Source organism: Erwinia sp. STN24 (assembly GCF_041320675.1).
Classification (GTDB): Bacteria; Pseudomonadota; Gammaproteobacteria; order Enterobacterales; family Enterobacteriaceae; genus Erwinia; species Erwinia aeris.
Genome location: NZ_JBGGPM010000012.1, coordinates 1 through 57671, shown reverse-complemented (window position 1 = coordinate 57671; position 57671 = coordinate 1). Strand labels below are relative to the sequence as shown.

44 protein-coding genes and 2 pseudogenes (1 of these 46 running past the window's edge) are annotated in these 57671 nt (G+C 53.0%); 20 read left to right on the top strand and 26 right to left on the bottom strand.

What is annotated here, in order from left to right; all coding sequences use genetic code 11:
• The 5 genes in view from ACA373_RS22015 to ACA373_RS21995 are tightly spaced (at most 54 nt apart) and all read right to left on the bottom strand, a layout consistent with a single transcriptional unit that may run on beyond the window.
• Positions 1–4965 carry the 5' portion of an AAA family ATPase gene (locus ACA373_RS22015; protein ID WP_370735149.1) on the bottom strand. The gene continues 591 nt to the left of window position 1, outside the view, so 4965 of the gene's 5556 nt are visible here — the first part of the coding sequence; it begins with the start codon at positions 4963–4965; the stop codon falls past the left edge of the window.
• A 2-nt stretch (positions 4966–4967) separates the two neighbouring features.
• The gene (locus ACA373_RS22010) at positions 4968–5354 is read right to left on the bottom strand and encodes a response regulator (protein WP_253461381.1); all 387 of its coding nucleotides are present in this window, start codon (positions 5352–5354) and stop codon (positions 4968–4970) included.
• A 52-nt stretch (positions 5355–5406) separates the two neighbouring features.
• Positions 5407–5652: a DUF1427 family protein gene (locus ACA373_RS22005; protein ID WP_253461383.1), complete on the bottom strand. Its 246-nt coding sequence runs from the start codon at positions 5650–5652 to the stop codon at positions 5407–5409.
• Position 5653: 1 nt separating this feature from the next.
• A complete protein-coding gene (locus ACA373_RS22000; protein ID WP_253461385.1) occupies positions 5654–5905 on the bottom strand; it encodes a DUF1427 family protein in 252 nt (83 codons plus the stop codon).
• A gap of 54 nt (positions 5906–5959) precedes the next feature.
• Entirely contained in the window at positions 5960–6652 is a 693-nt protein-coding gene (locus tag ACA373_RS21995; RefSeq protein WP_253461387.1) for a hydrolase, read from the bottom strand.
• 303 nt (positions 6653–6955) lie between these two features.
• On the opposite strand from ACA373_RS21995, the gene ACA373_RS21990 reads away from it, so the two are divergent.
• From ACA373_RS21990 to ACA373_RS21975, 4 genes are read left to right on the top strand one after another with little or no spacing between them, the layout of a single operon-like run.
• Positions 6956–8833: an amidohydrolase gene (locus ACA373_RS21990; protein WP_253461389.1), complete on the top strand. Its 1878-nt coding sequence runs from the start codon at positions 6956–6958 to the stop codon at positions 8831–8833.
• Between the two features lie 2 nt (positions 8834–8835).
• On the top strand, positions 8836–9261 hold the full coding sequence (locus tag ACA373_RS21985; protein WP_369896913.1) for a DoxX family protein: 426 nt from the start codon (positions 8836–8838) through the stop codon (positions 9259–9261).
• Positions 9248–10876: an MFS transporter gene (locus ACA373_RS21980; RefSeq protein WP_301253007.1), complete on the top strand. Its 1629-nt coding sequence runs from the start codon at positions 9248–9250 to the stop codon at positions 10874–10876. The genes ACA373_RS21985 and ACA373_RS21980 overlap by 14 nt, the downstream gene beginning before the upstream one ends.
• A 37-nt stretch (positions 10877–10913) precedes the next feature.
• The gene (locus ACA373_RS21975; protein WP_301253008.1) at positions 10914–11735 is read left to right on the top strand and encodes an alpha/beta fold hydrolase; all 822 of its coding nucleotides are present in this window, start codon (positions 10914–10916) and stop codon (positions 11733–11735) included.
• 171 nt (positions 11736–11906) lie between these two features.
• Here ACA373_RS21975 and ACA373_RS21970 read toward each other — a convergent pair whose 3' ends face one another.
• Positions 11907–12395 carry a GNAT family N-acetyltransferase gene (locus ACA373_RS21970; RefSeq protein WP_301253010.1) on the bottom strand — a complete coding sequence of 163 codons (489 nt, stop codon included), beginning with the start codon at positions 12393–12395 and terminating at the stop codon, positions 11907–11909.
• A gap of 94 nt (positions 12396–12489) precedes the next feature.
• On the opposite strand from ACA373_RS21970, the gene ACA373_RS21965 reads away from it, so the two are divergent.
• Positions 12490–13401 (top strand): LysR family transcriptional regulator, encoded by a 912-nt coding sequence (locus ACA373_RS21965; RefSeq protein ID WP_253461397.1) that lies wholly within the window; start codon positions 12490–12492, stop codon positions 13399–13401.
• A gap of 426 nt (positions 13402–13827) precedes the next feature.
• Positions 13828–14052, top strand: coding sequence for a hypothetical protein (locus ACA373_RS21960; protein WP_301253013.1), 225 nt, complete (start codon positions 13828–13830; stop codon positions 14050–14052).
• Between the two features lie 240 nt (positions 14053–14292).
• Here ACA373_RS21960 and ACA373_RS21955 read toward each other — a convergent pair whose 3' ends face one another.
• A complete protein-coding gene (locus ACA373_RS21955) occupies positions 14293–15804 on the bottom strand; it encodes a bifunctional diguanylate cyclase/phosphodiesterase (RefSeq protein ID WP_301731053.1) in 1512 nt (503 codons plus the stop codon).
• A 660-nt stretch (positions 15805–16464) separates the two neighbouring features.
• A complete protein-coding gene (locus tag ACA373_RS21950; RefSeq protein ID WP_370735146.1) occupies positions 16465–17145 on the bottom strand; it encodes a haloacid dehalogenase type II in 681 nt (226 codons plus the stop codon).
• A gap of 1383 nt (positions 17146–18528) precedes the next feature.
• Between ACA373_RS21950 and ACA373_RS21945 the strand changes: the two genes are divergently transcribed.
• Entirely contained in the window at positions 18529–19554 is a 1026-nt protein-coding gene (locus ACA373_RS21945; RefSeq protein ID WP_253461405.1) for a tyrosine-type recombinase/integrase, read from the top strand.
• Positions 19555–19907: 353 nt separating this feature from the next.
• The gene (locus ACA373_RS21940; protein ID WP_370735145.1) at positions 19908–20891 is read left to right on the top strand and encodes an Rpn family recombination-promoting nuclease/putative transposase; all 984 of its coding nucleotides are present in this window, start codon (positions 19908–19910) and stop codon (positions 20889–20891) included.
• 335 nt (positions 20892–21226) lie between these two features.
• Here the strand turns inward: ACA373_RS21940 and ACA373_RS21935 are convergent, their stop codons facing one another.
• From ACA373_RS21935 to ACA373_RS21905, 7 genes are all read right to left on the bottom strand, one after another.
• Positions 21227–21976, bottom strand: coding sequence for a DNA-binding transcriptional regulator YciT (locus ACA373_RS21935; RefSeq protein ID WP_370735144.1), 750 nt, complete (start codon positions 21974–21976; stop codon positions 21227–21229).
• 92 nt (positions 21977–22068) lie between these two features.
• A complete protein-coding gene (locus tag ACA373_RS21930; RefSeq protein ID WP_370735143.1) occupies positions 22069–23331 on the bottom strand; it encodes a DUF1479 domain-containing protein in 1263 nt (420 codons plus the stop codon).
• A 644-nt stretch (positions 23332–23975) separates the two neighbouring features.
• Positions 23976–24545, bottom strand: coding sequence for a C40 family peptidase (locus ACA373_RS21925; RefSeq protein WP_253461413.1), 570 nt, complete (start codon positions 24543–24545; stop codon positions 23976–23978).
• A 235-nt stretch (positions 24546–24780) separates the two neighbouring features.
• On the bottom strand, positions 24781–25026 hold the full coding sequence (locus ACA373_RS21920) for a YmjA family protein (RefSeq protein WP_370735142.1): 246 nt from the start codon (positions 25024–25026) through the stop codon (positions 24781–24783).
• Between the two features lie 399 nt (positions 25027–25425).
• Complete coding sequence (locus ACA373_RS21915) at positions 25426–26970, bottom strand: methyl-accepting chemotaxis protein (protein WP_370735141.1); 1545 nt, start codon at positions 26968–26970, stop codon at positions 25426–25428.
• A 266-nt stretch (positions 26971–27236) separates the two neighbouring features.
• Positions 27237–28268, bottom strand: coding sequence for a methionine synthase (locus ACA373_RS21910; RefSeq protein WP_253461419.1), 1032 nt, complete (start codon positions 28266–28268; stop codon positions 27237–27239).
• Positions 28269–28295: 27 nt separating this feature from the next.
• A complete protein-coding gene (locus ACA373_RS21905) occupies positions 28296–29273 on the bottom strand; it encodes a DUF1852 domain-containing protein (RefSeq protein ID WP_253461421.1) in 978 nt (325 codons plus the stop codon).
• Between the two features lie 449 nt (positions 29274–29722).
• Here ACA373_RS21905 and ACA373_RS21900 point away from each other — a divergent pair.
• Together ACA373_RS21900 and ACA373_RS21895 are read left to right on the top strand one after the other, a co-directional pair.
• Positions 29723–29872: pseudogene (locus ACA373_RS21900) on the top strand (GrpB family protein); the annotation flags it as partial.
• Between the two features lie 129 nt (positions 29873–30001).
• A complete protein-coding gene (locus tag ACA373_RS21895; RefSeq protein ID WP_370735140.1) occupies positions 30002–31015 on the top strand; it encodes an NAD(P)-dependent alcohol dehydrogenase in 1014 nt (337 codons plus the stop codon).
• A 312-nt stretch (positions 31016–31327) separates the two neighbouring features.
• Here ACA373_RS21895 and ACA373_RS21890 read toward each other — a convergent pair whose 3' ends face one another.
• Both ACA373_RS21890 and ACA373_RS21885 read right to left on the bottom strand, forming a co-directional pair.
• Complete coding sequence (locus ACA373_RS21890; RefSeq protein ID WP_253461424.1) at positions 31328–31651, bottom strand: SMR family transporter; 324 nt, start codon at positions 31649–31651, stop codon at positions 31328–31330.
• Positions 31652–31987 carry a multidrug efflux SMR transporter gene (locus ACA373_RS21885; RefSeq protein ID WP_301253023.1) on the bottom strand — a complete coding sequence of 112 codons (336 nt, stop codon included), beginning with the start codon at positions 31985–31987 and terminating at the stop codon, positions 31652–31654. It abuts the gene before it with no gap.
• Positions 31988–32435: 448 nt separating this feature from the next.
• On the opposite strand from ACA373_RS21885, the gene ACA373_RS21880 reads away from it, so the two are divergent.
• Positions 32436–34277 carry a hypothetical protein gene (locus ACA373_RS21880; RefSeq protein ID WP_370735139.1) on the top strand — a complete coding sequence of 614 codons (1842 nt, stop codon included), beginning with the start codon at positions 32436–32438 and terminating at the stop codon, positions 34275–34277.
• A gap of 165 nt (positions 34278–34442) precedes the next feature.
• Here the strand turns inward: ACA373_RS21880 and ACA373_RS21875 are convergent, their stop codons facing one another.
• Positions 34443–35372: a LysR family transcriptional regulator gene (locus tag ACA373_RS21875; protein WP_370735138.1), complete on the bottom strand. Its 930-nt coding sequence runs from the start codon at positions 35370–35372 to the stop codon at positions 34443–34445.
• 123 nt (positions 35373–35495) lie between these two features.
• Here ACA373_RS21875 and ACA373_RS21870 point away from each other — a divergent pair, with 123 nt between their 5' ends.
• Together ACA373_RS21870 and ACA373_RS21865 are read left to right on the top strand one after the other, a co-directional pair.
• Positions 35496–36062: an NADPH-dependent FMN reductase gene (locus tag ACA373_RS21870; RefSeq protein ID WP_370735137.1), complete on the top strand. Its 567-nt coding sequence runs from the start codon at positions 35496–35498 to the stop codon at positions 36060–36062.
• A 41-nt stretch (positions 36063–36103) separates the two neighbouring features.
• Positions 36104–36628 carry a VOC family protein gene (locus ACA373_RS21865; protein ID WP_253461432.1) on the top strand — a complete coding sequence of 175 codons (525 nt, stop codon included), beginning with the start codon at positions 36104–36106 and terminating at the stop codon, positions 36626–36628.
• A gap of 263 nt (positions 36629–36891) precedes the next feature.
• On the opposite strand, the gene ACA373_RS21860 is transcribed toward ACA373_RS21865, so the two are convergent.
• Positions 36892–37506, bottom strand: a complete 615-nt coding sequence (locus tag ACA373_RS21860) for a TetR/AcrR family transcriptional regulator (protein WP_253461434.1) — start codon at positions 37504–37506, stop codon at positions 36892–36894.
• Positions 37507–37656: 150 nt separating this feature from the next.
• A complete protein-coding gene (locus tag ACA373_RS21855; RefSeq protein WP_301731064.1) occupies positions 37657–39633 on the bottom strand; it encodes a sigma-54-dependent Fis family transcriptional regulator in 1977 nt (658 codons plus the stop codon).
• A gap of 185 nt (positions 39634–39818) precedes the next feature.
• On the opposite strand from ACA373_RS21855, the gene ACA373_RS21850 reads away from it, so the two are divergent.
• The 3 genes from ACA373_RS21850 to ACA373_RS21840 are packed head-to-tail and all read left to right on the top strand — an operon-like array spanning position 39819 to position 43071.
• Complete coding sequence (locus ACA373_RS21850; protein ID WP_370735136.1) at positions 39819–41267, top strand: sugar porter family MFS transporter; 1449 nt, start codon at positions 39819–39821, stop codon at positions 41265–41267.
• 14 nt (positions 41268–41281) lie between these two features.
• Positions 41282–42292 carry a Gfo/Idh/MocA family oxidoreductase gene (locus ACA373_RS21845; RefSeq protein ID WP_370735135.1) on the top strand — a complete coding sequence of 337 codons (1011 nt, stop codon included), beginning with the start codon at positions 41282–41284 and terminating at the stop codon, positions 42290–42292.
• Positions 42292–43071: a TIM barrel protein gene (locus tag ACA373_RS21840; protein WP_253461356.1), complete on the top strand. Its 780-nt coding sequence runs from the start codon at positions 42292–42294 to the stop codon at positions 43069–43071. Before ACA373_RS21845 ends, ACA373_RS21840 begins: the two co-directional genes overlap by 1 nt.
• 79 nt (positions 43072–43150) lie before the next feature.
• On the opposite strand, the gene ACA373_RS21835 is transcribed toward ACA373_RS21840, so the two are convergent.
• Both ACA373_RS21835 and ACA373_RS21830 read right to left on the bottom strand, forming a co-directional pair.
• Positions 43151–44137, bottom strand: a complete 987-nt coding sequence (locus tag ACA373_RS21835) for an SDR family oxidoreductase (RefSeq protein WP_253461358.1) — start codon at positions 44135–44137, stop codon at positions 43151–43153.
• 660 nt (positions 44138–44797) lie between these two features.
• On the bottom strand, positions 44798–45811 hold the full coding sequence (locus tag ACA373_RS21830; protein WP_253461360.1) for a RepB family plasmid replication initiator protein: 1014 nt from the start codon (positions 45809–45811) through the stop codon (positions 44798–44800).
• A gap of 1057 nt (positions 45812–46868) precedes the next feature.
• Between ACA373_RS21830 and ACA373_RS21825 the strand changes: the two genes are divergently transcribed.
• From ACA373_RS21825 to ACA373_RS21810, 4 genes are all read left to right on the top strand, one after another.
• Positions 46869–47465, top strand: a complete 597-nt coding sequence (locus ACA373_RS21825) for a DUF1349 domain-containing protein (RefSeq protein WP_301253033.1) — start codon at positions 46869–46871, stop codon at positions 47463–47465.
• Between the two features lie 775 nt (positions 47466–48240).
• Complete coding sequence (locus ACA373_RS21820; RefSeq protein ID WP_370735148.1) at positions 48241–49446, top strand: AAA family ATPase; 1206 nt, start codon at positions 48241–48243, stop codon at positions 49444–49446.
• The gene (locus ACA373_RS21815; RefSeq protein ID WP_253461366.1) at positions 49443–50408 is read left to right on the top strand and encodes a ParB family protein; all 966 of its coding nucleotides are present in this window, start codon (positions 49443–49445) and stop codon (positions 50406–50408) included. Before ACA373_RS21820 ends, ACA373_RS21815 begins: the two co-directional genes overlap by 4 nt.
• Before the next feature lie 816 nt (positions 50409–51224).
• Positions 51225–51650 carry a hypothetical protein gene (locus tag ACA373_RS21810; protein WP_370735134.1) on the top strand — a complete coding sequence of 142 codons (426 nt, stop codon included), beginning with the start codon at positions 51225–51227 and terminating at the stop codon, positions 51648–51650.
• 975 nt (positions 51651–52625) lie between these two features.
• Here the strand turns inward: ACA373_RS21810 and ACA373_RS21805 are convergent.
• From ACA373_RS21805 to ACA373_RS21790, 4 genes and pseudogenes are all read right to left on the bottom strand, one after another.
• Positions 52626–52738 (bottom strand): annotated as a pseudogene (locus ACA373_RS21805) (hypothetical protein); the annotation flags it as partial.
• A gap of 87 nt (positions 52739–52825) precedes the next feature.
• Positions 52826–55921 (bottom strand): efflux RND transporter permease subunit, encoded by a 3096-nt coding sequence (locus ACA373_RS21800; protein WP_370735133.1) that lies wholly within the window; start codon positions 55919–55921, stop codon positions 52826–52828.
• The gene (locus ACA373_RS21795; protein WP_370735132.1) at positions 55918–57024 is read right to left on the bottom strand and encodes an efflux RND transporter periplasmic adaptor subunit; all 1107 of its coding nucleotides are present in this window, start codon (positions 57022–57024) and stop codon (positions 55918–55920) included. The genes ACA373_RS21800 and ACA373_RS21795 overlap by 4 nt, the downstream gene beginning before the upstream one ends.
• Before the next feature lie 402 nt (positions 57025–57426).
• On the bottom strand, positions 57427–57671 hold a 245-nt coding region (locus ACA373_RS21790; protein WP_370735131.1), incomplete at its 5' end, for a hypothetical protein.

Here is a 57671-nt window from a genome sequence, read left to right as displayed (position 1 = left end):
CCGCTGGCTGGCACCGGCGTTGGCCACGATAGACATCAGCGGCTGGTTGATTTCATGTGCGATAGAAGAGGTTAGTTGCCCAACGGTGGTTGCGCGTGCGACGCGCGCCAGTTCCGCCTGAGCGATCCTGACCGCATCCTCTGACTGGCGCTGTGCGGTAATATCCGTAAGCGTGCCGAAATACTCCGCTACTTCCGGCCAGTTTTCATTCGGCTCGCCGATCCCTTTAATGTAACGGCACTCCCCATCATCGCGGACAATCCGAAACTCTGCCTGCATGGTAACGCCTTCACGCACGCTGGTTTCGATCAGCTCTCTGAGGCAGGCAATATCATCCGGATGTACGCGCCGCTGGAACTCGGCCATGGAGGTCGCGACCTGCTCCGCAGGCAGCCCCATGATGCGTTTATATTCATCAGAGATGTACTGGATATCGGGCTCCAGATGCCAGTGCCAGGTGCCGGTATGGCTGATTTTTTCCCCGAGCATCAGCGAGGTCTGGCTGGCGCGAAGCTGCTTTTCAATTTTGCGGCGCTGAATGTTTTCATCGACCAGTTCAGCGTACAGACGGGCCGTTTCCAGCGATACCGCAGCCTGTGCCCCGAGCATGGCAACGATCCTTGAGTGATCGGCGGTGAACACGTCGGGCATTAACCGATTTTCCAGATAAAGCACGCCTACCATCTGCGCCTGTCTGAACATCGGTACGCACATGACCGCCGCGCCGGACGCCACCAGATAGTTATCCTGGCTGAACGGGCTGAACACTTCTGGCTTACCGGTACGGATTTCCTGGCCGGTACGGATCACGGCAGAAAGCACCGAAAGCGGAAGGTCGGTTGCTACGGGCAGCTCCCGCACGATTTTAACCTTAACCCCTTCCGTGGTCGTGGAGGCTCTTGCCTGAATCTCGGGCACATTGCCGTCAATCAGGCGGATCAGCATGCAATGCTGCGCCCCGGCACGCTCCACCAGCATCATCATCAGGATATGGATAAGCCGATCCAGATTGATTTCTTCTGTGAGGGCCCGCATTACGGTCACCATGCTCTGCAAATCGCTTGTGACCGCACTCTGCTCAAAAGATACGGTGCTCAGCGCAGTCCGGGACGTGTGGCTGGCGAGGGCCGGATACTGCGCTTCCAGCTGGCGAACTTTGGCGCCTGCTCCCCAATGCTCCCAGGCCGCCATGGCGCCTTTAATATAGGCATCACCGGCAAACGCCATCTCCCGGGCATACGCCATACGCGCGGCCAGTTCGCAGGCAAGGCCGTTGATATGATGAAATTGCCCCTCATGGGACAGCGTGATAGCTCGTTCAAACTGCTCCGATGCCCGCGCCGTTTCACCTTCAAGGCGAAGCAGCTCCGCGCGCAGCAGCGCCTCCTTGTCTGAAAACGTTTTCGCGTTTTCATTTGACCATGTCACGATCCTGTCGAGGTGCTTCCCTAACTGTAGCCGTAACGCGTCGGTCACAGAGCCGGAGCTGAGCGGTATCGTGACCGAAAGCGCGCTGTAAAGATGAAAATCGAGCATATGCACATGCCCCGGGATCAGCGCGGTAAACGGCTCGGCCTCTTTAAACCACCGTTGTGCGTCGGCGTATTCGTTCGCAAAAAAATGCGCCATCGCTTTATAAAGACGCAACCAGAACTGCATCAGATACATGGGTTCAACGGCATTTTCAGGTTTAACCACCGCCAGCACCGGCGTGACGAAATGATTACCGGTGAAGAGGCCGTCCCTGGGCTTACGCAGAAAAAGAACGTAGTCCAGCTGCATCCCGAGGATCACTTCAACGTCTTTATACTGCGCCTTTCTGACAAACAGCAGTCCGCGCGTAATTGACGTATGCACCCCGTCAAGATGGTCGCCGCGGGCAAGATAGTTCATGATGAGATGGCGCAACGCCAGGCAGGCAGATGTGCGATCGCCCGTTTCCACCCCAACGTCGAAAGCGGCTTTTGCCCGTTCAATGGCATAGGTCAGCGGCATCGTCCAGACGCTGACCTGATCCAGCGGCAGCAGCGTACGGGCTTTAAAACTGACGAAGTCATGCTTATAGACCAGCTCCCGCGCCAGAAGCGTGCTGGCAAAGCCACGACTGTATTCATCATAGCGATCGCCACACACCACTCCGTACCAGGAGAGGGCCAGCGTCGAAGCTCCGCTCAGGCCGTGCGCCATCGACAAATGCAGCAGCCTGCACAGGATTATAAAATGCAGCCGCGGATTAATGAAGGCGGCAAAGGTGCTGGCGCTGGCCAGCAGATCCATCACGGCTTCCGTGTTTTTGCAGGTAACCAGCGGCAGAGAACGGAAACGGGTATAGGGATTTTTCCCTACGTCCTCCTTCAGGATGATCCTTGCTTCATCACACTCTTCCTGAGCCGGGTTGCGGTTCAGCTGGATGCCAAACACCGCAAGCCAGGCGAGCGCCGTTTCCAGCGCAAGCTTGCTGTCCGACTGGCGCATATGAATTTCGGCAATCAGGCAGGCGGCCTCCGCTTTGTCCGCGACTTCACCAGGCGAAGCGTGGATCGCCGCGCTTAATTTCAGCGCGGCTGGCAGATTACCGTTCAGGAACTCACACTCCGCTTCTTCAAGCAAAAATTCGCCGCTTTCTGCCTTACCCGCGCCCTGGTTAAGCAAACGAGCGGTTTGCAGGTAGCGCAGCGCTGAAATATAGTCGCCCATGGTTTTGGCGCGCCTGCCGGCTTTAAGCAGCAGCTGACAGAACCGCGCTGCATCTGGCGTAAGAAGAGAAAGCGTTTTGACAGCAAGCAGATGATGCGCCGCCCGGAAAAGCAAAGCGTTGGTAACATCAAGGCTGGATTCGTGAATGTAATAAAGCGCAGCAGCGCAATGGAAGCTGTCTTTATCTTCATCGTTCAGAAGATTAAGCGCCGCCTCGTGCATGGTGTCATGCATAAAGGCATATCCTGCCTCATTCAGCGTTATCAGCCGGGCCGTGACGGCCGGCAGAAGCGTTCGTTCTATTTCCGAAACGGGAACAGTGATAATCCTGCTCAACACGTCCAGCCCGCCAGCGCTGCCCAGCGACGCCAGCCTGCCCAGAAGATGCCGGGTCGGCAGCGGCAACGAGGTCAGATGCCGCAATACGCTGGCTGCAACGTTCGCCGTATAGTGGCAGTTTCTGAGGGCCTGCGGATCGCAGCTCCATTTTAATGGCGCATGATGGGTAATCAGCCCGTCCCGAACGGCCTGACGAAAAAATTCTCGGGTAGCGAGCGGATTACCGGCCGTTTTTTCGTGGATCACCCGGGCCAGTTCGCTTGTTGCCGAGCTGCGGGTATGAAAAAGTCCCGCAAGCCAGTCGGCGATGTTTTTTTCGGAAAGCGGTTCCGGCGTGATATCGGTAATGCGGACCGCACAGGCCCGTATACGATTCAGGTTGCCGGCGATGGTAGGACAGGGCAGCGAGACGCTGTCACGATAGGTAATCACCAGCAGCAGGGGAATATCTTCGCTTAAGCTCAGCAGATTCTGTAACAGGAGCAGCGTAGCCCGATCGGCCCAGTGCACATCGTCGATAAGCATGACCAGCGGCCGCCCGGAAGCCGTAAACGCCTTGACCAGGCTGCAGGCTACAAGATTGAAGCGATCTTTTGCATCAAGGGGATGCGAGTGCATCTGAACGGCGGCTTTCTGGTTGAGAAGGATGCCCAGCTCGGGAACCAGGTTAACAGCCAGGCCGGCATATTCTCCCAGCAGGCGCGTAATGTGGGTTTTCCAGCGCGTCATTTCCTGGGTGGGAAGGCCCAGCACATGGAGAGTCAGCGTCCTGAATGCGGCAGTAAAAACGGCATAAGGCAGGACAGGCGAATGCTGGTCTGCCTTCACGACGGTAAGCAGCGCTTTCTTATGGCGTAGTAATTTCAGCGCAGATCCGATTAGCGACGATTTCCCTGCGCCGGGCACCCCGCTTATCGCCACCAGACTGTGCTTGCCGCTGCTGCTGACCTCATCAAAAGCCGCCAGAATATCGGTTGCCTGCGGATGATCTGTACACAGGCTATCGGGTGAATAGTCCGCCGGCTGTGAATCTTGTAGCCCGAGCGTAAAAGATGCAATCATGCCGCCCGGCATCAGCGTGGCCGCACACCGGCCGAGATCGGCGAGGACGCCCTCAGCCGTCTGATAACGGTATTCCGGCGATTTGGCCAGCAGCCTGAGAATAATTGATGACAGAATAAGCGGGACGTCAGGACGAATAAGGTGGGGCGGTAACGCTTCCGAGGCAATATGGTGATGCACCCATTCGGCGTGCCTGCCTTCAGCGCTGCCGTAGGGCAGCCTGCCGGTCAGCAACTCATAAAGCACGATCCCCAGACTGTACAGGTCGCTTACCCGACTGACGGGATGGGCAGAGCGGGAAGTGTGTTCCGGGGACATGTACGCCAGCGTTCCACCTGCCACCGGCAGACGAGGATGCTGAAGTAGATCGTTGTCGATGAATGACAGCCCAAACCCGCCAAGATAAACGGTTCCGTTATCGTTATAAAAAAAGTTTGCCGGCTTGATGTCGCCGTGCACCAGCCCCTGCTGATGCATGCTGCCCAGCGTATGGCAGAGCATTGCGGCGCTGCCAAGAAAGTCGGGAATGCCGCCGGGCGGCATACACAGCATATCCGCCAGGGTACGATAATTAAACGTCCTGTAGATCAACGCATAGCGGCCCTTAAAAAGGGTATGCCGCTGGGGCTTCAAAGCCCAGCTTTCCGCCAGGCTGGCGCGAAGGGCATACTCGTTTTTAAGCAGCTGTGTGACGTGGAAAACCGCCTCTTCACTGGCTGCCGTGGCCAGCACAAAGGTTTCGCCGGTGGTGGCGTGTCGGCACAAAAGCCAGTCGATATTGCCCTCCTGCGCCAGCTGGCTAAAAGCAATATCCTCTGACAGCATCACTTCATCGCTTTCTGCGGCATTCAACTCCTGCGGATCCATACTCATTGAGGGGCAGCCTTTGAGGAGAACTCCTGACGGATATGTTCAAACAACGTATCAATTTCGATGGGCTTTGGCAAAAACGCGATGGCGCCCAGATGAACCGCATACCGCAGCATGTTTTCATCGCCGCTGCCGGAAATGATAATACCCGGCGGCTTTTCCAGCCGCCGGGTAAGATTGATAAAAAGCTCAAAACCATCCATGCCCTGCAGTTGCACATCGATAATAAAAAGCGCGGCAGTCGCCATCGCTGCTTCATCGCCAAGAAGAGATTCTGCCGACTCGAAGGCATCGGTAAGATAACCTTCAGACTGAAGCAGGTTGGTCAGGCCATTGCGGACAGAACGTTCATCATCGACGACGACGATGCGCTGCGGCAGCTGCATGCTATGTTCCTTTATAAAGCTAAGACCTTGGTGAGGCGCTTCCCTGGAAGGTTTAGTCGCCCGAAGACGGTGGGTTGTCGCCAATTTTATGGTGATACTCATGGCGAAACCAGCGCAGGTTAACGGGCTGACGGCTAAGCAGACGTTTTATCAACGGGATAATATGTTCGCCGATCTGCATGCCTGCCAGGCCTGCCAGCGCAACGAACGGCGGCGCCGGAGAGCTGACGTCCAGAACGGCGTAAATAACGCCTGCCAGAACGCCGACCGCCAGCGAAACAGAATAGGTCTTTAACATATCAGCCTGCCTGTTTTGCGATAAGGGATGGCGATACCGGGCTTTTCTCGGTGACGGCCTGGATGTGTAAGCCAGAGGGTGCCCGGGCTATTGGTACATTGTTCAGCAGCTTTCCGCCCAGCGTGCTGCCGATGACCATGCCCAACAACCCGACAAGCGCCACGGCAGGCGGAGCAGGAGAGCGGACTTTGAGCAGCGAATAAACCAGCCCGATCAGCGCGCCCGCGCCCAGAGAAATGATTAAAGGACTCACAGATCCTCCTTTCCAGGATAGCCGGCCAGCCCGGTAAGGGGCCAGCCGGATCGATTAACGTACCGGTGCGTGTACTGGCGCCAGGGTACGGTGCTCGCTCTTCTGACGAGAAGGCGCTTTGTGCACCATGGTGTAGGCGTAGTCGACGCCGATGCCGTAAGCGCCTGAATGCTCTTTGGCAATGTCCATAACGGCGTTGTAAGTGTCTTTGTGCGCCCAGTCACGCTGCCACTCCAGCATCACCTGCTGCCAGGTCACCGGGATCACGCCAGCCTGGATCATGCGCTGCATCGCATAGTCGTGCGCTTCTTTAGTGGTGCCGCCGGAGGCATCAGCCACCATATAAATTTCGTAATCGCCTTCCAGCATGGCGCACAGCGCAAAAGTGTTGTTACAGACTTCGGTCCACAGGCCGGAAACCACAATCTTCTGCTTGCCGTTGGCCGCCAGCGCATCACGAACTTTCTGGTCATCCCATGAGTTCATTGAGGTGCGCTCAAGAATGTCCTGGCCCGGCAGCGCGTCCAGCAGTTCCGGGAAGGTATGGCCGGAGAAGCTTTCGGTCTCAACGGTGGTCAGTACGGTCGGAATGTTGAAAACTTTGGCCGCTTTAGCCAGCGCAACGACGTTGTTTTTCAGCACCTGACGATCGATCGACTGGACGCCAAAGGCCATCTGGGGCTGCTGGTCGATAAAGATAATCTGGCAGTTCTGCGGCGTCAGTACTTCAAGTTTACGGTTAGTCATGTTTTGGCCCATTGAGGTGAGTGTTCCGAAGGAAATACGGCGGTTAATCAACGGCCCTGAAAACGTTATCAAATGCCGTCGTTACGCCGGGTAACTGTCTGCTCGCAGTGTAAGAACCTTTTTATTTTCAAACTATTATCTATAGGTATAACTATACGAACGTATACTTATCCCTTTGTATAACTAGACGCTCTCCTGGCCTCCTGAACATAATCCAGCCATCCCACCAGCCTGCTTTACGGCAGGAAAATTCTCTGTCCGCAGTGGTTACCGCCGCTTCGGCACTCTCATTCAGGAGCTTTTATGGTTACCCTTGGTAAAGCCGACGTCATTCTCACTAACGGCCGATTTCACACCGTCGATCGCGAAAATCCTGTTGCCGATGCCGTGGCCATCCGCGACGGTAAGTTTCTGGAAGCAGGCAGCCTGGCGGAAGTCATGCAGCATCACTGCGAAGGCACCAAAGTCATCGACCTGAAGGGCCACGTTGCCGTGCCGGGCCTGAACGACTCGCATCTGCACCTGATCCGCGGCGGCCTGAACTACAACCTTGAGCTGCGTTGGGAAGGCGTGCCTTCCGTTTTTGACGCGCTTCGTATGCTTAAAGAGCAGGCGCTGCGCACGCCGTCGCCTCAGTGGGTACGCGTAATAGGCGGCTGGACCGAGTTCCAGTTTGCCGAGCGCCGCATGCCAACGCTGGATGAAATTAACGAAGCGGCGCCCGATACGCCGGTATTCGTTCTGCACCTGTATGACCGCGCGCTGCTCAACCGCGCCGCGCTAAAAGTCGTGGGCTATACCAAAGAGACGCCGAACCCGCCGGGCGGTGAGATCCAACGCGACAGCAACGGTAACCCGACAGGGATGCTGATCGCCCGCCCTAACGCCATGATCCTTTACGCCACGCTGGCAAAAGGGCCAAAGCTGCCTTTAGAGCAGCAGGTAAACTCAACCCGCCAGTTTATGCGTGAGCTGAACCGGCTTGGCCTCACCAGCGCTATCGATGCGGGCGGCGGTTTCCAGAACTATCCGGAAGATTATGCAGTGATCGCCGAGCTGCATGAGAAGCAGCAGATGACCATTCGCATCGCCTATAACCTTTTCACTCAGCGTCCGGGACACGAGCTGGAGGATTTTGAAAAGTGGACGGACATGCTTACGCCGGGCCAGGGCAGCGACTATTTCCGCCACAACGGCGCGGGTGAAATGCTGGTTTTCTCTGCGGCCGACTTCGAAGACTTCCTGGAGCCGCGTCCGGATCTGGCGCCGGGCATGGAGGATGAGCTGGAGCGCGTGGTTCGTCATCTGGTGGAGCACCGCTGGCCGTTCCGCCTGCATGCCACCTATGACGAGTCGATCGGCCGCATGCTGGACGTCTTCGAGAAGGTCAACCGCGACATTCCGTTTAATGGCCTGCACTGGTTCTTCGACCATGCCGAAACCGTCACCCAACGCAATATTGACCGTATTAAGGAGCTGGGCGGCGGTATCGCGGTACAGCATCGCATGGCGTTCCAGGGAGAATACTTTGCCGAACGTTACGGCATCGAGGCTACCCGGCATACGCCGCCGGTGGCGCGCATGCTGGAAACCGGCGTGCCGGTCGGTCTTGGCACCGACGCCACGCGCGTCGCCAGCTATAACCCCTGGACCGCGCTCTACTGGCTGGTCTCTGGCCGCACCGTGGGCGGGATGCAGATGTATGACGTCAATGCCCGGCTGGATCGCGACACCGCGTTAATGTTGTGGACACAGGGCAGCGCCTGGTTTTCTAACGAACAGAATAAAAAAGGCCAGATCAAAGCCGGCCAGCTGGCCGACCTGGTGGTACTGAGCAAGGATTACTTCAGCGTGCCGGATGAAGAGATCAAGGGCATTGAGTCGGTACTGACCGTAGTCGATGGCAAAATCGTTTACGCTGCCGGCGCTTTCAGCAGCGAAGCGCCGCCGTCGATACCGGTATTGCCCGAATGGTCGCCGGTGGTAAAGGTGCCGGGCCACTATCGCAGCGCGCCGCCAGCCACGACAGCGCGTGTGGGAATGCAGCAGATGCCTCATCAGTGCAGCGGCCCGTGCGGCGTGCACAGCCACTCGCACGGTATCGCCCGTGGCGCTAACCTGCCGGTATCCGAGGAAAACGCCTTCTGGGGGGCGCTCGGCTGCAGCTGCTTTGCGTTCTGATAATGATGAAACCTTTATTTTCTCAGCCGCCCCGCATCGATGCGGGGCTGTTCTTCCTGCGCCTTACCGGCTGCCTGCTGTTGCTGTATGTACACGGCCTGCCAAAGGTATTCCATTTCAGCGAAGAACTGACGCGTATCGAGGATCCCTTTGGCCTCGGTCCTTATATGAGCCTGCTGCCGGCTATTTTTGCCGAAGTGATTTGCCCGCTATTTATCCTGGCCGGCGTATTCACACTCCCAGCCTGCCTGTCCGTTATCGGCGTGCTGCTGGTCGCCATGGTGTTTGTTCATCCTGACTGGAGCATGGTGGAAGGTCAGTTTGGCTGGCTGCTGTTGATTATCTTCACCACGCTGGCCATAACCGGCCCGGGACGGTGGCGGCTCGGTGGCGGTACGCGAAGAGAGGTACGTTATGGCGCAGGTTAACGATATTAACGATGTGACCGGGAGCGAGGAGATCGCTCCCGCTCCGGCGATCGCGTCCCCCTGGCAGCCGCTGCGTCAGCCGGTGTTTCGCATGCTGTGGCTCGCCACGGTTGTCTCCAATATTGGCTCATGGATGAACGATGTGGGCGTCAACTGGACTATGCTGACGCTCAGCGCCGATCCGCTGAGCGTGGCGCTGGTTCAGGCGGCAAGCAGCCTGCCTATGTTCCTGTTCGCGCTGCCTTCCGGCGTGCTGGCCGACATTATCGATCGCCGTAAATACCTGCTGTTTTCTCAGCTCTGGGTATTCATCGCGGCAGCGGGTCTGACAGTGCTTTCGTTTACAGGGCACGTCACCCCACTGGTGCTGCTGATCGCCGCCTTCCTGATGAGCATGGGCGCCGCCATGAGTTCGCCGCCTTTTCAGGCCATCGTGCCGGATCTGGTGAAAAAGGCGGAGCTGGGGCCGGCTATCGCGCTGAACTCGCTGGGTATTAACATCAGCCGCGCCATCGGCCCGGCGCTCGGCGGGCTGATCCTGTCTTTTGCGGGGCCGTGGATGGTGTTCCTGCTCAACGCCCTCTCCGTGCTGGGCGTCGCCTGGGTGCTTTACCGCTGGAAAGAATCCCCCAACGTGCAGCGCCTGCCGCCGGAGCATTTCTTTTCGGCGGTGCGCGCGGGCCTGCGCTACGTGCATGCTGCGCCGGTGCTGCGTAACGTGCTGGTCCGCACCGTGGCGTTTTTTGTGTTTGGCAGCGCCGGTTGGGCTTTGCTGCCGCTGGTTGCCCGTCGCGAACTCGGTCTGGGACCCGGCGGCTACGGCATTATGCTGGCCTTTATCGGCGTAGGCGCCATCTGCGGGGCGGTGCTGCTGCCTCGCCTGCGCAAGCATTTCAGCGCCGATCGGCTGATGGTGCTGGCCAGCCTGCTGTTTGCCATGACCCTGCTGGCGCTGGCGTTTATCCGCCATTTCTGGCTGCTCAACGCCTTTGAGTTCTTTACCGGCTTTGCCTGGATCACCGTGCTCTCCACCCTGAATCTGGGGGCGCAGCGCAGTGCGGCAAGATGGGTTAAAGCGCGTGCGCTGGCTGTTTATCTGACCGTGTTCTTTGGCTCGATGACCGTGGGCAGCGCGGTCTGGGGGCAGCTGGCTTCGCGCTACGGCATTCCGCTTTCGCTGTGCACCGCAATGCTGGGGATGGTGCTGGCCAGCCTTACCGTGCTGCGCTGGCGACTGGATAAGGATCCGGATCTGAATCTGGACGTCAGCGAGCTCAGCGAGCCGGTTCCGACGCTGAACATTCATCACGATCGCGGGCCGGTCAGGGTGAGCTACGAATATCAGATCCGCGCAGAAGACGCGCACGCGTTTACGGTCTGTATGCAGGACATGAGGCGCGTTCGCCGTCGCGGCGGCGCCATAAACTGGGCGCTTTATGAAGATATCTTCCAGCCCGGCATTTTCGTTGAAACCTTTGTGGTCGGATCCTGGATGGAGCAACTGCGGCAGCTTGAGCGCTACACCATGAACGATCGCAAAATTCAGAGCCGTGTTTACGCATTTCACCAGGCCGAACAGACGCCCGTTGTACGGTATCTGATTGCGCCTGAATAACCGCTGCTTTTTCATTCAACATCGCAAGGAAAAGACAATGAGCACGATTAAAACTGCTGACGGTACGCAAATTTACTTTAAAGACTGGGGCAAGGGTAAGCCGGTGCTGTTCAGTCACGGCTGGCCGCTGGACGCGGATATGTGGGACAACCAGCTGAACTTTCTGGCTGAAAACGGCTATCGCGTCATCGCTTTCGATCGCCGCGGCTTTGGCCGTTCGGATCAGCCGTGGACCGGCTACGATTACGATACTTTCGCCTCGGATATCAACGAGCTCATCACCAGCCTTGATTTGCAGAAGGTGACGCTGGTCGGCTTTTCGATGGGCGGTGGCGACGTTGCGCGTTATATCAACAACTACGGCACCGCGCGCGTGGATGGCCTGGTGCTGCTTGGCGCGGTAACGCCCGCCTTCGGTAAGTCCGATGATTTCCCGCAGGGCGTCGACCAGTCCGTTTTTGCCGGCATCCTGGCGGGATTGCGCCAGGATCGCGCGCAGTTCATCAGTGATTTTGCCGTACCGTTTTACGGCACTAATGCCGGCCAGACGGTTTCAGAAGGCGTACTGACCCAGACGCTGAATATTGCGCTGCTGGCTTCGCTCAAGGGCACGCTGGACTGCGTTAAGGCATTTTCCACCACCGACTTCCGTCCGGATATGGCGAAAATCGACGTGCCCGCGCTGGTTATTCATGGCAGTAACGATCAGGTGGTGCCGTTTGAATCAACCGGCAAGCTTGCCGCGGAGATGATTACAGGCGCGCAGCTGAAAGTGTATGACAATGCGCCGCATGGCTTTGCAGTCACCCATTCCGACCAGCTGAACGTGGATCTTCTGGCATTCCTGAAATCCCTTTAAGGACAGCGTAAGGCCTTGGTTTTAGGCTTATACAGGAGCACAGACCGGCTTTTCAGCCGGTTTTTTGCTTCGTGCTTCTCTTGCACGGGCAGCTGCAGACCTGCAGTCGGAAACCGGCACATCCGGAAGGAAATCACCTGCAATAACGTTCAAAGTCGGCCTCGCGCTGGCTCAGAGAGCTTCCTGCGAAGCGAATCTCTCCAGGGCCGGGCCGTCAAGCCGGTATCGAACCCATTCGCTCAGAGGAAGCGCATCAATACTGCGGTAGAAATCTTTGGCTGACTTATCCCACTCCAGAACGTTCCATTCAATCCGGTTACAGCGGCGGCTAACGGCCAGCTGAGCGATATACTGCAACATGGCTTTTCCTGCGCCTCGTCCCCGGTAATCAGGAGTCGAATAGAGGTCTTCCACGTTAAGGCTGTAGCGACCGGGCCAGGTTGAATAGCCCAACGAGATAACCGCATAGCCGGCAATATCCCCCTCAATCTCGCAGAGATAGGCCTCCGCTGCGGTATCGGCAGAAAACAGGAACGTTCGGATTTCGTCAACATCTGGCATAGCCTCCGGCGGGCTTTCGCGGTAAACGGATAAGCCATTTATCATATTACAGATAGCATCCATATCTTCCGGACCGGCCTGCCGAATAATAACGCTCATAAACTTTCTCTCACCAATATAGTTTGCTGCCTGCAAGGATAATCGGTATTGTTCGATGAAATAAGTGCAATAAAATCAATGGCAGGTGAATTTCATGCATCATGTACTACGGCGTCTTGATCTCAACCTGTTGCCGGTTTTCGATGCTGTTTACCGACACCGCTCGGTCAGGCTTGCCGCCGCCGAACTTGCCATGAGCACTTCAGCGCTGAGCCATGCTTTGACGCGCCTGCGTGAATTTCTTAAGGACCCGCTATTTTATCGTGAGGGGCATAAGATGTGCCCCAGCGTATTTGCCTGCCAGCTGGCGCCTTATATAGCGGGATCGTTATCCACGCTCAATCAACACCTCAGCCCGTTACAGCCCTTCGATCCGCTTGCAAGCACGGAAACGTTCAGAATTGCCGTGACGGATTACACCGCCTTTTGCATATTTCCCGGGTTAATGAAGGAAACAGAAAAAATGGCGCCGGACATTACTTTCGAGTTGTGCCATTTGCCATATAACCCAGCGCTAAAGGAACTGCTGGCAGGCGAAATTGACCTCGCGTTGAGTTTCAGCGAAGCGAATGAGGGTAAACATCAGGATTTAGAGGAGGTTGATTTATTTAGCGATGAGTTTGTCGTTATCAGTAATATTAATCGACTCAGCATGACGCTGGAGGAGTACCTGTCAGCAGGGCACGTAGTGGTCACCCCGTGGAATGAGAAGAAAGGTTTACTGGATGCACACCTCGCGCGTCTGGGGCTGGAACGCAGGATCTCCCTGAGAACGCCATCGATGCTTGCTTCGCCACATATTATTGCTGAGAGCGATCTGTTGATGGCCATTCCTGCCTTTGTAGCCAGCAAGATTGCCGAGCTGGCCAGTATTAAAACCTTTCCCTTACCTTTTTATGCGCCTCCTTTTACGGTAAAAATATATTCTCACAAACGAAGCGGTAAAAAATCATCTACCGACTGGCTTAAAAAAGTTATTTTGCAAAGCATAAAAGAGAAAAAATAGCTTAAAACCTTCCATACGAGGTTGATGGTTTAGCATTACCCTGACTTAATTTTAAGAGCCTGCTCTGATATCTTTTTCCCCGAGGCGGCGGAGTTAGTAGCAAGGTAAGGGTTTTCATTCCAGCAATAAACCTGGGGAATAGTGTATTACAGGAAAAACGGCCTGATTTTTATTACTATCCACCGTAAAACACCGGCCGTTTTTTTTTGCTTCTCTTTATTTAGAGGGCACCCGGGTTTTCTACGCAGATAGACGAATAATTAAGCCATGCGCATAAAACAACGTCAATCCGGTTTTGTTTGCTGCGCAAAAGCGTAACGGCAGGTAAGCAAGTTTTAGATTTATGCATTTTGACGACGCGGCGTGCGCGGATTGACTATGCTCAGAAGCGTTCAGGCTTCCTCCACTTACTCCAGGAAAAATATTATGAAAAAATTATCTGTAATCGCCATCACTGCCGGAATGCTTTTGGTTATGAGTTCACAGGCTGATGCAAAAGGGTGCCTGAAAGGAGCCGCTGCCGGAGGCGTGGCAGGCCACGTTGCCCATCATGGCGTAGCTGGTGCAGCAGCAGGCTGTGCGGTTGGCCATCATATGGCTAAAAAGAAAGAAAAAGAAAAAGAGGCAAACAGCAAGCAGGAGCAGAAATAACAGCCAGGCCGATCAGATGTTTTTCGCCATTCGGCGGCGATCGCATAACAACCGCGCCACAGCGGTGGCATTATCCGTCGCTTTCAGGCAACGGGTAATGCCAATGACATCCGAACCGACGCGTAGTTAGCTAATGCTGACGGCTATCTGTCAGAGCTGCTTTGACACAGCAGCCAGACCGCCTTCTTTTCGAACCAGGGCGTCAGGGAAAAGGCCGCCCGCTCTGGGGGTAAGCGCGTCTTATGGCGCAGATATCAGCTTATCGGTAAAACATGCCTGAACACTCGCTGTGGTAAGCAGAGCGGCGGCCCGATCTGCCGGTACGGGCCGGCTGAAAAGATAGCCCTGGCCGTAATCACAGCGTCGTTTTTGCAGCCACTCGAGAGTAATAGCGTCTTCAATTCCTTCTGCCGTCACCGTTACCTTCAGCTCCTGACACAGCGCCAGCAGGGTTTCCACTACCTTTTGCTGCTGCGAAACGCTCACAACGGTGGAGATAAACGAGCGGTCAATCTTGATCCGGGTAATACCAAGGCCCAGCAGAACCGACATATTGGAGTAACCAGTGCCGAAATCATCCAGCACCACGCCAATACCGTCGTCCCGCAGGGCACGAATAGCTCGTCTGGCCTCTTCTGAAATGGTCATCACGTTCTGCTCCGTCACCTCCAGCTCCAGCTGTACCAGTGCCGCTTGCCGCATAATGCCGGACAGGCGGTCCGTCAGCACCGGGTTGAGCAGCTGCTCAGGCGTGATATTCAAAGACAGATGCAGACCTGCCGGCCAGCCTGGGGTGATGCGAACGACGGCCTGCAGCAGTTCAACAGTCAGAGTGTCCATCAGGCCCAGCTTTTCCACTACGGGAATAAACACCGCAGGTGCAATAACCTTACCGGGGCCGGGTATCCAGCGCGCCAGGATCTCGAATCCGGTAATGCGGCCCGTTTGCAGGGAGACAATAGGCTGCAAAAAAGGGACGATGGTATGGCTTTTGATAGCCTCGGTAACGTCGTGCTCGAGCTTTTCCCTCTGGAGAAATCGTTGCTCCATATCCGGTGAGAAATGGACCAGATGCAGCGTTTTGTCCCGTTTAGCTTCGTACATGGCCAGGTCCGCCGCCCGCACCACGCCAGAGCTTCCGCTACAGGTTGAGCAGGCTACGCCTACCGACAGGCCCAACATGGTATCAGGCCCGGTCCGGATCTCCGCAGCGCGCTGACGGAGGGTTGCAGCAGTTCTGACCGCCTCTTCAGGCTGCCCGCCCCCTGAAGTCATAGCAAATTCATCACCGCCGATGCGGAATACATGGGTTTCCGGGCCGGCAGCTTCTGCCAGCAGGCCTGCCAGAGAAATCAGCGTGGCATCCCCCTGATGATGCCCGTTCAGGTCGTTGATGCTTTTAAAGTCGTTGATGTCGAGTAATGTCAGAAAATAAGGCTGCCCGACCGCTTCAAGCTGGGCAATACGAGCGCTGAATGCTCTCCGGTTACCCACGCCGGTCAGCTCATCGGTATCGGCCAGCCGAAGGGCATTTTTTTCAGCGGCAAGCATTTTGCGTATGAGCCTGCCGATCAGCAGGCCAGGAATGATCATGGCCAGCAGAGCAAAGGCAGAGGACGTCAGGATAAACCTGAGCCTTTCGCTGGTTTCAAAATCGGCGCTATAGCCCAGACCGAGCAGCACGGAAATCTGCGCCTCAAGTCCGTACTCCCATAAGGTGGAAAGCAAAAATATGGTTACAATATTAAGCATTGCTAACCATAAAAGTTTCAGGTGCATCCGAGGACCCCGGCAATATAATTAGTTGTATATTCAGTAGTTATCACTAAAAAACGCAATTTAATTCTGCATAATATTGATGGCATGCCGAAAATCATGTTATTTATAATGAAATAAATCTATTGGAATAAGTATTTACCTCTGGCAAGTTGCAGACGCCCTGCCCATCCTTTGCCAGGTGCGATAAAAGAAACCCAATCCTATATCGGCAGAATTTGCCAAATTAACAGGCCATGTCGGTAAATTTTATTCACTATTGCAGATTGGTGCTGTAAATTTGCCTTATCAGGCGAAACGGCCATAGAAAAAGTCAGGCTATTGTCGTGAAGAAAATAACCGCTACCGACGACTTTTTCGGTTTCTTTTTCAGGCCCCGAGAAGGCGATCGGAGAAATATGCTGATGTAATCCGCACAGAGTTATAATGATTATGATTTATAACTCAAGAGACTGCTTAGATTTACCTTTAAAATGTCGATAAAATAAAAAGCAAAGGCCACCCTATTACCAGGTGATTTTAGAAAAACTTATCTTACTTCACCTAAGGGCATATTTAATTCTTGTTCAGGCCCTGAAATCCGCAATCCATTTTCAGGCCAGATTACGGATCCCACGCTTAAGCGGCCAATGCCATTTACTCTGGCCTATCAATAATGATGATGCGATGAGCAACGGCGATAAGATCTTTTTCAACAATATCAGGCTGTTTGCCAACGCGTAATACCGCATTGCCCGGACGAGCAACCAGTGCACCTTTCCAGCCGCAGGCTGTTGCGCCCAGGATATCCCAGGTATGCGCAGCGACAAGCCGCAACAAATCGGCATTCACGCCGAGCCTCTGTGCCACGCTGGTGTAATTCTCCGTGGCCGGTTTGAAACGTTTGACCTCTTCAACCGAGAACTGCTTTTCAAAAAAGTGAGCAAGGCCCGATTGTTCCAGTACCTTCTGGCCAGCCTGAGTGGATGAATTGGTGAGCGTCACCAGACGAAATCCGGCTGCCCGCAGCATTTCCAGCGCGGGCAACGCATCCGGGTGAGCAGGAAGCGTCGCCAGACGCTGCCGAAATTCATTTATGTCTTGCTCTGAAAGTATGGTACCTCTTATCTCAGCCACCATTTGCAACACGGCTACAGCAAGCTCGCCAAAGGGCATGTAACTGCCGCTGAGAGTAAGCGACTGGGAATAAATGATTAATTCAGAGAACCATTGGCGCAAAATTCGTTCGTCACCAAATACCCTTTTAAAAATGGGGTTCAGCGCCCCTGTATCCAGAAGCGTTTCATTGACATCAAAAACTATTATCTTATTGCACATTATTTCCCCCTCTGATTAAAGGTTAAGTGTAGATGCAGATTGCGTGATGGCAATATTTTGGAAGTATTGTATCGGTTGACAGGAATCTCTTTCCGCTTAAAAATATAAGTCACCCTTCCAATTTTCACTAAACATATATTAAGGATGTGTTTATAAATTATATTGTAGTTATTTTTATTTGGAAAATTACATCTGAACGAAGAAAGCGTTAATACCTATGGACGTGATTATCCTTTCCTGTTTGTTCAGAAAATCGGACATCCTGAATACAATGGTTTTATGTAAATCGCCATAGAGATTTATTATTTACAGGCATTTAAAATTTCTTATTTTACCTGTTATCGGCTGCTCAAAAAAAGCAACGCCGACTGTTGATATTTACAGGAATGCGCTGACAGATAACGGGATTATAAATCCGTTAGTTAACGGCATTGCCAGCATGGTGGAATCAAGAGCAGAGGGTAAAGCGCTATTACCTCCATTCAAATCCAAATCATGAAATTGAAACCTATAATTACTTTGTCGGCCAGGATAATCAATCTGTTAATCTGCATTCTGGCGGGCACCAGCGTATACAAAAGGTAATTAAATAAAGCTCGTTCACTCTGATGGTGGCAGAAAAACATCAGGATAGCAACATCTCATTTTCATAGATAAAAAATCAAATAATTCATGATGTTATTTTTTTATAAAGTTAAAAAAAAATAAAATTAAAGGGTAGTTTTTAGAAAAGACGATTTTCTTGCCGACCTGACTATTCCTGTTTATAAAAACCTGTCCAGGTATACAGAGGAATGGGATGATAATCATGTCACAAAAATTGAGATCGTTCACAAAAAATAATGGCGAAGCCTTTTTATACTTAGCAACCGATGCAAACTGGCATCATCTTTATAATAAGATGCACTGGGAAAGCGATACATTACCTTATCAAAGCTAAGCTTATTCTGAAAAAATCAGATTTTTTAATCATCCTTATCATGAGTCCTCTGTACCAATGGCTATCCTGCTTTAGCCCAACGAATGACTATTGTGGGAAAAACCGGCTCCGGCATTAACGGCAACAGGCTATCAGCGGTAGCGCCTGTTTTAACCAACCGTTACCACCTTGGGTGATTTTTAACCTTTCAGCCGCATTCAGCCGTAAATTAATGACTTTATATAATGGGACTTATATAAAGTCAGGACATCAGGCCCGGAAGCAGGTATGCTTTTTCAGGCGGGTTCACAGCAAAAAGCGACTGTGTATCTCCCGGCATACGTGATTGAAATGCAGCCTGTAAACTGGCATCGCTACGTAAATTATTAGGGGATTAGCCCCTCTTACTCATGCAGAATTCACGTAGCGCGATCGGAAAAAATTGAGGAGATTATCAGACGAAAATGGGTGAAATCATAGCCAACGGTATGGTATCGGCCCTTACCGCCGATGAAGATATTGCAGCACGGCTAAAGGAGTTTGTGCAGGACAAAGATGCCTTTTCATCCAATACCTGGCGGCAGCTACTTAGCGTGATGCGTGTCTGCTATCGCTGGGCCAGGGAGAATGCACGCACCTTTTTGCCTATGACCGACGCCGATCTTCGCGATTATCTTAATTTCCTACAGCTGACCGGGCGAGCTTCTTCGACGATTGCTACTCATGCTTCACTGATTTCGATGTTACACCGTAACGCCGGATTGACGCCACCAAATACTTCGCCGATCGTTTTCCGTACTATCAAAAAGATTAACCGCGTGGCTGTCGTAGGCGGCGAGCGTACCGGTCAGGCGATCCCTTTCCGACTCGCTGACCTGATGAAGCTTGATAGCCTGTGGTTTAATTCCTCTTTACTGAGGGAGAAACGCAATCTGGCTTTCCTTCATGTTGCGTATAATACGCTGTTGCGCGTCAGCGAACTCTCCCGCCTTCGGGTCCGCGACGTCACCTTTGCCGATGACGGACGCATTATTCTTGATGTGGCCTGGACAAAAACTATCGTACAGACGGGCGGACTGATTAAGGCACTCAGCAATCTTTCTACCCAGCGGCTGATGGAATGGATTGCGGCTGCGGGGTTGGCCGCAGAACCGGATGCTTTCCTGTTCTGTCCGGTTCATCGTTCTAATAAAGCGGTAATGATCGCCGAGCGGCCGCTCAGCACCCCCTCTTTTGAAACTATTTTCGCCCATGCCTGGCGAACGTCAGGGCATTCAAAATCAGCGAAGCTGAACAAAAACCGCTATGGCGGCTGGAGCGGCCATAGCGCCCGCGTCGGTGCAGCGCAGGATATGGCGAAACAGGGCTATGCCGTGGCGCAAATAATGCAGGAAGGAACCTGGAAAAAACCGGAAACGTTGATGCGCTATATCCGTAACGTTGATGCTCATCAGGGAGCCATGGTGGATTTAATGGAGAAGAAACCCTGATTTGCCCGCTATGCAGTTGCGCCGCCCCCCTGACGCTGGCGCATAAAATGCCCGTTAGCGGTCCAATCCTGACAGGCATTTTATCCACAGAAAAAGTGGATAGCCTGTGCACAGAAAAGTATGGTTTTATGCCAGCGGTCGATTATTTACAGTAATCCCTGTGGATGGCCCAGCCCGACAAAGAGTTTGAGCTACCGCCTTTTAAGCCTGCTGTTGTACCAGCCAGGAGGCGGTTGTACTATACAACCGGTTAATTAACAGGGATTTTCCAATCAAATAAGGGAGGGGGCTGATGAAAGCTTTACGGTCAATGTGCAGCCAGTCCGTTCACCACGCATGCAGTAAAAACAATTATGTCTGATAAAAAAGCAAAGGGCGGAAAGAAAACCTCTCCAACGCCACACGACCTGGCATTCAAACAGTTCCTGACCCATCCCGATACCGCGCGGGATTTTATGCAGCTGCATCTGCCGTCAGAACTGCAGGCCGTTTGCGATTTCAACACGCTAAAACTGGAGTCCGGGAGTTTTATTGAGGAAAATCTGCGCCCCTATTTTAGCGATGTGCTTTACAGTCTGAAAACAGCTGCAGGTGACGCCTATGTGCATGTTTTGATTGAGCATCAGTCCACACCGGACAAGCACATGGCCTTCCGGCTTTTCCGCTATGCAATAGCGGCTATGCAGCGCCATCTGGACGCCGGTCATAAAAAGCTGCCGCTGGTGATCCCGGTTTTATTCTATACCGGCCGGCGCAGCCCCTATCCTTACTCCACGCGCTGGCTGGATGAATTTGCCGATCCGGTACAGGCTGAAAAGCTCTATAGCGGTCATTTCCCCCTCGTCGACGTTACGGTTATACCTGACGACGAGATCATGGAGCACCGCAGTATGGCGGCCCTGACGCTGCTGCAAAAACATATCCACCAACGCGATCTGGCCGAGCTGCTGGATCGGCTGGCGACGCTTCTGCTGAAGGAACATGTTACAGGACAGCAGCTGGCATCGCTGATAAACTACCTTATACAGGCAGGCGAAACTTCAGACGCAGAGGCCTTTGTACGTGAACTGGCACAACGGGTGCCGAAACATGAGGATGCACTGATGACCATCGCGCAACAGCTTGAACAGAAAGGCATTGAAAAAGGGCGGGCCGAAGGTATTCAGCTCGGCCGACAGGAAGGCAGATATGAAGGCAAGCTTGAAGGAAAGCTCGAAGGCAAGCTAGAAGGAAAGCTTGAAGTAGCCCGCACTATGCTGCAAAACGGCCTCGATCGTAACACCGTGATGAAAATGACCGGTCTTGGCGAAGAAGAACTGGCGCGGATCAGGCATTAATGGTGGCAGGTGCTTAGGCCAGGGTTACGATCGCTGCGGGTACCGAAAAAATGTACCCTGTTGGCTGGCTGTGCAATACGCCAGGCCGCGTTATTATACCTGGCTCCGACGTATTGCATTGAAAAGTATGCAGAAACCGCACCTGAAATCACTTTTCGATTTAAATTATTCCACACATCCCGCATGCTATACCTGCCTTCAGCACCCGATTTTCCCAATGACCAAATCCAAACGGGCACGTAGGTTTGTATAGCCCAATCCGCCCTTACTAAACCTCTTATAGCGTTGCAATATATCGCGAGAGAAAACGGCGCTGCCTGTCGATAAACCCAGGCTCAGACGGGACCAAGAATATCCAGACGCAGCCCCTGCGCCTGAAGAATTTCTTTGCAGGTATCGGGTAAATCAGTATCGGTGATGACGTGACTAAAAGGGTGTTCAGGGGCGAGCGGATACGGATGGATCTGACCAAATTTCGACGAGTCGGTCAGCGCAATAGTATGGGTGTTTTTAGCCATCAGGGCGTTAACGACATCGCAGCGCAGCATATTACGACCGGTAAAACCGGTCAACGCGTCCCAGCCATCTATGCCGATAAAGACCTTATGGAAGTTGAGGTGCTGGATACAAAGTCGGGTCAGCGGCCCTACCACGGATTCGCTGCTTTTTTGATACAGGCCGCCAAGAATAATAACCTCCCCACCCGTCTCCCTGAGCAATCCGGCAATATAGTGGCTGACCGTAATAATGGTAATGTCCCGTCTTTCACTCAGCTCCCTGGCCAGCAGCGCGTTGGTACTGCCTCCCTCAATGAAAACCGCCTCTCCGGCATTCACCAGTGAAGCCGCATGCTCTGCGAGACGTTTCTTGACGGCATAGCGGGTGCGCATCCTTGCGCCCACATCATCACTTTCAGGCGCAACGGCCGATCCGTGCACGCGACGCAGAAAACCGCCTTTTTCCAGCACGTTCAGATCCTGACGTACCGTTACCTCGGAAACACCAGTGATTTGAGAAAGTTCGCTGACGCTGACGCTGCCGCGTTCACTGACGAGCTGAATAATATTCTGATGACGTACGTTCATGGTGCCTGCCGGTAAGCTTTTTTAGCAAGCTTACCAGAAAGACAGGCCGCTACAAATGCTGCCGATCCGCCGAAAGCGGGTCGGCAAGGGTCTCATTCCAGTCCGAGACTGCGGCGCCCGTTCGCGTTCAGCTTTTCAGAGGTGAAGCGACCTTTCCAGGTGACTTCATAATCTTCCTGTGGAAAATCGGCGGGCGATTCGCCTGATGCCAGCGCCTGGGCAACGGCGGCCGCGCAGACGGCGTTCTTGTCACAGAGAGGCGCGGCCGGGATATACATTACATTTCCCCAGCCCTGCTGATTTTCTACCGGGGCAACGGAATGAATAACATCACAATGCCACCAGACTGAATCCCCTGCCTGGAGTGAAGGTATTGAGCACAATCCCTGAATCAGTTCAGGATGCCATTTTTCCGACACCGGCAGCACTTTCCCGGGCGCAACGCCGCACAGCTCCTCCTCCGGGACATCTTTCAGTAGCGGGCGCAACAGCAAATAAGCCATTGCTTCGGGTACCGGCACGACATGCAGCAGCCCCTGCCCGACCTGCATATCAGAAAGCGCCGTCCAGCCCTGAAAGGTACGAAATGCCGAACATTTTGTTGTGGTGCCGGCCTGATACTCATAAACATCGGTACGCCAGGCTGCGTCCCACGGATCGTATTCATTAAAACGGTTCGAGAAAATTTTGCGGAACACTTTTTGATAAGCAGGAAGCAACCACCGCTCCAGCGCGCCTGAATCTGTATGCGCACCCAGCCCTTTTGAGGTTGTGCCCGGCAGACGACGTCGTATGCGGTCGGGATAGATGATGTTCACATCAGGCTCAAACCAGCGTATACCTGCCGATTCGAATTTCCAGAGCCGGTTCAGGAAAGCCTGAGTTTGCGCCATGGCGTCGCTCTGCCGCGCTTCCATCTGAGCCGGAGACCAGTAAACAGGGTAGATTTCAGGGCGTGAAGCGTCGAGGCTACCGAAAAAGTTGTCACCAAGCCCCTGGTACACGCCATCGAAATCGTTGGCGTCCAGGTAGTCGAGCATCGATTTATCCCATCCCAGCGCCTGCTCACGGTTGAAAGTTTGCCTGACCACCACACACCCCCTGCGGCGAATATAATTCTTGGTCTCTTCCGAAACACGTCCTGCGGCAATCTCTTGCAGGCTGACTTCCGGCCATGCGGAGCCCTGCTGCTGTTCTTCGGTACGTGCCGCCTTGAGCTCGCCGACAATCTTCGCTCTTACCTGTTCGAATAATCCTTCCACATCGCCAATTTCTTCCCTGAGCGCCTTTTTCATCAGGCGTATATTTTGCTTAGCGTCTTCTGGTTGATCGACTGAAGTGAAGCTGGTGTCCATGGTGCTCTCCGCTGCTTTCGCCATCTTTGTTTCGAGTGAAACAAATATAACCTTCATTCACAATAAAGGACCAGTATTCAACATCTGTTTAACAATGAAAGTCTGATGGAGATCACATTAAAGGGCTTAAAAACAGCGCAAGGGCATTTGGATGAAGGGTAGTCAGTAATAAAGAAGGGTTATCGGCCGTGTTTTAAGAGCATTTTTCACTGTTGTGCACGGCCGAAAGGCCCGTAAGCGGAGGCATAAATGAACGCGCTGTCATAAGCATGGATCGGGGAAGCTACGAAGAAAATTCATCAGTTGATAAGTCTGGTTCTGGAAACTGACCCATTATTTCCTTATCAGGCTGGTGCCCATTTATTATCTCTTACCAGTGCGGTGTTGTCAGATGACAGCCAGTGGAAGGCGCGGAGGTTTAAAGGATCTTCAGCCGGGAGGGAGAGCGAGGGGGAGCCATTGTCTGTAACATCGGCAGGTGCGGAGAAGATTAAACAAATATTTTCGACGGTTTGTACTGCTCAGCATAAAGAAGTCTGTCAGGAAAAATCTGTGTCACAGCGTGGTCCTGGCAGCCCACGCTATGATCCTGTAAATATTTTTCCTGGCCCGAAGGCTTATATATTGCAAATCCAGAACCGGCGTTAATTTTTAGCCAGAACGTTCTTATCGTCTTCATCATAATTAAATGATATCCGGGCACCGTGTTCGTTCGGCAGCCTGCGCGCTTCCAGAAATACCGATTTCCAGTAAACGTTATCCAGTGACGATCGCATTACGCCACGGCTGGCCGAAGCGTGAAGGAAATGCCGGTCCGTATCATAAAAGCCTACGTGCATCTGGCGGTTAATACGGAAAAAGACCAGGTCGCCAGGCTGCAAACGATCGGGCTGGATACGTTTTCCCATATGGATCAGCTGGCTGGTGGTGACTCGCTTCATGGGTAAATTGAACCGGTCTTTAAGGGTTCGCCAGACAAAGCCCGAACAGTCCACGCCGGAGAGTTCCGTACCGCCCCACTGGTAAGGCGTCCCTTCCCATGCGTACATCTGGTCATGTAATGCCGCGATAACCGGAATAAGATCGGGTTCGCCAGCGCGATGGGTGGTATCGGGACTATTATCGTTCGCTTCATCGGGCTTATGGGAAGAACAGCCCGCCACAATCATCAGCGCCAAAACCGTTATCGTGCGAAGGGGGAGTAATGGTGGCATCTTTTCCTGTCCGGATCCTGAATTTTAGCCCTGAATAACGGGGTAAATAACGGTTAAATTTGGCTTAATATCTTCGGTTCGTTATTGTTATAAATCATTCGTTTTTACTTAAATTTACAGCGATTTATTTCCGATAAATATTATCACACAGGGGTACTAATTTTCGCTCAGTAAAGTTATCTGAAAAAATTGCTGCCGACACAGACAAGCAGCCTTAACGGCTGCTGTGACAAAACTACTCGTTGCCCCACTGATTAAGAAACGAGGCGATATCATCGATACGGCTCTCGTTGATACCGGCTTCTTTAGCCATCTCTTTCTGCGCGTCTTCACCGATCTCTTCATTATTTGATAAGCGATCGAGCAGCAGCTGGAAATAGTGCGCCAGGGATTTACGCTCTACCTCAGCCACGGGTGCTGCGCATTCTGTCGAATACTCATCCACGATGTCGTAGTATTTAAGCGGGATTTCATCGTTCATAAGCTACTCCAGATATTTAATTTAACGTCAATTTTAGCTGCTTTCTGCATCGTCCGGGCCGATTTCATTACTGCTGTCAGACGACAAATGTAAGAATGGCATCACCAGGCACCGGCCCGGCCTTAAAGATTGCTAAGATTAACACGTAGCATCCTGTTTTATCTCAATAATTTTACTGCATTCGTCCAGCCTGTACACCGGCATTGACTGGCCGACACAAGGGCAACGTTGCGCGATCGGCTCCGGTTTCAGGCCCGGCATTGGATATCCTCTTGAGAGGCGTCATGACCCGCCGTGCACGCAGTCAAAGGACAGAAGAAAAGCGTCGGGGATGGTTTATCGGTTGCATAGCGAGCCAGCCGGGAGCGGCTTTTTAGCCTGCTCCCGGGGCTCTCCTCTTCAGACGCGGAAGGTATCCACCATTCCTCTCAGGGCATGAACCTGCTCCGCCAGCGATTGAGAAGCGGTCGTGGACTCCTCTACCAGCGCGGCGTTGCTCTGGGTTACGCCGTCCATCTGGCCAACGGCCACGGTCACCTGAGAAATGCCCTGCATCTGCTCGTTTGAAGCCAGCGCGATTTCATCCATTGCCTCAGCCAGCTCGCTGACCTTCCCGGTCACGCTCATGATATTTTCCGCAGTGCCGTCGGCCACTACCACGCCAGCCTCCACCATGGTCACCGCGTTTTCAATCAGGCCTTTGATGTCCCGCGCTGCCGTCGCGCTACGCTGCGCCAGCGTGCGGACCTCGCTGGCCACCACGGCAAATCCCCGCCCCTGTTCGCCAGCGCGTGCGGCTTCAACCGCCGCATTCAGCGCCAGAATATTCGTCTGGAAGGCAATGCTCTCAATGGTGCCGGTAATATCGCGAACCTTCGCCGCGCTGGCAGAGATATCGGCCATCGTTTCGGTCATCTGGCGCACGTTTTTTTCACCGTCACGGACAAGCGCGGCCGCCTCCCGCGCCGATCCAGCCGTATAAGTGGCGCCCGCCGTGTTGCTTTTCACCGTCGCGGTTAACTCTTCCATGCTTGCGGCCGTTTCCTGCAGCGCAGCTGCCTGCTGTTCAGTACGGGCCGAGAGTTCGGTATTCCCTCTGGCGATTTCATCAGAGGCAAGGGCTACGGAAGCCGAAGCGTCCTTAATCCTCGATACCAGTTCGCCCAGGCGATTCTGCATTTGGGCGAGCGATGCCAGCATGCTGGTATTATCGCCGGGACGAAGCATGACCTGAGACGTCAGGTCACCGTCGGCTATCGCTGCCGCCAGTACCTGCGCCTGCGCCGGTTCACCGCCCAGCTGGCGCATCAGGATCCGTATAGTCATGAAACCGGTGCCGCCAGCAAGCAGCACAGATACCAGCACCAGGCCGACCAACAGAAGCCCGGCACGACGGCTTTGATCGCTGCTGCTTTCCACGGCGCTGCGGGCATTTTGCATCTGCACCTCTGTCAGGGTATTGAGGGCTTCCTGCAGCGACCGCTGCGCCGGGCGAGAGACGGTCATCAGGTAAGTCACGGTCTCCTGCTGCAGATTCTGCAATCCAAGCTGACCTGCCTTTTCAAAGCTTGCCAGCGCCGGTCCTTCTCTTTCCACTATTTTCCGGTATGCCTCCCGGCCCGCCGGTACCGAATCCGTTTCCATCAGCCGACCCAGCTCCTCACGGTTTTTGAGGAACAGACGTTTCTGGGTCTGCACGCGGTCCCATTCGGGCGCCATTTCCTTCGGGTCGGTCAGCAACGCCAGGTTTCTTACCGCGATAGACAAATCACGTACGCTGGCGCGCATATCCAGCGCAAGCTGGAACTTTTTCATTTTGACGTTTACCACGTCACCCATATCGTCCCGGGCGTGGTTAAGAGCATTGATAGCCACGCCGGCGCAAATGACCAGCAGCAGTACCATGAGGCCGAAGCCTCCGACAATACGGGTTGAAACTTTCATGGGAGAATACCGAAAGGCAGATGATTACTGTTTGTATCGTCATCGTGAAGAAACTCTTGAGAGTACCGATTAAATTATGTGGTGTATTTCACAATGCGCAGGTAAAGGTTGCAGACAGGGAGCGCTGAATGATCCGGGATGAACAGGAGATAGCTGGGAGACGTCCTGGCAGGGAATAACGTTGCTGAATACGGTATTTATCACTCAGTCCGGCTGGCATGGCCCAATCCGGACTGAGTTTTCAGAAAATTAGCTGGTCAGCAAGGTTACCTGGCCAAAATTTCTCTACGAACGATTTCTGCGCCGGCGCTGAGGGCATTCAGCTTGCCCCTTGCTACCTGACGGGATAAAGGCACCATGCCGCAATTGGTGGAAGGATAAAGCTTGTCGGCATCGACAAACTGGAGCGCTTTACGTAGCGTATTGGCTACTTCTTCGGGCGTCTCAACGGCATTGGTCGCCACATCGATAGCCCCAACCATCACCTTTTTGCCGCGGATCAGTTCGATAAGATCCATTGGTACATGAGAGTTCTGGCATTCCAGCGAAATGATATCGATAGCCGACGTTTTCAGCTTAGGGAAAACCTCTTCATACTGTCGCCACTCTGAACCCAGCGTTTTTTTCCAGTCCGTATTGGCTTTAATGCCGTAGCCATAGCAAATATGCACGGCGGTTTCACATTTAAGCCCTTCGATGGCTTTTTCCAGCGCGGCAATTCCCCAGTCGTTAACCTCATCAAAAAAGACATTAAAAGCCGGCTCGTCAAACTGGATAATATCGACACCGGCCGCCTCTAACTCTCTGGCTTCCTGATTAAGAATTTTGGCAAATTCCCAGGCCAGCTTTTCGCGGCTTTTATAATGGCTGTCGTAAAGCGTATCGATCATGGTCATAGGGCCGGGCAAGGCCCATTTAATAGGCTGTTGGGTTTGCTGACGTAAAAATTTAGCATCTTCAACAAATACGGGCTTTTGCCGGGTCACCTCGCCCACGACCGTAGGAACGCTCGCATCATAGCGATCGCGGATTTTGACGATCTGACGTTTTTCAAAATCCACGCCGCTGAGGTGCTCAATAAACGTCGTGACAAAATGCTGGCGCGTTTGCTCGCCATCGCTGACGATATCAATGCCTGCCTGCAGCTGATCGTCAAGGCACAGGCGAAGGGCATCCTGCTTGCCCTCAATCAGTTCCCGATCCTGCAATTTCCAGGGTGACCAGAGCGTCTCCGGCTGCGCAAGCCAGGAAGGTTTAGGTAAGCTGCCAGCAGTGGATGTCGGTAAAAGCTTTTTCATAAAAGATGACCTTATATTTTCGGTTTATCAAAGAGCGGAATTGGCAGACCACTGCTCAAGAATAGTCTGGTAGGGTTTAATGAAGTGCTCTTCAGTAAACCTGCCCTGCTCAACAGCCAGCTGGCTGCGCTCTTCTCGATCATAAACAATTCGGGTTAACGAATAATCCTGGTGTGTCAGGTTGGGCTGATACAATGCCCCTGCGGCGGAATTAGCATTGTAAATCTCAGGCCGGTAAATTTTTTGGAAGGTTTCCATCGTGCTGATGGTGCTGATTAGCTCAAGATTGGTGTAATCACTGAGCAAATCACCATGAAAATAAAAGGCCAAAGGCGCAACGCTGTTGGGCGGCATGAAATAGCGCGCCTGCAGCCCCATTTTGGCAAAATAGATATCGGTCAGAGAAGGCTCATCCTGCTGATATTCAAAGCCCAGTACAGGATGCTGATTAGTCGTGCGGCAATAGGTGTTTTTAGTGGAAACGCTCAGGCATATCACAGGCGCTTTATTAAAATTTTCCGTGTAGGCCGCTGAATTAACGAAGCGTTTAAATATATTACCATGCAGCTTGCCAAAATCTTCGGGGATAGTAAATTCGGGCTGGCTTTTATTGTGCTCCGGCAGCCAGACGCTAAAGTCGTAATCGCGTACGTAAGAGGAAAAGTTATTGCCTACGATACCATCGATACGTTCACTGGTGCTTTTATCAATAATGGTAGGTTTTAATATTTCAATCACCGGAAAGGCATTGCCTTTCACTTCAACGTTTAACTCAGCGGAAATAATTTCAAGCTCAACGGAATAGCGATCCGCTTTGGGATTATCCCAGTGCGCCAGCGCATTGAAGCGATTATCAATCATCACTAAAGCGTTACGCAGATTCTCCTGACGTCTCTCACCTCTCGCCAGATTGGCAAAGTTGGTGGTGATGCGCGTACTCCCGGAGGGGTTATAGTTTTCGTCGAAACGAAGGCTTTTAATGGTAAAGGTAAACGCTTTGTTCATGGCCGTCTGGTATCCTGGTTTGTTATAAATCTGATTTATTTGTTGCCTTTCAGGGCATCCCAGATTTCATATTATCTAAAGTTATTAACAATCCATACTTTATGCCTGAGTCGCTGGTTGAGGAAAAGTGATTTGTTTTCAATGAACATGAACCTTCTTCATGATCAAAACTGAGACAGGACTACCGTTGCGCAAAGATCCCTGTCAAAGAGGATGCACAGCTGGCAGCCGGGTGGCGGCCCGCTAAGCATGTACCGCATTTTTTCTGGTTCACCTTCTTCTCGCTGCCGCCCTGGAGAGAAACAGAGCGTTTCCGTGTGCAAGCTACAATATGGGGCATGGTAATAAGCAAAAAACCTTCCTGTCGGCCGGTCTGCGAGCCAGGCATCCAGCCTTCATTAAGGCGATATCCAGGCAATGGGGAAGAGCAAACATGCAAAAAGTAACGATTGTTGCAGTGGCCTGCGCGCTGTGAAGCGGAAAGCTTGCTGCTACAGATAACGCTGAATAACGTCATTGCGCAGATCCATCACATTGGCAGCACGTCAGTACCGGGTTTAGCCGCTAAATCCGTTATAGATATATTGCTGGAGGTGGCCGGACGGACAGCTTAAACGCTTTTTATAATTCCACCAGTGTAACAAAAGGCCCTCTTCGACAGCGTGACCCTGTAATTATGTTTAAACTGGGTTATTACATAAAACGCATGCCCAAACAGGAGATCCCCGATGAAAGCAATACAGCTTAAAGCCCCCGGCGGCCTGGATAACATTATCGTGTCAGATATTGACGATCCGGGCAGGCCCGGCAAAGGTGAAATTCGGGTTGCGGTTAAAGCCAGCTCGCTAAACTTTCATGATTTAATCGTCGCAACCGGGCAGTTTCCTACTGAAGATGGACGGATCCTGCTGTCAGATGGTGCGGGAATAGTAGAGGAGGTTGGAGAAGGCGTTGAAGCGTTTAAAGCAGGCGAACACGTGGTCTCTACATTTTTCCCCAACTGGCTGGCTGGCAAGCCTGTACCCGCCGTGGGCGGCTTTGCGCACACGCCCGGCGACGGTGTTGATGGCATGGCCAGTGAATACGTTGTACGTTCGGAAAACGCCTTTACCCATGCGCCGAAGGGGTGGAGCCATACAGAGTCAGCCACCATCACCACCTCGGCTTTGACGGCCTGGCGGGCGCTGGTAACAGACGGGCACCTTAAGGCAGGAGAAACGGTGCTGGTTCAGGGAACCGGCGGCGTCTCCGTCGCTGCTTTACAGATAGCTAAAGCAATGGGGGCCAAAGTCATTGCTACCTCATCCTCCGATGAAAAGCTCGCCTTTGTGCGCGAACTGGGCGCTGATGAAATTATCAATTACAGAACAACGCCTGCATGGGGAGATAAAGTTCTTGAGCTGACCCAGGGGTTTGGCGTAGACCATGTGGTCGAAGTAGGCGGACCGGCAACCCTGAATGAATCCCTGAAATCGATCAAGGTAGGCGGTCATATTGCGCAGATTGGTATCCTTTCAGGCGATGAGGCTGCCTTGTCTGTCCTTTCCCTTCTGGCGAAGCAGGTGCAAATTAAAGGCGTGATTGTGGCAAGCCGCCAGGATCAGTGTGATTTTGTTAAAGCCCTTGAGATAATGAACAAGAAGCCGGTAATCGATCGTGTTTTTAAATATGAGGAGCTTGGCGAGGCTTTCTCTTATCAGCAAAGCGGCGCTCACGTGGGTAAAATCTGCGTTGAATGGTGACGTTGCTGGCCGTAAGGAAGCCATTTCCTTACGGCCGTCACCTGAAACACTGACTGATGCCGTGAATAACCGCGCGTTGGCGCAGGCAGTCAGGCTACTGCGGGCGCTCTAGATGTATAACAGGCTTGCCGCCACGCGCGTGCGGTAAACGGCATAATTTTTTCTTGCGTTACTTTACCCAGGCGTCAGTAGCCCGAAAGATGCGGTGGCTGCCACTCTGGCGCCTTAGCGGACACAGAGGCAGGGCAAGAAGCGCCTGCCAGCTGGGTGAGTTGAAGCAAAAGAGAGTATCGTGGCAGGCTTAAAATATTATCACCCAAGCTCAAGCAGCAGCAGGCCTGCCGTAATCATAAGCAAGCCAGCGCACGCTTTGCGACCAGGAGGTTGCCTGAAAATAATCCATCCGGACAGTGCGGTTAAAAGAATGCCGCAGCCTCCCCATATGGCATACGCAGTGGCCATCTCCAGGCCTTTCAAGGCCTGCGCTAACGCAGTAAAGGATGCAAGAATAAGCAGTATGCCCACTGCGCCCGGAATCTTTTTGGCCATACCGGCCGAACGCTGAAGAAAGACGTTAGCCGTTACTTCAAGCAGGATGGCTATCGCAAGATAGTAATAGGGGATAAATATCGACATTTATTCATTCTGCGCATTTTCTGCGATATTAACGACTACAACGCCCCCCAGCAACAGGCCAATTCCCGTAAGCTGAAGTACGCTCAGATGCTCTCTGAAGAAGAAGCTGCCAATAACGGCTATCGCGAGCAGACCCAGTGATTCCCAGGTTGCGTAAGCTACCGCAAGTGAGATTTTTTTCAGCGCAAGCGCCATAAAAGTAAAAGACAAACCGATGGCGAAATACATAAACAACATGCCCGTAAGATTGCCTTGCGTCGAATATAATTTCATCAATATAACGCTGCTTACTTCAGACACTATTGCCATTAAAAGAAAAAACCAGGCCCGGGGCACATAGACTCCATATTGTGGTGATTTGAATCCAGCTCGCTAGTGTACACCGCAACGGCACGCTGAGGGCATATCCCTAAAAATTATAAATCAGACACAGGACGAAAGGTTATTCAGCAGAAACGGCGAACGTGATAACAATTTTTTATTGAGCATGAGCAACGATGCATGCTTCGGGCATTCTGCGTTTGCTATTGGCGACCTGGCGCCGATCACAGATGGTGAGCCTGATAAACAAATGCTTGAGGTTTTACGGCAAAAACACATTACGGTGCTTTAGCAGGATGATGAATTGCTTCAGGTTGATTACGGGGTGTATCCGTACAGAAGGCCAGATATGGCGCACACAGGGCCTTTGAGGTTATTTTTTCCGATGGTGATGGTTGATAAAGGAACAAAATAAACTTTCCAACCACTTTAATAGTCCTCACCAATATGAACAAAGAAAGCCATGTATATTTCCGGTCATAAACATACTCATAATCAGCCTCCTGTCAGTGACTCACCTTCCAGTAATACGTCTGCAGATGAAAGTCGCCTGACAGCGGGCGCGGCCTCCGCCCGTGACAGCGAACCGCCTACAGAGCCCTCCTCTGAGGCGAAACAGCACGGTCATCATCCGGAAGCAGACAAGGGGATTTCCGGCAACAGAAAGTTGCTTGTGGGATACAAAGATGCACTGTCCCGTAGCATGGTGGAAGGCGATAAAAAACATCTGGCCAAGTTTGACAATAATCTCCGTCCCCCGTCGGTTTTGCTGCCGCGCGCAGCCTCGTCACCAAATGTCATTCATGACAGCGATGTCCTGAATGATTTTCGCAGACAGGCTTCTGAGCGTGGAAGACGTTATGGTGCCAGTGCAAAGACCGTTGGGAAAAATCAGGAAGCCTGGATCGATAAAAAAACAGGGAAGGGAATACTCAACGGCACACTCTGGCCCCATGATGAAGCGGTATGGAACACCATACCGGATATAAAAAATCAGCCTTCCGCTGTATTCATGCCGGGTTATGCCGTGGGCGATCGGTATTCTGCCATTCTGACAATGCTGACGTATCCGGAAATGAAGCTCACCATCGGCTACAGCGAGAAGCAACCGGTACTGCCTGCTGAAAAAAAATACGCCATGGAAGCGTTTGAAATCATTACGGATGCCCTGAAAAAGTCTGGCGTGAGTCAGGAAAGTATCAACAAACGGCTTTCCGTAGTGCGCTATGACGGTGAAACCCCGCTGAACCACATTAGCGGCAGTTTTAACGATCCGGAGAACCGGAAAAATTTCACCACGGTACTGGGAGAAAAATCCGCCATCTGTGAACCACAGAATGCCTCTCCCGACAGCCATCTCTTCCATATCTCCGCCACAACGGTAATGATGGCAAAACACTGGGAAGACAATGATGACCCGGTACGTTCCGGCGCTGAAATCAGAAAGCTGGTTTACGGCCTGGTTAATGAAGAGGCCCGGGCAGAGCTTGACAGCCTTGTTGACAGCACAATTAAGGAAACGGGCCTGAAAGATAACTCCGTCTTATTATGGAAAACAAACAAGCCATTTGAGACGCCGGTTCGTGACGCCGCCTCTGCCCGCCAGAAAGAGGCGTTTGCCAATCCCCGTATGTTTGAGCTTATCCATGCTGCGCTGGAAAAGCAGGGAACGCCGATAGCCTATATCGGGGACGGCTTCCGAAATGAGTACAAAAATCGCACTGAAGATCGCCATCCCTGGGAAAATCGCAGTACGCCCGACCTCAGCAAATTCTGGCAAAAATCTGCGCTTCTGAAAGAGCGTGTCAATCAGTGGTATTTTCTTGATCGGATAATGCAGAAATCAAACGGGAAAGCCTTCATCGGCGTGCGCAGCGGCGCGCTTGAACCGCTGAGTCTGTTAGGGCATAACGTCGTTTACCTTGAACCTAAATCCCTGTTCACGCCTGAACGCCATGCCCCCTGGCAGGGACGTATCCCCTATAACCGTCTGATTACAGAGGCATCAGCGGGGTATATTGATAATGACACGGAGGTGGAGCTGAAGAATCTGGGTAAGGAAATTGTTGCTGACAACCTGAGGGCCAAACTTTCTCTCGGGCCGGGTGACGGCGATCGGCAAGCCCTTGTCAAAAGCCTGTCGGAAAACAATCTCGCTGGCAGGGAGAAAATTGACCGGCATGACCGCATTGAAAATAATATCGCCCAAGGCATTCTTTCGCCGGCAGAGCTCAGCCTGATGTTGCGTATGGTCGAAACCGGCCAGCCTGCGCATTTACTTATGGACCGTGAGAAAAGCGGATAGCCGTCATCTTTTATTTGCCGGGTCTTATAAGCAGGCTGACTGCTGAGCTGCCGACGTAAAGTGATGACTGCGCAGCTGCGTGTACCCGTCTACGGGACGGCCAGAATATAAGCCTGCCGAAAGTGAGTAAACAGGCGTGAAATCAACTGTGTGTTGACAAAAACGCTACCTGAGCTCGCCGAAATAACCCTCGTCGGCTTTTTTCAGCAGTTCGTCCACAATAATCCGGACTTTCGGGATGAGATGGCGTGTCCGGGGCCAGACCACGCTAAGCGCAACCGGAACCGGCATATGGTCGGCCATGATGGTAACAAGATGGCCGGCGGTGATATGGCTGCCCACCATCGACTCCGGAAACTGCGCAACCCCTGCCCCTGCCAGACAGGCCAGCAGCATGGCGTCGCCGTCGCTTATCTGATGCGCCGTACCGGATATAAACTTTATTTCCCGCTCTGCCACCGGACGTAACCGCCAGGCAAGGGGCGCCCCGCGCCGGAAGCCCATTATGCAGCGGTGCTTTTTCAGCGCTTCAATGTCGTCAGGCACGCCGTGTTGTTCAAGATAACCGGGGGACGCGCACAGGAAAAGACGCTGCCGGCTCAGGCGCCGGGCAATCAGCTCATCCGTGCTCTGCAGTTCGCCCAGGCGCAGCACCAGATCCACCCCCTCCTCAACCGGATCGATAAGACGGTCATTAAAGGTCAGCGCCAGCCGCAAAGCCGGATAGCGGGCTGTCAGCTCCAGCAGTATCGGCATCATCAGGTTGCGACCAAATGATGCCGGCATATCGATACGAACCGTGCCCGCAGGGTTGTCCTGACGTCTGCTGAGCATGTTTTCAGCAGAGTCCAGGATTTCCAGCGCCGACAGGCAGCTTGTCAGATAGGCTTCTCCATCGCTGGTCAGGCTCAGTTTACGGGTTGAACGGTGGAACAGCCGTGTACCCAGCCTTTCCTCCAGCCTTGCCACGCTCTTGCCGACCGCAGATTTTGTGATGCCCAACTGCTCTGCGGCCTCGGTAAAACTGCTCGATTTTGCCGTGATAACAAAATTCGTGATCCCCCGCAGGGATTCGGCCGTTAATTCGGTAGACATAAAGTTTACTCACTGGCGACTTATAGCGTGTTTATCGATGTTTAATTCTATACCAGACTGAAGTCAGCATATAAACACACGACCGGCCACGGCCGGAAAATTCGTCTGAACCGGGAAATCGTTATGTCACAGACAAAACCCCTTACGTTCGTGTCCCTGCTGGGCAGCCTTCGGGCAGGGTCTTTCAATGCGGTTGTGGCGCGAAATCTTGCTGCGCTGGCGCCGCCAGGCGTGGACATCAGCCCGCTCGGCTCTGTGGGCGATATCCCGCACTATGATGCCGATCTGCAAGCCCAGGGATTTCCCGAGACCGTGATGGCAATGGGCAAAGCGATCTCGGCAGCGGACGCGCTGATTATCGTCACGCCTGAATATAACTATTCCGTGCCGGGTGCCCTTAAAAATGCCCTGGACTGGCTTTCACGCCTGTCCGACACGCCGGTTGCCGGCAAACCCGTCGCCATACTGACGGCCTCGTCCGGTGCCATAGGCGGCGCCCGGGCACAATATCATCTGCGTCAGATCCTGGTCTTTCTGGACGGCAGCGTCCTGAACAAGCCTGAAGTGATGATTAGCCAGGCTTCATCCCGGCTCGATCCGCAAAGCTGCACCATAACGGATGCGGATACCCGCAGCCTGATTGCGGCTCAGCTCAGCGCGCTGGCAGAAATGGCGGTAAAGCAGAGCTGAGCAACACCTTTACCCTGTCTGTAAAATCTTTGGAGGAAATTATGTCTACCGGCACCGTTCGCGGTATGGACCATGTTGGCATCACCGTTTCTGATATTGAAGAAGCAACCCGCTTCTTTTCAGAAGCTTTTGGGGCTGAAGTTATCTACGACTCCGTGTCGCCCTCGGACGACGACGTGAAAGGCGAAGAGACGGAAAGTATCCTGAACCTGTTTCCGGGAACCAGAATCACCACGGTCAGGATGATGAAACTACAGCACGGCCCCGGCCTTGAGCTGTTTGAAATGCAGGGGCCGGAGCAGCATCAGCCCGTACGGCCCAGCGATTACGGCATCCAGCATTTTGCCGTTTACGTTGATGACATTAACGAAGCCATCGGCCTGTTTGAGCGTGCCGGCGGGAAAATGTTTACGTCTCCGCAGCCGCTGATGTTTCCGACCGAGGCAGGAGACAATAACTTTTTCTGCTACGGCCGGACGCCCTGGGGCAGCGTAATTGAATTAATCTCACTGCCTTCCAGGCTTCCCTATGAAGAAAGTACTTCCCTGCGACGCTGGAAGCCGTAAATATCGTGGTTGCGCAGGCCTGACTTTTTCTAAAAGCCAATAACGAGGGGCAATTCACCGTTGCCCCGACTCCCGCCGCATCTCTCTGCTGAGCGCTTTTAAGGTCTGTCAGCGCCTCTTGACGCAGCCTGGCCGCGCTGGCTGTCGCCATGCGCGGTCAGCAGGCAGGCGGGCAAAAAGGGATCGGGCCAGCGCATAAGTTATCTTATTTAATAGCAGCATAAGTGCGCCCTTCTCTGAGCCATGCCCCAAAAAATAGGCAATCAAGGCGCAAGGCTTCTCAGCACCAGCGCAGCCAGGCGGCTGGCATCTTCTTTGGCCGTATCAAGGGCGGCCTGCAGCTGCACCGGATCGGCGTAGGGCCTGAGCACCAGATAAACAGCGGCAGCCGTTTCGTCCAGCGGCGTTTTACGCTCAAACTCTCCCGCCTCGCGCCCCTCGCGCAGAATGGCAACGGTGGTTTCGCGCAGCCAGGCTTCATACCGCTCTGCCGACGACCAGCGATCGCGCGAAGCCGCAGCAGCGATATCAAAAAGGCGGCGTTCCCGAAAAAACAGCTCGCTCCCCGCCACCGTAAGCGTCTGAAAAAGGCACTGCATTTTCTCCGTGGCCGAAGGCGCCTCTTCCAGCGCGGCGTTCAGACGTTGGGTTATCTGCGTAAGGCAGCTGGCGCAGATGACTTCACCTATCTCCTGTTTTGAACTGAAGAACTTATAGATATACGCCTTGGAGAAGCCCACCGAGCGAGCCAGATCGGACACGGTGGTTTTCTCAAAGCCGTAATGGCTGAAGTACTCCATGGCGGCATTGACAATCTGGTCACGAAGGGTGTGATCGGACGGGCCGCGCGTGGCGGCAGGAAGTTTTTGTTCAGTCATTTTTTTTAGCTTCGCTCAGTGAGCTCCCGTTAACGAAATGTGACCGCAATATAGTCTGGTCACCATTTTAACGCACATCGGGCCCGCTTAGTGTTTTTCCGGCACTGACGTTGTACGCGCTGTGCAACTGTGCCGTCATGCTTCACCAGCCTACACCGGGCTGCGCATGTTTTTGCGCAGGGCAATGAGATCCACCTGCCACTGATTTAATTTATTGTAAAGCGCAGTGCGTGAAATTCCCAGAAGCCGGGCCGACTGACGCATATTTCCCTTATTTGCACTCAACACCTCGAGCACGTGCTGGCGCTCTTTTTCATGCAGCGAAGCCTGCCCGGACGCTGGCTGAGCAACAGGATCTCCCTGTCGCATCTCCTCGGGCAGATCCTGCTGGCTGATTTCCATCCCCTCGCATAAATTCACCATCCGTTCGACCAGGTTTTCCAGCTCGCGCACGTTGCCGGGCCATTGCCAGGCCTGTAAACAGGCCATCGCCTGCGGTGAAACAGCCGGGGCGATGCGCTTCAGCCGGTTACAAAGCGCCTGAATGAAAGTATTTACCAGGCCCGGAATGTCTTCACGCCGCTCGCGTAGCGGGGGAATATTGAGGGAAACAACATTGAGGCGATAGTACAGATCGCGGCGGAAAGCGCCTTTCTCCACGGCATCGGACAAATTACAGTGGGTAGCGGCAATAATACGGACGTTGACCTTAAGAGGATGCGCGGCGCCAATACGCACCACTTCGCTTTCCTGGATCACCCGAAGCAGGCTGGTTTGTGCTTCCAGCGGCATTTCGCCAATTTCGTCGAGAAACAGCGTTCCGCCGTCGGCAAGCTCAAATTTTCCGGCCGATCCGCCTCGCCGCGAGCCGGTAAATGCGCCATCAGCGTAGCCAAACAGCTCGCTCTGTACCAGATCCCGCGGCAGCGCGCCACAGTTCAGCGCCACGAAAGGCTCCTGCTGGCGCGGGCCGGCATTATGGATCGCCTGGGCAAACAGCTCCTTACCCGTGCCGCTTTCACCCGTCAACAGCACGGTGCTGTCGGTGCGGCTACTGGCCCTTGCCTGCTGAATAGCCTGCTGCAGCGGCAGCGAATAGCCGCGGATCATATCGAACGTATAGCTGGCGCTCACGCCCATCACCCGCCGGGTAATGGCGCGGATACGCTGGTTTTCGCGCAGAGACAATACGCGCCCGCCGTCAGGCGCGGGCATCAGTGAAACCAGGCAGGAGACCGGCTCTTTGCCCCCGGGCATAAAAAGCAGCTCGCGATCGTTACAGAAAGGCAGGCTGAGCAGCGAGACGTCCTGCGGACGCAGCAGCGCATCAATGGATCCCGCTTCCGGATCGAGGCCACAAAAAATCTGGCGGGCATAGCGATTAAGCGTTTTGATGCTGCCGTGGCGGTCACAGACGATTACCCCTTCATTCAGCGTTTCCAGGATAGATTGCTGCTCGGCGAGCAAATGACGCAGCTGCAGCTGTTGGCCTATCGTCTCCGCCGCTGCCTGAACGGTGCCCAGCGTGTGCGTGTTGAACTTATCCGGCGTGGCGGTAAGCGTCAGCACGCCAGCCAGCTTGCCGTTCTTATCACGCACCGGCGCGGCGGCGCACTGCCGATGCCTTCTACGCAGATCCAGCTTCCAGTTTTCACCGCTTAACACGTATACCAGCCGCTGTTCAATCAGGCAGCGCGCGGTACAGTTGGTGCCCAGCACCTCCTCACGCAAAATGCTGCCAACGGGCGTCAGATCGGCACCGCAATAATACAAGGTTACCCCGTCAGCATCCGTCAGGTTGATATGGCCGTCCGGATTATAGGCCAGCAGGTTTTCCATAATGCTGCGCGCAACCTGAATCATCTCTGCATTTTGTTCCAGGATAGCGGCCAGTTCGTCTGGCGATGGGGAAATATAGCTGAACGTTTCCGGATCGATATTAAGCGCCCGAGAACGCTGCCAGGAATGCAAAATGCTTTGCCGCATCCAGCCCGGCTGTTTGCCGCCCGTAAAGCTGTGCCAGCCTTGCCACAGCAGGCTGTCCCACTCCGTGACTTCCGTGCTGTCCGGCAGGCTGAAGATAGGATCGCTCTCGTCTTTAAAGGGTAGCCGGCTCAGGTTTTTCATCTACACATCCTTTAAGGTATGGAATGTCCATTTTATTTACATGTTAAGTTGACATGTAAATTTTGTTTCCAGTTTGTGATCTCTAACTGTGTGGTACTTCACATTACAGGCCCCTTACCGGTTGGCATGCCCTTTGCAATACCTCTTACAGACACGTTGAAAGCGTTAAAAGGAAAGGGGTTTTGATGCATAAACATAATATCCGGTTGATTCTTTTCATCTGTTCGATTGCTTCACTCAGCGGCGTGATCCTTGGCTATGACGCTTCGGTGATCTCCGGCGTAATTGAGCCTTTAACAGAACATCTCAACCTTTCTGCGTGGGAAAGCGGCTGGGCCGTTTCAAACGTTATTCTGGGGTGCGTGGCGGGCGCATGGGGCGTGGGATACGTTTCAGACCGTATCGGGCGCAAGTCCACGTTGATTATTACCGCCGTACTCTTTGTTATTTCCGCCGTGGGATCCGCTCTCGCCCATTCGCTGACGGGTTTTGTGCTCTATCGACTAATTGGCGGGCTGGCGGTAGGAATGGCGTCAGCGATTACCCCTCTCTATATCGCGGAAATCTCCCCCAAGGACTGGCGCGGCCGTATGCTTGGCTTGCAGCAAATGCTGATGGTTGGCGGCCAGGTCACGGTGTATATCGTTAACTATCTGATTGCGCGCGGTATGCCGCATGCCTGGATCGTCAGCGAGGGCTGGCGCTGGATGCTGGCTTCCGGCGTGGTGCCCTGCGCGCTGTTCCTGCTGCTGGTGCCGTTGATGCCGGAATCTCCCCGCTGGCTGGCGCTGAAAGGTAAAACGGATCGCGCTCGCCAGGTGCTGACCCGCCTGTCCAACGCGCAACACGCCGAGCGTTTACTCACGGAAATTCTGGCTTCTTCTCAGGACGCACCTGCCCAGTCCAGCCAGCGCGGCATTCTGCGCGACCCGCGTGCACGCTACATTTTGCTGACAGGCTGCGCGATCGCCATTTTGCAGCAGGTTTCCGGTATCAATATCCTGCTTTATTACGCGCCGTCCCTGCTGCAGAACATTACCGGCAGCACCCAGGATTCGCTGTTCCAGAGCATTTTTCTGGGCGTGGCGCTGCTGGCGGGCGTGGCAGTCTGTCTGAGCACCATCGACCGCTTTGGCCGGAAGCCGCTGCTGCGCTGGGGCGCAATAGGATGCGCGCTGTGCCTGATGTTCACCTCATGGGCGTTTATCGCGCAGATTGACGGCATGCTGCCGGTGATTGGGCTGGTGGCCTTCGTTCTGATTTTCGGGCTGTCGTGGAGTCTTGGCGCGTGGCTGCTAATTTCAGAGATTTTCCCTAATCGCATGCGCGCCGTGGCGATGGGTTTCGCCTTCTCTTCCATGTATGTGGCGAATTTTATCGTCACGCAAAGCTTCCCCATGATGAACCGCAGCGCCCTGTTGATGACGCATTTCCACGGCGCTTTTCCGCTGATGCTGTGCACGGTGGGATGCCTGGTAGCGTTCTGGTTCGTACAGCGCTTCCTGCCGGAAACGCGTGGCGTCTCTCTTGAACATATCGAACCGCTGATGCTTTCCAAATCCCGCCGCTTCGCAGCCAGGGCGACGCGGCCCGCTGAACAATCTTCCCTGCCCGACTGGGCAAACACTAAATAATAAGGAGTGCTGTGATGATGAAAACTGTACGAGTGGGACTTATCGGTGCAGGAAGGATGGGCAGTTTCCATGCTGAAAACCTTGCCTGGCGCGTGCCGGGCGCGACGCTGGCGGCCGTAGCCGATCCGCAGCCCGGCGCGGCGGAAAAGCTGGCGCAAAAGCTCGGCGTGGCAAAAGCCTACAGCGATCTTCATGCGCTGTTGCAGGACCCGGACATTGACGCCATTGCTATTGCTGCCCCCGCGCGTACTCATGCTGAATGGGTCATAGCGGCCGCCAGCGTGGGAAAACACGTCTTTTGCGAAAAGCCGATGGCGGTAACCCTTGAGGAAGCGGACCGTGCGATCGCGGCGGCCAGCCATGCCGGTGTGGTATTGCAGGTCGGCTTTAACCGTCGTTTTGACGGCGGCTTTGCCGCTGCGATTGCGGCGGTGAAATCGGGCGTGAACGGCACGACTCAGTTAAGCCGTTCGGTCACTCGCGATCCGGCCTTGCGCGATCCGGCCCCCATCCCGCAGTGGACCATTTTTCTTGAAACGCTTATCCATGATTTCGATACGCTGCTGCATTTTAACCCCGGCGCAAAACCGGTGGAGGTTTACGCATTGGCCGACGCGCTGGTGCGTCCGGATTTTAAAGACAAAGGCCTGCTGGATACCTCAGTAGTGACTATCCGCTTTGACAATGGCGCCATCGCGACGGCGGAAGCCAATTTTCAGGCGGTCTATGGCTATGACGTCCGCGGTGAAGTCTTTGGCAGCAAAGGCATGCTGCAGGCGGGCAATATCAACGCTACCAACTGCGTGCGCTATCACGAGGGCGGCATTGTTATTGAAACTTCCCGCATGGATTCCGAGCTGCTGCGTGAAGCCTATGTGGCGGAGATGGCCGAATTTGCGCGCTGTATCCGCACCGGCGAAACGCCGCGTGCTACGGGCAAAGATGCGCGTAACGCGCTCGAAATTGCGCTGGCCTGCATTGAATCAGTTAAACAATGTCAGCCCGTCAAACTGGACGCACGCTAATGAACAGCTATCAGCTTTCCGTTTGCGCCGAAATGGTCTTCCTCGATCTGCCGTTTGTGGAGCGGGTAAAGCGTATTCATGCGCTGGGGTTTGGTGTCGAAATCTGGGGATGGGCCGGTAAAGACATTGATGCGCTGGCCGCCACCGGCGCGCGCTTCACCTCCATGACAGGCTATCTCAGCGGTAATCTGACCGATGACGACGATATCCGGCAGCTGCTGCAAAGCGCTGAAGCCTCGCTGGCGATCGCAGAGCGGCTACGGTGTCCGGCTTTAAATCTTCACGGAACCGGTCTGGATGACAAAGGATTACCGGTAAAACCGGTCGAGGTGGTGACTGGTGCGATGTGGCTTAAGGCTGTGGAAACCTTACGTCAGCTGGCGCGAATGGGCGAACGCGCCGGACGAATATTTACGCTGGAAAACCTCAATCTGCCCGTTGACCATCCGGGAACGCCGTTTGCGTTGGCGGCCGATACGCTGGCGCTGGTCAGCGCCGTTAACAGCCCCGCGCTGAAAATGAATCTCGACCTGTATCACGCACAGATCGGCGAAGGCAACCTGATTGAGCTGATCCGTAAAAGCCAGAAACATATCGGTGAGATTCAGGTAGCTGACGTACCGGGCCGTAAAGAGCCCGGCACCGGTGAGATCAATTACAAGGCGGTGGCGCGAGCGCTTCGGGAGATTGACTATCACGGCACGGTCGCGCTGGAAGGCTGGGCATCGGATGATTCGGCAGCGGCGCTGGAGGCCTTCCGCGAGGCCTTTACGCAGTAGTTTTCGCGGTAACTGGCGCTCTGTGAGCGCCTTTTACTCAAAAATTGCGATATGCTCACCTCCTGCTCGTGCAGAGGCTTTAACGGCGCCGCAAGCTGCGTAATCCCAGCCAGGCCACGGCAGCAACGCCCAGAATGGTCAATCCGGGGTTGTTGACGTTCAGATTAAGCGCACGCTGCTCCGCTTTTTCATCAAAACGGCCGTGACTGCGGTGCAGTCCTTCGACGGACTGATGCAGGTTATCCGGCCGGCCAGCGACCTCCGGCTCCTCGGTAATCTGGCCGCTCCAGCCCTGTTTTGCCATCATACGATCCAGCAGGCCCGGGAACAGCATATTGCCCACGATGGACTGGAATGTGGAACGCCCGACCCACACTTCCCGCGGCGCATGGCGCGCGGCTTTAAGAATGGCTCTGGCGGCGACCTCCGGCTGGAAAATGGGCGGCATAGGCTGAACGGTGTTGCCCATTTTGTTACGCGACCAGTCAAACTGAGGGGTATTAACGCCCGGCAGATGCACCATAGTCAGCCGAATCGAACTGTTGTTATGCAGCAGCTCGCTGCGCAGCGAATCCGTAAAGCCCCTGATTGCCGCTTTGGCCGCGCAGTAAGCGGACTGTAGCGGAACCGAACGATAAGCGAGCGCTGAGCCTACCTGTACGATAATCCCCTCGTCACGTTCCCCCATCAGCGTTAGCGCAGTACGGGTGCCGTGAACGCAGCCCAGATAGGTCACATCGGTGACGCGCTGGAATTCTTCGTCAGTAATTTGCGTAACGGGCGCCAGCACGGTCAGCATGGCTGCGTTAACCCAGACGTTGATCGGACCAAGTTCGGCTTCGATTTTACGACCGGCCGCCAACAGCGCGCCGCCGTCTGCCACATCTACTGCCGCGCCCGATGCCTGTACACCAAACAGTTTTAACTCTTCAATAGTCTCTTTTACGCTTTGTTCACTACGGCCAATCACCGCTACCGCATAGCCTGCTTCAGCAAAGGCCTGTGCGCTGGCGCGTCCTACGCCAGAAGTCCCACCTGTAATTACCGCTACTTTTTCCTGCAACATATCTGGCCCTCATAAACCGCTGCGTCACAGCCGTCTGATAAATAAAAAATGATAAACGCACGAATTTTCGTTAACAGAGTATGGCAGGCTGCTGAAAAATAGCTGGTTGATTGCAGAACAGGGATCAATAAATGGAAGGAACGCCTGCTGTCCTGCCGCATTGTGCGCACGAAGATGACTGTAGTCAGCGAGCTCCCGAGAGCAGTCCATCTCGAGCGATATAAAGCATTAATATCATTTCGTAGGTGACCAACCGCCGCTCTCAGAATGAAGAAAACGCCCTTCCTGGTTTCTGCCGGGCAGTTTCCGCTTAACCACTGAAGCGAGTAAAAAGGCGTAAACTTTTGACCACTGCGGAAAGTAATAAACCACTATGGGGAGTAATAACCACTATAGTGAGTAAAACGGCGGTAAAAATGTATCCACTCTGGTGAGCGTGACCTTTAATAGCGAGGCGTACAGCGTGTCTGGCTAGAGTCATGTTTTGGTAAAGCCAGGCAGGAAGGTATTTGAGCCTGACTTGCTTAACGCTGGCTCAACAACCACTGTAATGAGATCCGCCTCTCATTACAGTGGTTGCTTATCCGACATAACGGTGACTTACAGGAGCAAACTGACGCTCATCGCAGTGGTTGCTGGCGCTTTTGCTCTCCACAGTGGTTACGGTTTTTTACCGCTACGGATCTTTTCTAACAGTTCCAGCTCTTCTCGCGAAAGCATAACCATTTCGCCCTGGGGTGCGGTTTCCTCAATCTCGTCCTCAGGCAAATCGGGCAGGCCAAGCGGGATTTCTGCCGGTCTGAGCTTTGGCCGCCGGTAGTGGATGACGAAATAGACGATTTTGCCTCGCTTAATCTCTGTGTAGTCCAGGTAGCCGATCTCCCTCAGCTGCTCCATCGCTTTACGGACGGTCGCGTTTTGCGTGATGGTACGCGAAGTGAGGTTCAGGCGAGCGCGCAGGCGGGCCATGGATATGGGCGCTGGTGAAGGCGGCAGGCTTTCGATAAAAGTATAAAGGGCCTGTGCAGACTCTTTACGGGACAGCTCGTTGATGGCTCTGAGCTGAAGAAGCACCTTTTTATCGAACTGATAGAGCTCAAAAATCTTGGGATCGGCCTGGAGAGTAACACTGTCGGTTTTAGTGCTGTATTTGGCTGACTGCACCAGATGCGTGACGTAATACTCCCCTTCTTTGTTGCTGAACTGAATAGTATTGGTCGCAATGCGGGTCAGGGAAGCATCCAGACGGCTTCTCAGCTTCGCTGAAGAGCGTACAGAAGGGATGCCGCACAGTTTAGCGAAATCGACGAACGGCAGCGTTACGCTGTCTCCCAGCACCTTATATTTGGCAAAGGCATGGATAATGCCGACCCAGGTTTTGAAATCGTTATCCATATCAAGCCGGGCACCGGTTATCCTGATATTTTCGTACCCTTCGGATTTAACGATCGACAGCTGTTTCAGCTCGTCAGTGACATCCATGGTCGACATCTGGTTTTTTCTGCCCCGCGCCGTCGATTTAAGCGTGGGTACAAACAGCCCAAGCCGCATCAGCGCCACCGGCTGAACGGTATTGTTACTGTTAGGAGTCAGGTTGATAACCTCTCCCGTCTTCTTGTCCGTTTCACAAAAAGCTGCATCTATCTGACTGATTTCTTGTTCTTTTTTCGGCATTTTACAAACCCGTGATATGAACAAGCGATATTCGCCGTTACTGGTTACAGTGGATACTAACACTCACCGTAGTGGTCAGGCTACTTGCTATAGTGGATTTATTACTCTCTACAGTAGTTGTTTTACTTACCACAGTGGTTAACGATCCCTTCTCAGGCCAGTTACGGCAGGCCTTGCGAAGCGCGGGGATCTTTATGGGTCTTTCTGGTTCTTTATATGATCTGTTATTGGATCGAACCAGTGGATAAAAAAATCTTATTTTCAGGAGCCTGTGGATAGCTATGGGTTAAAGCTGTGTCCGGATAATACAAAGGTTCAGCAAACCCGCTACAGGCAATGCTACAGCGGCAACTGCTTAATCATCAGTTATCTACAGGCAAATTGGCATGATACTCACTACAGTGGTTTTTAACTACTGTCCAGCGTGGATGTTTTACTCGTTATAGCGGTTATTTAGCTTATTACAGTGGTTATTTTGCTCACCACAGTGGATAGTAACCCCCTTCCAGGACAGGCCAGATAAGGGCTGAGCGACTCCGGGGATCTCTTAGGGATCTTAGAAGGATCTATTCAGGATCGATTGATTGGATCTGGCCTGTGAATAATAAGGAAAAACTGGCTATCACTATTGGTACACTACGCCTCTTACCACCTTTTGATGTTCGATATCAAAACTAAGACCGCAACATGGTCTGACTGATTTGAAAAAAATAGATAAGTGCTTTCAACTGGCAGCGACTTTTCACATATGCAAGGGGATCACAGCGGATAAAATGTACTAATTAACATTGGCTTTAGTTGCACATTAAGGCACCGCTAAAAAAGCAATATATGCATTGAGAGAACCCATGCCACAATAATCAGCTACGCTGACAATACTTCCCATGCCAGGATTTTAACCTTGGCCCGGGAAACCAGACTCTCGTTTTTAATGCGTTATGCCCTGACTGACCGCCTCTGGCTAACCGCTTGTGACTAAAAGCTTATATTGCGGTTTGCTGAATAAACGAGAATTCAAAAAACAGGGTCTGATATACGCTCAACATGGGGAAGGCTTATGATTGTTGTGGATTCACTGGAAGCAGGCAAAGGCAACTGGATCAACAAGCCCGATAACTACTCACTGGAAAATGGAAAACTACAGTTAACTACCGCGCTCAACACGGATTTCTGGCGTCAAACCTATTACGGTTTTCAGCGGCATACCGGACATGCGTATGGATTTTACGTGGAGAACGACTTTACCCTTCAGGTAAAAATCATGGCGAATTTCTGCCATCTGTATGACCAGGCAGGTATTTTTTTGCAGGATGACGAACATCATTGGGTTAAAGCTGGGATTGAATTTAATGACGATCTGTCATCTATAGGGTGCGTGGTTACGCGTAAAACCTCTGACTGGTCAACCGGTCTTTTTCCCGGCGATCCGCAAACTTTCTGGATGCGCACTACGCTGGAAAACGAGGCCTTAAGGATCCAGTATTCGACAGATGGTAAAAAATGGCCGCTGCTGAGGCTATGTCACTGGCCAGATATAAAAAATCGTTTTATCGGCGTGATGGGCTGCACCCCGGAGAGAGAAGGACTTGAAATAACATTTGACGAGTTCAGGCTCGGGTCTCCTTTGAGTAAATCGCTTCACGATTTGACATGAATTCGTATCAGGATCCCGGCAAAAAAGCCATAACTTTGTTCAGGCTATAAGAGGCGAACAGAAAAAACTTACGCTAAGGCTGCAAGCATTTGCATTTAATGCAGGGTATCAAGTATTTCTTGGCTTAATGTTTGCCATTCTTTCTACCCTGGTCCGTTTGTGCTTCTGCAGGAAAGGTATCCCACAAATGATTTGAGTTCATTCTGCCGATCCTCCGGATGCAGACGGCAAGACTTACTCTCCGGCGCATCCGGAAGCTATTTCACCAGTCCAAACCCCAGCGGTTTCCTGAATTGCGGTAACTAACAGAACTTTCTACGCACGTTCATCGGATCTCTCTTAATGATATCGAGCTCCCAGAGGTCGTCGTTCAGCAGTTTGCAGGACAGGTTAACCCTGATGGAAACGACATCATAACGAGGCGCATGCTCAACCACTCACTGTTGTGATGGACAACATTGAGCTTGCACCGGAAAGCGTGCCCACTATCGCTAACAACGTAACGCATGGAAAGGCGAAATGCCTTTTTCATCCTCATCACACATTCGCACCATTGTTTGCCCTACCCTGGATTCAATGATGCCGGTTTACGCCGGATAGCAAATCTTTCTATAGCGCTTCCAGGCCACCTGATTTCAGGTTGAGCGTCAATTAAAATGATTACGTACAATTTTTTTTTGCCTGGCTATTTTTTGTTGTACGTTGGCCGGGTGTATGTACAATTGTTTTTGCTGAGATGCCCGTTCAGGCAAGGGATTATAACCGAGGAATAATGATGAAACGCGATTACGGTGGTGTTGGTACGATAGCTTTGAGAGCAAGTTCTTTACTGCAGGCGATGAGCCGGGATATTGAGGAGCAGCGGAAAGAGTTTAACCTGACAGAGTACCATCAGACTTATACTCGCAATGCAGTGGCAAAGCTACCTAAACTGAGCCGCCGTATCGTCGAACAATCCATGAAAGAAATGGAAGAACAGGGTTATGATTTCAACAAAAAGCAGGTCGGTAACGTTGAACAATATGCATTAACAATTCAAAACGTTATAGATATCTATGCGCATCGCAAAATTCCTAAATACCGGGATATACATCAGGAACCTTATGTGATTTTTGTGGTAAACCTGAAAGGTGGGGTATCGAAGACCGTCAGTACCGTAACGTTGGCACATGCACTACGTGTACATCAGGATTTGTTGCGTCATGATTTACGGATTCTGGTAATAGATCTCGACCCTCAGGCATCAAGTACCATGTTCCTGGATCATACCCACAGTATCGGGTCGGTTCTTGAGACTGCTGCGCAGGCTATGTTGAACGATCTTGATGCGGAAACATTACGCGAAACCGTCATCCGCCCGACGATCATCCCTGGCGTGGATGTGATACCGGCATCCATTGATGATGGTTTTGTGGCCAGCCAGTGGGAGTCACTGGTTGCAGAACATCTTCCCGGCTCAAAGCCTTCTGAAGTCCTCAGGAAAAAAATCATTGACCGTGTTGCTGACGATTACGATTTTATTTTTATCGATACCGGCCCTCACCTCGATCCGTTTTTGCTTAATGGCCTGGCGGCCAGTGATTTACTGTTGACGCCCACTCCACCGGCACAGGTCGATTTCCATTCGACGCTTAAATATCTGACCCGCTTACCTGAAATGCTGGAGCGACTGGAAGAAGAGGGCGTCGAACCGCGTTTAAGCGCAAATATCGGGTTTATGTCCAAGATGACCAGTAAGCGCGATCATGAAACGTCACACAGTCTTGCGCGGGAAGTTTATGCAAGCAGCATTCTGGATTCATCCTTGCCGCGCCTGGATGGATTTGAGCGCTGCGGTGAATCATTCGATACGATAATAAGTGCAAATCCGGTGTCTTATCCCGGTAGCGCAGAAGCACTAAAAAAGGCCCGCACAGAAGCCGAACGTTTCACAAAGGCGGTTTTTGACCGAATTGAGTTCATCAGGGGATCCGCAGAATGAAAAAGGTATTAGCACGCGGGCGTGTACTGGGAAACAGCAGTTCTGAGTTTGCCAAAATGCTCGAAGGGGAAGGTAATTTCAGGACCTTTACGCTTAAATCAGGCAAAACCGCAAAATTTGTCAGTACCGTTGTGTTTAGCGGAGATATTGAGGCTAAAACATTTGTTGACTCAGCAGTTAACGGGCGTGATCAAACCATGCTTACGCCTGAATCAGTTAGTGATATCTCACGTACCATTAAGCTGCAACAATTTTTTCCGGCCATCGGTCGCGAAGTCGGTGGGCGTATAGAAATATTGGACGGTACACGCCGGCGTGCCGCATGTATTTTTAGCCAGACAAAATTTGACGTACTGGTCACCAAAGACGAGCTCAGCATTGCAGACGCGCGCCAGCTGGCTATTGATATCCAGACAGCACGGGAACACAGTTTACGCGAGCTGGGCAAACGTTTTGAGATGATGTACGACAAAGGTATGTCCAAGGACGAAATAGCACGAGCGGAAAATATCTCTCCAGCTAAAGTTACGCGCGCGTTCCAGGCTGCTGCGGTTCCTGATGAAATGGTCGCCGTATTTCCCGTAATCAATGATATCTCCCTGGCTGACTACCAGTTGCTTCTCAAGGTGGCTGAAGATGCTAAAAATAAAGGAATGCCTGTTGCTGAACTGATGAAAAAGGTCAGGCAGCAGATTGCAGAGACTGAGGGGGCAAGTACGGATAAAGCGAAAATTATTGCGATAATTCGTGCTGAAAGTAAGAGCTTAAAACAGGCAGTGGGTAAGCAGGTTGAAACAGTAAAACTGCGCGAATTTGCCGATCGTCGTCAATATGCCAGAAAGAAAACTGACCTGAAAAAACGTCTGGTAGTCTACGAGTTCTCCCGAATTTCACCTGCTTTACAGGCGGAGATTGATGAGGCAATAAAGCAAATAATGGAAAAAATGCCTGGCGGTGAATAGAAAGTTTATCAAGTGCCGGGCGATCCCGGCATCGTCTGCCAGTCAAATTGTCCCGCCAAAAATTCGTATGTAACTGACTGAATTTTAATTTTTTTCTCGGATCCTTTCATACTGAAAGTCCCGAGGTTTTTTTCTGAGCCTACAGATAACTTCAACAGCGAAGAGGTTGAGCGGCGTGTATTTGGAAAGCATAACTGTCTTAAATAGTATCATTTATGCCGCGCCAGAATGCATCGCTCATTATGCAGCCACTCATAAAATTGTCCCGCAGAATTTATGTACTTAACTTTATGATAAATAAATTATTTTTTGATTTCTTTCATATTGAAAGTCCCACTATGATCTTCTGTTTTGGTTTGTAGATTTCGTATTAATCCTTGCCTGTAGTGCACCAGTTGCGGTTTCGACGCTGCGCCCTCTGCTTGCTGCGGGCAGATTTGTCGGCATCGCATAGGTCGGAACACAGACAACTTTAATCCGGCAGGATGTCTTTATGCACATCACACTTTTTCATGCATTGGCGCTTGTCACAAATATATCTGCGCTGGAGAAGCGGGCATTATGTGACTTAAGGGTGCAGATATATGTGCCTTCAATGTGGAACGAGCAAGCATCTGAGCTACACACTATGGGCATAAGAGGATACGTATTTATCTGGCAGCCAGGATAGTTGTAAGTTTCCAAAGCCACGACTGGCACAGAAACCGGGATCTAATTAAGCTCTGTCAGACGGGATATGTACTCTATACGCGTCACAACGATCCGGATTTCAAACCAAAACCGATGCGCATACGTGCGCGTTCTGAAAACCGCCAGGTGCTGGATGTCCTGTCCCACACACTGGTTGCAAACTGCGATTACAATCCCGACAGCGATTATCCGTCTGAAATCATGGCGCCATTGAAGCATATCGATGTGGCAAGGGGTATGCTTCAGGTTTATGAAAACGGACGTAAAGCCTGTAACAGCCCGCCTGAAGCTTTATCAGTACATGAACAGCTGCGCTACGTTATCGTGCTGCACGAGAAGGATAATGATAGCGGCCCGAACAAGCCATTGCGTCTTTGGTTGTCTGAAAAATTTTTGCGTTATGCGGCATCTCTGGAGAAGAGAGCCGTGCCTGACCTGGCCAGTTCCGCAACTAGGCTATCAGTACAGACCTGGCGAGGTAGGAGCAGGACAAAGTCATCAGGCAGGCGAGCCGGAAAAACGCAGCCGCCAGAACGGGGAACGTCTGGATGAACTGCTGAATGAAACGGCAGGGCAGGTTGGTTCCCTTGCGGTAGCCAAAGCGGGCAGAAAGAACGGCCATTACCATACTGGGTCGCCTGATCATCGAAAATAATGGTTCAGCAGGTCATCGCGCTGGAATCGGTGCTGAAAACCGAACAGCCGAGGCGCCTGAATACCGATCCGGAACCCTATACTGTCCTCCAGCCTTAACATTGCCCTTTATTAACTTACTGCAGTCGGGCGCGGTTTTGCGCTGGCACCGTAACATAAATTCAGCTTTGTCAGGTTTCACTAAACTAACCCCTTTTCTTATGCCTTTTACCGCATGAGTAGGTCATGTTGAAACCGAAAAATGGCGAAGGGGCATCTGAAAAGCACTTAACTTCGATACATGAGATTAGCGTCAAAAAGTAGGGCCGGTTAGCTATTAATTTCGAATATTAATACTTAACACAGCATGCCCTTCAAAAAGGGAGTATCTTTCGTGCGTCAGAGACAGCACTAAAAAGGTCGCTCTCTCCACTTAGTTACCGGCATAAAATCTCGCTCTATTAAAAAACTTTCGCAGTAGCTATGAAAATTAAGGTAGTAAACTGTATACGGATGGCATCGTCCATAACAGAATTAGTTACAGCATCCATAAAGTCTTTTGGTAACCTCTACGTACATCCCGATACCCGGATCCGCTTCTCCCCACTGAGAAGCCGTACCGCTCCGGGCCATAGGCTTGGGACAGACTTGGCTTTAAATAGGATGCTGTAACTAAAATCAGTACTGCTTTAAGATGGATAGAGGCCTTGCCATGATCACCCCGATGGCGCACAAGGGGTTCTTCACCGGTACTGGCAGCTCTGACTTTGCAGCGAGGAGGGTTGGTGAAATATGTCAAACCGTAGCCGCCTTTGCCGGGTTACGGTACTACTCACCGACAAAACGGCATTTAAAATCTCCTGACGCTTTCAGGCGACATCAATGGATTGGTATCGAAAGGCTTGTTATACCCGAGCGCTCCTCAGAAGCCTATACCAGACCTTATAAGTACCGCATCCGGGAGGACTGACAACGCCGCTGCCGGTCACGACAATGCGCTTTTGAATTTCAGGCGCCACAGGTTAAACCTCCTCACTCAATTCGATATAGTAAAGGGCGTGATCCCTTCTTCAGAGATCACGCCTGATTAAGCGCTATGGTCGCTTCAAGGCTTCTTCGTCAGCAGAGGTCGGTTTATCAGGACGAATGTTGAACCAGATTGCGTACATAGCGGGCAGGAACACCAGCGTGATGATGGTGCCGCCCAACGTACCGCCAATCAGCGTATAGGCCAGCGTTCCCCAGAACACGGAATGCGTCAGCGGAATAAATGCCAGAATGGCAGCCATTGCCGTCAGTAACACCGGGCGGGCGCGCTGTACCGTTGCCTCCACCACCGCATCAAAAGGTGCCAGCCCTTCCTGCTCATTATGGTGGATCTGTCCTGTCAGGATCAGGGTGTTACGCATCAGGATGCCCGACAGGGCAATCAGTCCAACCAGTGCATTAATGCCAAACGGCTGGTTAAAGAGCAGCAGCGTGGGCACTACGCCGACCAGTCCCAGCGGCGCGGTAAGAAAGACCATCACCATCGCTGACATCGACCGCACCTGCAAAATGATGATTAGCAGCGTCATGGCGATCATAATCGGGAACAGCGGCGCCATCGCTTTCGTCGCTTTACCGGATTCTTCAATCGATCCCGCCTGCTCAATGCGGTATCCGGCCGGAAGCTTATCGATGACCGGCCGCAACGCTTTCATCATTGCCGTAGAAACATCCGGCGGCTGCAGGTTGTCGGCGATATCTCCCCTTACGGTAATGGTCGGAGTACGATCGCGACGGCGCAGAACAGGATCTTCCATTCGTACCTCAACCTCGCCTGCCTGAGAGAGCGGAATGCGCTGGCCGGAAGCCCCCACTAAGGTAAAGCCCGCTATTTTTGCCGGATCGAGCCGGATATCACCTGCAGCCCGTCCCATCACCTGCACCGAACGGATATCCTCCCGCACAGAGGTGATCGGAACCCCTGAAAGCAGAAACTGAAGCTGCTGCGCAACCGCGTTTGTTGTCAGCCCTACCGCCTGAAGGCGGTCCTGATTAAGCGTGAAATGCAGCGTCGGTACCCGTGGCCCCCAGTCGGTGTTGACGGTTCTCATCATCGGGCTGGCCTGCATCACCTTCTCTACCTTATCTGCAATTTCACGCAGGGTGGCGGGATCCGGCCCCATAACCCGGTAGGCCACCGGATAAGGTGAATACGGACCGAACACCAGTTGCGTCACGCGTACGCGCGCCTCAGGCGCCAGACCGCCGGCTGCCGCTTCGCGCAGGCGGAACTTAAGCGCCTCACGTGCATCCTGGCTGTCCGTCAGCACGACAATTTTCGCAAACGACGGATCGGGAAGCTCGGGCGCCATGGCCAGATAAAACCGCGGCGGCCCCTGCCCGATGTAGGAGGTGACGATTTTTGTCTCTTTCTGCTTTCTCAGCCAGGCTTCAATTTTCGCCGTGGTGGCGCTGGTCTCCTCAACAGAGGTGCCATAAGGCATCTGAACCTCAATCAGCACCTCCGGGCGATCGGAAGTGGGGAAAAACTGTTTTTTCACCAGCCCCATCCCGAGCACAGCAACGGCAAAGAGGGCAATAACGGTGCCGGCCACCAGCCATTTTTGCGCGATAACGCGGGTCAGCACCCGTCGAAAGCGGTTGTAATGACGGGTGTTGTAGAGGGCCGTATGCCCTCCCTCTACCGTTTTGATTTGCGGCAGCATCTTCACGCCCAGATAAGGCGTAAACACCACCGCCACAACCCAGGAAGCAATAAGGGCGATACCTACAATCCAGAACATATTGCTGGTGTATTCACCTGCTGTGGACTGTGCAAAACCGTTAGGCATAAAACCAACGGCGGTGACCAGCGTGCCGGCGAGCATCGGGGCGGCTGTGTGGCTCCAGGCATAGGCCGAGGCTTTGATCCGGTCGTAGCCCTCTTCCATTTTCACCACCATCATTTCAATAGCGATGATGGCATCATCAACCAGCAACCCGAGCGCAAGGATCAGCGACCCCAGGGTGATACGGTCAAAGTTTTTGCCGGAAGCCTCCATCACCATGAAGACAATAGCCAGCGTTAACGGCACGGCGGCCGCGACCACAATGCCCACGCGCCATCCCATACTGACGAAGCACACCACCATGACCACCAGCAGCGCGACAAAAAATTTGATCATGAACTCATCAACAGCGGAGCTGATGTTGACTGACTGATCGGTGACCTTGGTCAAGGTCATGCCGAGCGGCATACCCTCATTGATTTTGGCCGTTTCAGCATCCAGCGCGCTCCCCAAATCCAGGCCGTTCCAGCCGTCCCGCATGATGATGCCCAGCAGCAATGCCGGTTCACCCTGATTACGGATCAGGAAAGTCGCCGGATCTTCATAGCCACGCTCAACGGTTGCGACGTCAGAAAGTTTCAGGGTTCTGCCCTGCGCAACGATGGGTGTTTCCCGAATTTTTTCCAGTTTATCGAAAGCGCCATCAAGGCGGATAAAGACCTGCGGTCCCTGGGTATCAATTGAACCGGCGGGTGTCAGTACGTTCTGGCTGTTGAGGGCGGAGAAAATATCCTGAGGAGAAATACCCAGCGTGGCCAGCCGGTCGTGGGAGAACGAGACAAAGATACGTTCCGCCTGCTCCCCGATAATATTGACTTTCTTGACCCCTGGGACATGCAGAAGGCGCTGGCGCAACGATTCCGCATCGCGGACCAGCAGTCGCTGTGGTTCCCCTTTTGCTTTCAGCGCAAAGAGCGCAAAGGTCACATCGGAAAATTCATCATTAACCATCGGCCCGATAACACCAGCCGGCAGGTTTTTGGTCTCATCAACCAGCTTTTTACGCGCCTGATAGAATTCTTCCTGTACCTGTGAAGGCGGCATACTGTCCTGCAGTGACAGCAGGGTAAAAGCCAGTCCGGGACGCGTGTAGGTTTCACTCCGGTCATACCACCTGAGCTCCTGCATGCGTTTTTCAAGCGGTTCGGCCACCTGATCCTGCATTTCCTGTGCGGTAGCGCCCGGCCAGGCAGAGATAATCGTCATCTGCTTGACGGTAAAAGGGGGATCTTCAGCCCGTCCCAGTTCGAAAAATGAAAGAACGCCCGCGACCGTAATCAGGATGATCAGGAACAGGGTGATTGAGCGCTCACGAACCGCAAGCGCTGAAAGATTGAATCTCCCCTCGCTCATAGCTGGCTCCCGGCGACGCGGGTGTCGCTTTGTTCCATGCGGACGGCCTCGCCGTCATGCAGCAAATGCGCACCCAAAGCAACCACCTGCTCGTCTGGCCTGAGGCTACCCGTTATCTTTACCGCATCGTCAGCCAAACCCAGCACCTGAACGGACCGCCATGACACTTTGGCGGGTTTACCTGAAATACTCCAGACACCCGGCCCTTTTCCTGGATCATAGATTGCCGCTAAAGGTACCTGCATCACCTGCCGGGCTGCTTTATCTTCTGCAATATGGAGCGTAACGGTAGAACCCAGCGGTGCGCCTGCCAGCGTCCCTTCCAGCACATATCTCGCCTCAAAGGTACGCGTCACGGGATCGGCCGCATCGGAGAGCTGGCGCAGCTTCGCAGGAGACGACTGTTTTCCACCACCGTATAACGTTGCATTAGCCTCGCTTCCGGGAGCCGGGCGTAACGTCTCGGGCAGCTGCACAACCGCTTCGCGCTGGCCTGCTCTGGCCAGCCTGACCACATGCTGCCCTGCACTGACGACCTGGCCCGGCTCGGCCAGCGTATCCATGACCACGCCATCGGCGTCGGCCAGCAGCACGGCATAACCCGTTGCGTTTTGTGCCACTCTGGCCTGTGCCTGAGCCGCACTGAGCTCAGCTTTTGCCGTATCCGCTGCGGCTTTTATCTGGTCGTAGGCCGATGCCGATACGGCGCCTGTAGCGACCAGGCCACGATAACGCGCCTCATCATCAGCCGCCTGTCTGGCACGAGCCTGTGCAGCCGCGACGGTCTGAAGCTGAGCCTGTGCCTGCAGACGCAGGTCAACGGGATCCAGACGCATCAAGGGCTGGCCACGCTTAACGGTCTGGCCGGTATCAACCAGGCGTTCAAGGATCTTTCCCTGAACTCTGAAACCAAGGTCGCTTTGAACGCGTGCGACAACAACGCCGGTAAATGCGCGGGAGGTATCGACAGCACTCACTACGGTTACGGCTCTGACCAAAGGGGGCTGAGTACGTGGATCGCTGGCGTCGGAAGGCTCGCCGCAGGCCACAAGGGCAAGCGGCAACAGGCATACGGCAAAGGTGGCAGGTTTAAGCCTGTGCATGGGTTCCCTTTTTGATTTAACAGGACGGTGACGGCATTCTCAGACTAGTGACTATTAATGTCAATAGTCACAAAATCAGGGGGCAGGCTTCTCAGTATCAGTGATGGCGGGAGCGCAGCAGCAGCCGGCGTCTTTTCCGGCTGAACCGGACAGATATAAGGCCGCATGACCGGATATATTGCATGTGCAGCCTCGTCCGGCAGCGTTATTCGTTAAAAATCTCCCGCCTGCCGCCCGTTAGCCATGATGCGCTCATTCAGTGGCCGCAGACGTGCTCAGTGTTTGCAATGCGGGCGCCTGACAGAAGATATTACCCACCGATTGCTACTCAACGGATTAAGGATTACGTGGAATATGCAGACTATAAGGATCCTGCCAGCCTGGGTGAGCTGGCGAAAAATTTTATTGTTCTGGCATTTCAAACCGGAGGGACTGGTAATTCTTGCGCAGATGCAGGCTCTGATACCCTGGCATAACGCCTCTGATCCCCTTAATCAGAAAACCGCTACTTATCCCGAAAGCCAGGCAGAGAATAAACTTCTTTGCAGAACATGCAGGACTGGCGGGATCACAATTAAGACGTTTAATGAAGATATAAAACCCTTCACGGATTTTCTCGTCAGGGCTTCTCAGCCATCGGCTAAAAG

Excerpts from the sequence above, each read along its gene's own strand:
- ACA373_RS21855 (WP_301731064.1), bottom strand. The coding sequence starts at position 39,633 with ATGAAAAACCTGAGCCGGCTACCCTTTAAAGACGAGAGCGATCCTATC.
- ACA373_RS21950 (WP_370735146.1), bottom strand. The coding sequence starts at position 17,145 with ATGTGCAATAAGATAATAGTTTTTGATGTCAATGAAACGCTTCTGGAT.
- ACA373_RS21895 (WP_370735140.1), top strand. The coding sequence starts at position 30,002 with ATGAAAGCAATACAGCTTAAAGCCCCCGGCGGCCTGGATAACATTATC.
- ACA373_RS21985 (WP_369896913.1), top strand. The coding sequence starts at position 8,836 with ATGATGAAACCTTTATTTTCTCAGCCGCCCCGCATCGATGCGGGGCTG.
- ACA373_RS21980 (WP_301253007.1), top strand. The coding sequence starts at position 9,248 with ATGGCGCAGGTTAACGATATTAACGATGTGACCGGGAGCGAGGAGATC.
- ACA373_RS21960 (WP_301253013.1), top strand. The coding sequence starts at position 13,828 with ATGAAAAAATTATCTGTAATCGCCATCACTGCCGGAATGCTTTTGGTT.
- ACA373_RS21830 (WP_253461360.1), bottom strand. The coding sequence starts at position 45,811 with ATGCCGAAAAAAGAACAAGAAATCAGTCAGATAGATGCAGCTTTTTGT.
- ACA373_RS21875 (WP_370735138.1), bottom strand. The coding sequence starts at position 35,372 with ATGTCTACCGAATTAACGGCCGAATCCCTGCGGGGGATCACGAATTTT.
- ACA373_RS21880 (WP_370735139.1), top strand. The coding sequence starts at position 32,436 with ATGTATATTTCCGGTCATAAACATACTCATAATCAGCCTCCTGTCAGT.
- ACA373_RS21975 (WP_301253008.1), top strand. The coding sequence starts at position 10,914 with ATGAGCACGATTAAAACTGCTGACGGTACGCAAATTTACTTTAAAGAC.
- ACA373_RS21800 (WP_370735133.1), bottom strand. The coding sequence starts at position 55,921 with ATGAGCGAGGGGAGATTCAATCTTTCAGCGCTTGCGGTTCGTGAGCGC.
- ACA373_RS21910 (WP_253461419.1), bottom strand. The coding sequence starts at position 28,268 with ATGAAAAAGCTTTTACCGACATCCACTGCTGGCAGCTTACCTAAACCT.
- ACA373_RS21840 (WP_253461356.1), top strand. The coding sequence starts at position 42,292 with ATGAACAGCTATCAGCTTTCCGTTTGCGCCGAAATGGTCTTCCTCGAT.
- ACA373_RS21995 (WP_253461387.1), bottom strand. The coding sequence starts at position 6,652 with ATGACTAACCGTAAACTTGAAGTACTGACGCCGCAGAACTGCCAGATT.
- ACA373_RS21850 (WP_370735136.1), top strand. The coding sequence starts at position 39,819 with ATGCATAAACATAATATCCGGTTGATTCTTTTCATCTGTTCGATTGCT.
- ACA373_RS21920 (WP_370735142.1), bottom strand. The coding sequence starts at position 25,026 with ATGAACGATGAAATCCCGCTTAAATACTACGACATCGTGGATGAGTAT.
- ACA373_RS21915 (WP_370735141.1), bottom strand. The coding sequence starts at position 26,970 with ATGAAAGTTTCAACCCGTATTGTCGGAGGCTTCGGCCTCATGGTACTG.
- ACA373_RS21905 (WP_253461421.1), bottom strand. The coding sequence starts at position 29,273 with ATGAACAAAGCGTTTACCTTTACCATTAAAAGCCTTCGTTTCGACGAA.
- ACA373_RS21940 (WP_370735145.1), top strand. The coding sequence starts at position 19,908 with ATGTCTGATAAAAAAGCAAAGGGCGGAAAGAAAACCTCTCCAACGCCA.
- ACA373_RS21815 (WP_253461366.1), top strand. The coding sequence starts at position 49,443 with ATGAAAAAGGTATTAGCACGCGGGCGTGTACTGGGAAACAGCAGTTCT.
- ACA373_RS21990 (WP_253461389.1), top strand. The coding sequence starts at position 6,956 with ATGGTTACCCTTGGTAAAGCCGACGTCATTCTCACTAACGGCCGATTT.
- ACA373_RS21970 (WP_301253010.1), bottom strand. The coding sequence starts at position 12,395 with ATGAGCGTTATTATTCGGCAGGCCGGTCCGGAAGATATGGATGCTATC.
- ACA373_RS22005 (WP_253461383.1), bottom strand. The coding sequence starts at position 5,652 with ATGTTAAAGACCTATTCTGTTTCGCTGGCGGTCGGCGTTCTGGCAGGC.
- ACA373_RS21935 (WP_370735144.1), bottom strand. The coding sequence starts at position 21,976 with ATGAACGTACGTCATCAGAATATTATTCAGCTCGTCAGTGAACGCGGC.
- ACA373_RS21835 (WP_253461358.1), bottom strand. The coding sequence starts at position 44,137 with ATGTTGCAGGAAAAAGTAGCGGTAATTACAGGTGGGACTTCTGGCGTA.
- ACA373_RS21795 (WP_370735132.1), bottom strand. The coding sequence starts at position 57,024 with ATGCACAGGCTTAAACCTGCCACCTTTGCCGTATGCCTGTTGCCGCTT.
- ACA373_RS21890 (WP_253461424.1), bottom strand. The coding sequence starts at position 31,651 with ATGTCGATATTTATCCCCTATTACTATCTTGCGATAGCCATCCTGCTT.
- ACA373_RS21955 (WP_301731053.1), bottom strand. The coding sequence starts at position 15,804 with ATGCTTAATATTGTAACCATATTTTTGCTTTCCACCTTATGGGAGTAC.
- ACA373_RS21965 (WP_253461397.1), top strand. The coding sequence starts at position 12,490 with ATGCATCATGTACTACGGCGTCTTGATCTCAACCTGTTGCCGGTTTTC.
- ACA373_RS21825 (WP_301253033.1), top strand. The coding sequence starts at position 46,869 with ATGATTGTTGTGGATTCACTGGAAGCAGGCAAAGGCAACTGGATCAAC.
- ACA373_RS21845 (WP_370735135.1), top strand. The coding sequence starts at position 41,282 with ATGATGAAAACTGTACGAGTGGGACTTATCGGTGCAGGAAGGATGGGC.
- ACA373_RS21860 (WP_253461434.1), bottom strand. The coding sequence starts at position 37,506 with ATGACTGAACAAAAACTTCCTGCCGCCACGCGCGGCCCGTCCGATCAC.
- ACA373_RS21820 (WP_370735148.1), top strand. The coding sequence starts at position 48,241 with ATGAAACGCGATTACGGTGGTGTTGGTACGATAGCTTTGAGAGCAAGT.
- ACA373_RS21930 (WP_370735143.1), bottom strand. The coding sequence starts at position 23,331 with ATGGACACCAGCTTCACTTCAGTCGATCAACCAGAAGACGCTAAGCAA.
- ACA373_RS21870 (WP_370735137.1), top strand. The coding sequence starts at position 35,496 with ATGTCACAGACAAAACCCCTTACGTTCGTGTCCCTGCTGGGCAGCCTT.
- ACA373_RS21925 (WP_253461413.1), bottom strand. The coding sequence starts at position 24,545 with ATGCCACCATTACTCCCCCTTCGCACGATAACGGTTTTGGCGCTGATG.
- ACA373_RS22010 (WP_253461381.1), bottom strand. The coding sequence starts at position 5,354 with ATGCAGCTGCCGCAGCGCATCGTCGTCGTCGATGATGAACGTTCTGTC.
- ACA373_RS21865 (WP_253461432.1), top strand. The coding sequence starts at position 36,104 with ATGTCTACCGGCACCGTTCGCGGTATGGACCATGTTGGCATCACCGTT.
- ACA373_RS21945 (WP_253461405.1), top strand. The coding sequence starts at position 18,529 with ATGGGTGAAATCATAGCCAACGGTATGGTATCGGCCCTTACCGCCGAT.